The organism is Arthrobacter sp. SAFR-044, assembly GCF_059414985.1.
Map to the genome: position 1 here is coordinate 1 of NZ_JBPFDN010000008.1, position 56,491 is coordinate 56,491.

Genomic DNA, 56,491 nt, shown 5'->3' on the forward strand with positions numbered 1-56,491 from the left:
TGATGCGTTGTCTGCTTTCATGTGCGCCGCGCTGGGCGGCGGCTCAGGAATCTGGCTGCTCATCACAGACCACCCGTCTGGCCGCCCCGGGTGCGGTCCTGGGTAAGCGGGTCGTTCGCCATGGGGTCGTCGGCGAGGGTGCGGTCACGGAGCGGGTCGTCCGAGAGCTGGTTTCCTGACCAGGGTTCTTCCACAAGCTGGGGGCTGTCCAGGCCACTGGCGGGACCCGCTGCTTCAGGGTAGCTGCTGCCCGGTGCGCCGCCGTCGTATCCTGCCGTTGTGGTGGCCGGGCCGGGAAGCTGGGCCGGCGGGGGCGGAACTGTCCCACCCGCAACGGGGTATGACTGGTTGTACTGGTCGCCGTAGGTGGCGCCGGAATACTGGGCGGACAGCCCGGACGCGCCGGTGCCGGTAGCAGTTGTGGACGTTTCGGGTGCGCCTGCGGTGAGGCCGCGGGTGAGGCGTCCGGCCAGGACGCCGGCGCCCGCGGCGAGGAGCAGGAAGGTTCCGGGACGGTTACGGGCGAACCGCTGGACCTCGTTCAGGAGGTCACCGGGCTCGCGGTTTTCCAACCAGGACGCCATCGAGGACGTGCGCTCCGCCGCCTGCCGGACCAAGTCGCTGGCCATGCCCTGCTGGTCAGGGGCGCTGGCCATGCTGTGCAGCTGGCTGGAGATGGTGCGGATGCCTTCCGCGGCCTTCTGCTGCTGCGTGCCTGCCTGGCTGGTAAGGCCCGACTTCGCCTGGTGCAGCAAGTCCTGCGCATTGGCCTTCGCCTCATGCGCCACGTTCGCGGCCTCATCCTTCGCAGTCTCAGCCACATTCTGCGCCGACCCCTTGGCCGTGCGGGCCACGTCAGCTGCTTCTTCCTTTGCAGCGTCCTTGCGGGACGTGCCGGAGGTATCACCGGCTTGGGCGTAACCGGCCTGACTATCACCGGTCAGCGGAGCGGCGGTTGCGGGGAAAGTGGCGGGCTCACGCTCGCCGGGCATTCCTGTACCTGCCGGAGGAGCGGTGTAAGCGGGATCCTCGGGCCATTGGTTCTCTGTCATCTTCGCTCTCTTTCCAAGAAGGCCGGTTGTTGATTCAAGAACCAGCAATACTGGCCGTAAAATGATAAGCATGATTACTAATAAAAGGTAAGTACCCTTGCTAAGCGAGTTATAACCGTTCCAAAAATGTCAGCCGGAATGGCGAAGGCCTGCCCGGTCACAACGAAGTGGAAAGTGGTGGGAAACGTGGACACAGCTCCATGGGTATGGGTGGTAGTTGCCGTTGTTGTTGTGGTGCTGATTGTGCTGCTGCTCCTGGCCGGTGGAAGGCGCCGGAAAGCAATGCAGGAGAAGCGGGACCAGGAGCACCGGGAAAAGGCCGCCGAGATCCGGCGCGAAGCCGAGAACATGGAAATTGATGCGCGTGAACGGGAGGCCAAGGCCATCCGGGCGCGTGCCGACGCGGAGCAGGCGCAGGTAGACGCGGCCCGGCTGCGGCAGGAAGCCGAGAAGCGCAGCCAGGAAGCCCAGTCCCTGCGGGGCGATGTTGCCAGCCGTGCACGGAAAGCCGACGAGCTTGATCCCGACGTAGGGGCGGAAGGCGGCCGGCAGAATCGCCGAGTAGTGCACGACGCCCGGGAGGATCGCCGCGAGGGATACAACGCCGGGGAGGATCGCCGCGAGGGGCACGATGTGCGGCAAGTTCAGCCCGGGGATGCGGGCCACGATGGTCGAGGTCCAGCCAATGCAGGTCCGGCCAATCCAGGTCCTGCCCGGGACTTGGGCGGAGACATGGGCGGGGATTCGGGGTACGCCGACGGTGTAAAGGCCGACACCGGCCACGGCCTTGACGGTCGCCATGACGCTCCTCCCGCCGGTGCGGAAACGGGAATCCGGGAGGGTGAGTCCGGGCGGAGGCGCCAGGCTGACGCCAGGGACGCCGCCGGGCATGGCGTACGTGACGAGCGCGGCGAGGGCGATCCGCGCACCGGCATCTGAAGGCCCGGGCATCTGAAGATCCGGGCATCAGGACGCGCCGGCACCAGAACGCACTGGCATCTGAAGATGCCGGACGCCGGCCCGCTGCGGCGCCGCCCCTAAGCGGCTGCCGTTAGGGGCGGCGCGGCTTGAGTACGGGGGAAGGGCTGACCCCTTCCCCCGTCCCCATGCCCGCAAGCAGTTCCTTGACAGCATCGATCGATGACACTTTCGGTTCCCAGGCCAAAATGCGTTCCGCGCGGCTGGTGTCCATGATGGGGGCGCTGGCGGCCATCTCAACCCACCCTGAGTCGGTGGGTTGCACCCGGGCGCGCCACGTCAGGTCCACGACTGCGTGGAGCAGCCGCATGGGGATGGGGAGGATTCTCTTGGCGCCGAGGATGCGCCCCAGTTCCTGCGGTGTCAGGACCGGCTCGGCGGCGATATTGAAGGCTCCGCTGGCTCGCTGGTCCACCACCCGCCAGTAAGCCTCCGCGACATCGTCCGCGTGGACCGCCTGGAAAACCAGGTTATCCGGCGCCGGCAATATTGGCAGCCAGGGCCGGGGTGATACCAGCCGGGGAAGGACGCGGCCCAGGAAGTACCTGCCAATTTCAGCTCCCGCATCTTTCTGGAAGATGAGCGCCGGGCGCAGTCTGGCCACGGCGATGCCTGGGTTTGCGGCCACGAAAGCGTCCAGGAGCTTTTCCTGCTCGGCTTTGTGCCGGCTGTAGTGCGAGCCGGCCATCCCGCCCGCCGGCCATGACTCGTCCCTGCGCTGGTCCTTGCTGGACTTGCTGTAGGCGCCCACCGAGGAAGCGCATACAACTTGTTTGACTTCCGCTCGGGCGGCGGCGTCCAGGACGTTCCTGGTCCCCGTGACGTTGGTCCGGTGCAGGAGGTCCAGATCGTGGTTCGGCTGGATCTGCCACGCCAGGTGGACTACGGCATCAACCCGCGCGAGCGCCTTTTCCAGCAGGGGCGTGTCCTGCTCCAGGCCCACATCCAGGGTGTGCCATTCCACGCCGCTGTAGGGTTCCCGGGACGCGTCGGGAAGCCTGCGGCTGATTCCCACCAGCTGCAGGCTTCCGGGCTTCCTTTCCAGTTGGCCCTGCAGCTTGCGCAGTAGTGCTGTTCCCGCGTTTCCGCTGGCTCCGGTGATGGCGATGCGCATGACAAAGACTCCTTGCGGGTTGGTCCGGTTGCCGTTTACATTCCGAGCTTATAGCGGAGAAGGATTGTTTTATAAGCAAGCTTATGATTTCCTACTTCTAAGTCTTGCCGCAGGCTTTCGGAACCAGACCGAGGGAAACCATACTCATGCCCGAATCCTTTGCCGCACTAGCAGTGGGCGCTGAACCTGTCCACCATCAACAGTCGGTACCCGCACCCCAACAGACACCTCCGGCCACCTCAGGGCGGCTTCGGGAGGCGTTCGAAAACGACCTGGTCCTCAGGTACCTGGACCTTGCCGAAGCTCTCGCTGCGCGCTTTGAAGCCCGCGGCAGGGAGCGGGCGGACCTCAACCAGGTTGCCTATCTGGGACTGGTCAAGGCAGCGCGTGGTTTCGACCAGGCCAAGGGTGAGAGCTTCCCTGCCTACGCCGCGCCCACCATTACCGGCGAACTCAAGAGATACCTCCGCGACCGGACGTGGGTTGTCCGTCCGCCGCGCCATATCCAGGACCTGAGGACCCGGCTGTTCCGGGCAGAGCCGGAGTTGACCCAGTCCCTTGGCCGGAACCCCAGCGTTGCGGAGCTGGCCGGGGAGCTGGGGAGTGACCCGGCGGAGGTGCAGGAAGCTATTTCGGCGTCCAGCAGCATGCACCCGGATTCCCTCGACGCGGTGAACCCCAATTCTGATGCACCTTCAATCGGTGAGGTGCTGGCCTGCCCGGAAACGCCACTGGAACGGCTGGAAGAACTTGCCTGCCTCCGGGACGCGATGCAGGACCTGGACGACTCGGACCGCGAGCTCCTGTACCGCCGCTATTTCTGCGAGGAAACACAGGTGCAGCTGGGGAAGCGCCTGGGCATGTCGCAGATGCAGGTATCCCGCCGCCTCGCCAAAGTGCTGGTGGAACTGCAGCGCAGGCTGGAGGAAAGCGCGCAGTTCGGGAGCCCGGAGGATGCCGGCAACGGAATGCCCGGCCGTGTTGGGCGGCCAGGCCATCCGGCGGGCCCTGTTGCACCGTTCCACCGGCCAGGGAGGGCCGGCCACCCGGGCACTGCCGGCACCCGTATGGACCGGCGCCATGGCGGCACCGGGACAAGGTAGCAGCCTGCTGCGCGGCACCGCATAAACCCTTATCTTGCCTGTTCAAACGAGGTATCAACAAGCCGCTGACGCAGCCGAATAGACCACAGCCTTGTTTAGGATCAGCAGCAGGAGGGAACAGGTTGGATATGGGAAGCTCTGAAATGTCCAAGCTCCGGGCTGTCCTGTTCGACCGGGACGGGACCCTGGTGATCGATGTGCCGTACAACGGGGACCCCGGCAAAGTAAGGCCCGTGGCCGGCGCCAAAGCGGTGCTCGATGGTCTGCGGGCGGATGGAATCGCCACCGGCGTGATCAGCAACCAGTCGGGTATTGCCCGTGGACTGATTACGTCCGAAGACGTGGAAAAGGTCAATGCCCGGGTGGAGGAACTCCTGGGTCCCTTCGATGTGTGGGAGGTCTGTCCCCACGCGGAGCAGGACGGGTGCTCCTGCCGTAAACCCGCCCCCGGCATGGTGCACAGCGCCTGCCGCAAACTGGGGATCCACGAATCGGAGTCGGCCCTCATCGGGGACATCGGTGCCGACGTCGGAGCAGCAGAGGCTGCCGGCGCCACCGGGGTCCTCGTCCCCACGCCCGTGACCCGTGCCGAGGAGGTGGCCGCGGCGCGGCTGGTCGCCTCCGATCTGGCGTCCGCCGTTGGCCTGCTGCAGGAGACGCCCTGATGGGGCGCGTCCTGGTGGCCCGGCTGGACAGCATGGGCGATGTCCTCCTGGCCGGCCCCGCCGTCCGCGCGGTGGCCAACGGCCGCGCCCAGCACGGCGGCGGCACCAACCATGTGGTGATGCTGTGCGGCCGGCAGGGTGAAGCGGCCGCTGCCATGCTTCCCGGCGTCGCCGAAGTCTACAGCTGGGACAGCCCCTGGATCATGAATCCGGCGCCCCGGATGACCGGCCCGCACGCGGACCGGCTGATCGAATACGTCCGTAATTCCCGCATCACAGAAGCCGTTATCCTCACCTCCTTCCACCAGTCACCCCTGCCGCTGGCCCTGTTGCTGCGCCTGGCGGGCGTGGAGCGCATCACCGGCGCCTCCACCGATTACGCGGGCTCGCTGCTTGACGTGCGCCTGAAACCGGGGGAGGACTTTCCCGAAGACCAGCCCGAAGCGGAACGGGCGCTGGGCATCGCCGAGGCCGCAGGCTTCCGGCTCCCCCCGGGCGATGACGGAAAGCTGCGCGTCCACTCCGTGGCCGAAGTGGCAGGGCTCGTGGGTACGGAGCCCTATGTCGTGGTCCACCCCGGAGCGGCCGTCCCCGCCAGGGCGTGGCCGCCGCTGCACCATGCGGCCGCCGTCGAACTCCTCCAGGGTGCCGGGTACCGGGTAGTGGTGACCGGCGGTCCCGGCGAGACATCGCTGACGGCGACGGTGGCGGGGCCATCCGCCCTCGACCTCGGCGGCCGAACCGACCTTGCCACCATGGCGGGCGTCATGGCCGGCGCCGACGCCGTGGTCAGTGGCAACACCGGCCCGGCGCACTTGGCGGCCGCGGTGGGAACACCCGTAGCGTGCCTGTTCTCCCCGGTCGTCCCGGCGATCCGCTGGGCACCCTACGGCGTGCCCCTGGAACTCCTCGGGGACCAGAATGCTCCCTGCCGCATGTCCCGCGCCCGGGACTGCCCGGTTCCCGGCCACCCCTGCCTTGACTCGGTCTCACCCGAGGAGGTCGTGGCGGCGGTGGACCGCCTGATCAGCGGAGTGAGCTCCTTCAGCACCCACGTCAGCACCCGTAGAAAGGCCCGCAACAGATGAGAATCCTGCTCTGGCATGTCCACGGTTCCTGGACGGACGCGTTTGTCCGCGGCCGTCATGAGTACCTTCTTCCCATCCTGCCCGAGGGCGGCCCCTGGGGATTGGGCCGCGCCGACAGGGACTGGCCGGAATCAGCGCGGGAGGTGGACCTGGCGACGCTCGACGCTGACGCCGTGGACGCCGTCGTCCTTCAACGGCCTGAAGAGATCGACGAAGTGGCACGGACCTTGGGCCGGATGCCCGGCGTCGACCTGCCGGCCGTGTTCGTGGAGCACAACACGCCCAAAGGCAATTTCCCGAACATCAGCCACCCGCTGGCGGACCAGAACAGCATCCCCATTGTCCACGTCACCCATTTCAACCGGCTTGCCTGGGACAACGGCTCTGCCCCCGCCACGGTAATAGAGCACGGCATCCCGGACCCGGGACAGCTTTACACGGGAGAGCTGCCCGAACTGGGCGTCGTGGTCAATGAGCCCGTGCGGCGTGGCCGCGTCACAGGGACGGACCTCCTGCCTGCCTTCGCCTCCGTTGCGCCGCTGCAGGTGTTCGGCATGAAGACCGACGGGCTGGCCGCAGCGACCGGAATCGACCCCTCAAGGCTGGCCTCACGCGGCGACCTGAAAACCCGCGAGCTGCACCGGGAGCTCGCACGTTGCCGTGTCTACGTCCACCCCATGCGGTGGACCTCGCTGGGGCTGTCCCTCCTGGAGGCCATGCACCTGGGGATGCCGGTGGTGGTGCTCGCAGCCACGGAGGCCCCAAGGGCAGTGCCCCAGGAAGCCGGCGTTGTTTCGGCAGATATCGACGAACTGCGTCGGTGCGCGGAGCGGCTGGTCGCCCATCCGGAGGAAGCCCGACGGCGGGGACTCGCCGCCCGGGAGGCGGCGCTGGAGCGTTACGGCCTGGGTAAGTTCCAGGACCACTGGGATGGGCTCCTTGCCGACCTGCGGATCCGGCCCCGGCAGTCCGCCAACGAACGTCCGGACGAGCGGATCCTCGTTCCGGCGCGGGAGAGGAAGACCCCATGAAGATCGCAATGATTTCCGAACACGCCAGTCCGCTCGCGGCACTGGGCGGGGTGGATGCCGGCGGCCAGAATGTTCACGTTGCCGCGCTGTCCGAGGCACTGGCCAAGCGGGGCCACAACGTCACCGTCTATACCCGCAGGGACGCAACGGAGCTCCCCGAACGGGTCCGGGTGGGACGCCGCCTGGAGGTGGTCCACGTGGACGCCGGCCCGGCCCGGCACGTCCCCAAGGACGAGCTGCTGCCCTATATGGGGGAACTCGCGGACGGGGTGGCCAACGATTGGGGACAGCGGCCGCCGGATGTGGTCCACGGCCACTTCTGGATGTCAGGGCTGGCTGCATTGGACGCCGCACGGCGTCCGGATACGGGATACCGGGTACCCATGCTGCAGACGTTCCACGCTTTGGGCACCGTCAAGCGGAGGCACCAAGGTGCCGAAGACACGAGCCCGGAGGAACGCCGCTGGCTGGAACCCGGGGTGGGACGCTCTGCGGACCGGATCATCGCCACGTGCTCGGACGAGGTCTTCGAACTCAAAGCCATGGGCATCGCCACCGGGAAGATCTCAATAGCGCCCTGCGGCGTGGACCTTAACTTCTTTTCGCCGGAGGGGCCGGTGGCCGCAAGGAAGCGCCGCTACCGCATCCTGTCGGTGGGGCGGCTGGTGCCGCGCAAGGGCGTTGACCTGGTGATCCGCTCACTTCCGTACCTCAAAGCGGCGGGATTCGACGACGTCGAACTCCTGATCGTGGGCGGCGGGGGCGACTCGAACGTGATGCACGCCGACCCGGAAATCCGCCGCCTGCTGGACCTTGCCGCCGAACTTGGCGTGTCCCCACAGGTGACGCTGCAGGGACAGGTGTCCCGGGCCGAGATGCCAGGCATCTTCCGCAGCGCCGACGCCGTGGTGTGCGCCCCCTGGTACGAGCCCTTTGGCATCGTCCCGCTCGAAGCCATGGCCTGCGGCGTTCCCGTGGTCGCTGCGGCAGTGGGCGGACTGCGGGACACCGTGGTGGACCACGCCACCGGCCTGCACGTGCCACCCCGGGACCCGGAAGCCATCGCCTCGGCCCTGTCGCTTCTGTTGGAGAACCCCGCCCTCAGGGCAAAGCTGGGCCAGGCCGGAGAGCTTCGCGCCCGCACCCGTTACTCCTGGGACCGGGTTGCCGCGGAAACGGAAAAGGCCTACCAGCTCGCTGTGGCCGGGGCGCCGGCCAGCGCTCCGGCCGGAATCGTACCGATGGAAGGAGCCGCACTGTGACTGCCGAATCGTCCCTGCGTGAATCAAACCTGCGCGAAGCAGACCTGCGCGCCCTGACCGTACCCCCGGCTTTGCCTGCAGTGCTTCCAGGCGCCACGTTCGTTGATCCCGCCAGCGCCGACGCCGTCCGGATGCACCTGGACAACGTGGTTCCGGCATTGGAATCACTGCGCAGCCAGTCCGGCCGGCTCGCGGCCTGGGGTGTGGAGCTGGCACAGCGGCTGCTGCGCGGCCAGCGGCTCCTGGCTGCAGGCAACGGCGGGTCGGCCGCGGAGGCGCAGCACCTGACTGCGGAACTGGTGGGCCGCTTCGACAGCGAGCGGGTCCCGTTCTCCGCCATCTCCCTGCACGCCGAATCGTCAGCCATGACAGCCATCGCCAACGACTACGGCTTCGATGACGTCTTTGCCCGGCAGGTGCGCGCCCACGGCCGCTCCGGTGACGTGCTGATACTGCTGTCCACCAGCGGCAAGAGCCCCAACCTGCTGCGGGCCGCGGACGTGGCCGCCCGGCTCAATGTGACCACCTGGGCGCTGACCGGCGCCGGCCCCAATCCGCTGGCGGATGCCTGCGATGAGGCGGTCATGATCGACGCCCTGAACGCCAATGCCCAGGAAGGGCACCTGATCGCCCTGCACGCCATCTGCCGCGCCTTTGACCTCGAAGTTGCCCGGCACACGCCATCCTTCCTCCCCGGAGTGGCGAAAGGGGGCCGGCCATGAGGATCGTCGTCGTGGGCGACGTGATGCTCGACGTCGACCTCTCCGGTGAAGCCACCCGGCTCAGCCCGGACGCCCCCGTCCCCGTGGTGGACATTTCAGGTGTCCGGCGCCGGGCCGGCGGGGCGGGCCTCGTGGCGCGCATGCTGGCCCAGGACGGCTGGCCCGTCACCCTGGTGACAGTGCTGGGGGATGACGACGCCGGCAGCCAGCTGCGCACGCACCTCGCCGGAGTGCAGCTCGTGGCGGGGACCAGCGGCTACCCCTCACCGGTCAAGACCCGGGTCCGGGCGGGCGCCCATCCGGTGGTCCGCTTTGACCAGGGCTGCGAAAGAACCCCGGTCCCGGACGTCAGCCCGGCAATGCTGCGCGCGGTGGAAAAAGCCGGTGTGGTAATCGTGGCCGACTATGGCAGGGGACTGGCAGCCAATCCACAGCTGCGCGGGCTGCTGGGCCGGCTGGCGGCTGACGTGCCCATCGTGTGGGACCCGCACCCCTCAGGCCCGGAGCCGGTGCCGGGAGTTGCCGTGGTGACGCCAAACATCTCCGAAGCAACCAAGGCCGTCCAGGCCGGCCAGGGCACTGTCCCCACCTCGGTGGAGGGTGTTGCGCAGGTCCTGCTGGAGCGTTGGCGGAGCCGTGCCGTCCTGGTGACCAGGGGCGAGGACGGGGCTGTCCTGCTGCAGGAGGGCGAAGCCACTTCCCGTGCCGTTCCCGCGCCAAGGGTGGAAGTCGGCGACCCCTGCGGGGCCGGTGACCGCCTGGCCGCCAGCCTGGCCGTGCACCTCCTGGCCGGCAGGGACCTTCCGGAAGCTGCCGCCCTGGCAGTGCACGATGCCGCCGACTTCCTGGCCGCCGGAGGTGTTGCGGCGCTGCCTGATACCCAGGGCCAGGATGCGGCCACGGACAACCCCGGGGCGGCGCCCGTAAGGGGACGCCGCACCACCGAACCACTGTTGCTGGCCCGCTCCGTGCGCGAAAGCGGCGGGAAGGTGGTGGCGACCGGAGGCTGCTTCGACCTCATCCACGCCGGCCATATCAGGTCACTCGCAGCAGCCAGGGAACTTGGCGACTGCCTTATCGTGTGCCTGAACTCGGATGATTCGGTGCGGCGGCTCAAAGGCCCGCAGCGTCCCATTATCGGCCAGCATGACAGGGCGGAACTGCTCCTGGCCATGGAATGCGTGGACGCAGTGATGGTCTTCGACGAGGACACTCCCGAAGCCGCGCTGGACCGGCTCCGCCCCGATATCTGGGTCAAGGGTGGCGACTACAAGGGGGCCCGCCTGCCCGAGGCCGACCTGGTGGAAAGGTGGGGCGGCCGCTGCCTTACCGTCCCCTTCCACCCGGCCCGCTCCACCACAGGCCTGGCGGACGCACTCGCCAAGGTCAGCTGAACTTCTTCCCTCTTTGTCTTGTTTTCCCATTGAAAGGAACACCATGACCGCAGAAACAACTGCAACTGCCGCCACCACACCCGGACGCGTCCTGGTCACCGGAGGTGCCTCCGGACTCGGGGCCGCCGTCGTCGACGCCGTCCTGCGCTCAGGCGGAACGCCGGTGGTCCTGGACCGCGACATCAGCACCGTCTCCGGGGTAAAGGCCTTCGAAGTGGACGTCGCGGACCGTGCTGCCGTGGAGCAGGCAGTCCGGGAAGCCGCAGAAACCCTGGGCGGCCTGGACGCGGTGGTCACTGCTGCCGGAATCGACCGCTGCGGGAAGCTCGCCGACGTCGAAGCCACCGAATGGGAAAAGGTCATCGGGGTCAACCTGATGGGCACTGTTTCCGTGGTGCGCGCAGCCCTGCCCTACCTCAAGGAAACCCACGGCCGCGTGGTCACCGTGGCGTCCACCCTGGGCAAGCGGGCCGTGGCCGATGCCACCGCCTACTGCGCCTCCAAATTCGGCGTGGTGGGGTTCAGCCACGCGCTGGCCGCGGAAACCGGCGGGGAAATCGGCGTGACCACCATGATCCCGGGCGGCATGAAGACCCGCTTCTTCGATGACCGGACAGAACAGTACAAGCCGCAGGACGATTCCCGGCTCAACGATCCCGCCAACACCGCGCAGGCCATCCTGTTCGCCTTGAACCAGCCCACCGGCTGCGAGGTCAGGGAAATGCTGATCTGCCACGAGGAAGAGGGCTCCTGGCCCTAAACCGGACGGCCACCACACAGTGATGGCAAAAACAGCAGGACCACCAGCACCGACATACCAGCACTGAAAGGCGGGAGGAACACCATGCCCACCACAGCTATCGAAACAACCGCAGGCATCGAAACAGCCCAGGACGGCATCACCATCCGGGACCCGCGAACCGGTGAAGTGCTCTGGACGGTGCCCCAGGCGGGACCCCAGGCAGTGAAGGATGCCGTGGAGGTGGCCCGCAAGGCTGCACCCGGCTGGGCGGCAACAGCTCCTGCCGAACGGGGCGCCGCACTCCGCGCCGCCGCCAAGGCGCTCGATGCTGCTGCCGGGGAGCTCGCCGGGCTGAACGCCAGTGAAACCGGGCGGCCGGAAGACGAGGCGCTGGCCGGCATCGCCGCCGCCGTGGCCACCCTGGAGCAATATGCCGAGCTGGGGCCGGTCCATCGCGGCCACAGCCTCCGCGGCAGCCGGCTCGCCTCCGACTACACCATCGCCGAACCACGCGGCGTGGCCGTCCTGCTGACCCCCTGGAATGATCCGGCGGCAGTAGCCTGCGGCCTGATCGGTGCGGCACTGGTCACTGGCAACACGGTCATCCACAAACCCAGCGAGCGCTGCCCACGGCTGGGCGAGGCGCTGGGTGAAGTCCTGGCACCGGCATTCCCCGCAGGCGTTTTCCTGACCATCTCCGGCGGCGCGGACGTGGGGGCAGCCCTGTCGCAGGCGGAGGTGGACGTCATCGCCCACGTGGGTTCCAGTGCCTCAGGTGCCCGGATCGCACAGGCGGGGGCCCTTACCGGCGCGCATGTCATCAGGGAAAACGGCGGCAATGATCCCCTGCTGGTGGACCGCGATGTTGACCCGGCATGGGCAGCGGAGCAGGCCGCGATCGGCGCCTTCAGCAACAGCGGCCAGATCTGCACCGCCGTGGAACGCATCTACGTCCACAAGGACATCGCCGAGGCGTTCTGCAGCGCGCTGGAGGCCGAGGCCGCGCTGCGGAACAGCAACGGATCCGTGGCCCCGCTGGTGGACCTCCGAATGCGCGACGCCGTTCACGGGCACGTCGCCGATGCCCTGGACCAGGGCGCGCTCGCCGTCGAGGGCGGTGCCCTGCCCGACGGGCCCGGCTCGTTCTACCCCGCCACCGTCCTGCTGGGCTGCACGGAGGAGATGCAGGTGATGACAGAGGAAACGTTCGGCCCCGTGGCCCCGGTCCAGGTGGTGGACACGTTCGACGACGGCCTGCGCCTTGCGTGCAGCGGCAAGTACGGGCTGGCTGCCACCGTCCTGAGCAGCAACATCGCCCACGTCCAGCAGGCAGTGGCCGTGCTGCCGGTGGGAACCGTGAAGGTCAACGCGGTCTTTGGCGGCGCCCCCGGCGGGGCAGCCCAGCCCCGAGGCGGGAGCGGCGCCGGGTTCGGCTACGGACCCGAGCTGCTGGACGAATTCACCCAGGTCAAGGTGGTGCACATTGAAGCTGCGCCGGCACCGGCGGCCCCGGAAGCCAGCCCCGATGACCAGGACCAGTCATGAGCACGTCCCCGGACTCCATCGACCTCTCCACCCAACGGGCACTGTCCGACTGGCTGCCCGGCAGGCTGGCGGCGGAACAGCCGTCCATCCTGGTGATCGGCGACGTCATGCTCGACGGCTGGTGGAGCGGGAGCATCGAACGGCTCTGCCGCGAAGCCCCCGCGCCCGTAGTGGATATCCAGTCCCGCGAATCGGTCCCCGGCGGGGCGGCCAACACTGCCATGAACCTGGCGGCCCTGGGCGCGAAAGTGGCGGTGGCCGGGATCATCGGCACCGACGACGCCGGGGAGGACCTGCGCGGGCAACTTGCCGCGGCCGGCATCGATGTCCAGCACCTGCACTCACATCCGGACATGGTCACCACCACCAAGATCCGCATCAGCAGCGGCGGCCAAGTAATGCTGCGCCTCGACGACTCGGCCAAGGCTGTCCCGGCCGACGCCCTGGCCGCGCTCGCCGCCTCGGTGCGCGCCGCCGTCGACCGCCGGGACGCTGTCCTGGTCTGCGACTACGGGACCGGGGTGGTGGCCGACCCCGTCCGGACAGCGCTGGCCGGCGTCCTCGGGAGTGGGGCGGGCGGAGAAGACCGGCCACTGGTGGTGGTTGATGCCCACGACCCCCGGGCATGGGCAGCGCTGCAGCCCGACCTGGTGACCCCGAATGCGCAGGAAACCGCGCGGCTGCTCGACCGGAAGCTGCCGGAAGGCCAGGAACGGGTGGAAGCCGTTGCCGCGGAGGCGGAGGCCCTGCTCCAGGGCACCGGCTCCCGGGCCGTGGTGGTCACCCTGGACCGGGACGGAACCGTCCTGCTGACGCCCGACGGCGTGCGGCACCGGACGTGGGCACGGCCGGCCGCGGAGAAACAGGCGTCCGGGGCAGGCGATACGTTTGTCGCGGCCCTGACGCTGGCCCGCGCCGCCGGCCTGCCACTGACCGCCAGCCTGGACCTGGCCCAGTCTGCCGCCGACGTGGTGGTGCACCAGCCCGGAACGTCGGTGTGCAGCACCGCCCAGCTCAGCCGGTACCTGGAAGCCTTTGCCGATACTGCCCTGAATGAGGACGAACTGGAGCGGCAGATGGAGCTGCACCGCGCCCAGGGCCAGCGCATTGTGCTGACCAACGGCTGCTTCGACGTCCTGCACAGCGGCCACACCCGGTACCTCAACCAGGCCAAGCAGTTGGGTGACATCCTTGTGGTGGCGCTGAACAGTGACGAGTCCGTACGCCGGCTCAAGGGTGCGGGCCGGCCCATCAACAACATGGCAGACCGGGCAGCGGTGGTGGCAGCGCTGAGCTGCGTGGACTACGTGACGGTGTTCGACACCCCCACGGCAGCTCCGCTGATCCGCCGGCTCCGGCCCGAGGTGTACGCCAAGGGCGGGGACTACACCCCCGAAATGCTGGCGGAGACCCCAGCGGTGGAGGAATACGGTGGCCGCGTGGCCATCCTGGACTACGTGGCGGAAAGGTCAACCACTGCCGTGGTGAACCGGATCCGGGACGGCCAGGGCGCAGCCAGCCCCGCCAACTAGGGCCCGTCAAGCAGGGCCTGTCACATAGGGTTGAGGCATGACTGTAGCGGGGCACGGGTAATGGGCAAACGCGGAAAGTCAGGAGGCAGGGCCGGCCGCCCGGCAGCCGGTGTGGTCGAGGTGCCCAAGGGGGCCGCGGTGAACGGTCCGGTGGAGGGCGTCTACTACATCGACACCGGCGACTGTGAACTGGTGGCGGACCAGGACAACTCCACCGGCTGGCTCCTGAAGATCAACGGCGTCATGAGCTCGCACATCGACCTTGCCGACCCGCTGTTCCTGGACTTCGAATACATGCGGTGGATGGCGGCGCTCATTGAGTCCCGCTGGCCGCCGTCGGACGCTTCTTCGGCAAAGCTGCGCGGGCTGCATCTGGGCGGCGGCGCCTGCTCCCTGGCCCGCTACTTCTCCGCCGCCTACCCTGACGCCCGGCAGGTGGTGGTGGAGCTGGACGGGAAACTCGCCGAGTACGTGCGCGGCTGGTTCGACCTCCCCAAGGCGCCCCTGCTGCGGATCCGTGTGGGGGAGGCCCGCGCAGTGACGGAAACCCTCACCGCCCAGACCCGGGACTTCATCATCCGCGACGTCTTTGCGGGCGCGTTCACTCCCCGGCCGCTGACCACCAACGAATTCAACCAGCACGTGAAGCGGGTGCTGGCACCCGGCGGCCTGTACGTTGCCAATTCCGGGGACGCACCGGACCTGAAGAACGCCCGCGAGGACGCCGCCACCATCGCGGCTGCCTTCAAGCACACCGTGATTATTGCCGATCCCGCCATGCTGAAGGGCCGGCGGTACGGGAACATGGTGATGGCCGGCAGCGACGTGCCCTTCGGTGACGACCCGCAGCTGCGCCGCCGCCTCCTGGGCGGTGCGGTCCCCGCGCACCTGTGGGATGACGCCCAGGTACGGGCCTTCGCCGCCGGAACCCCGGTCCGCCACGACCCCGCTCCCACCCCATCGATTGCTGGGTAATTGTCGTTTTCAGCCTCCTAAACGACACCTACTCAGCAATCGATGAGGATTAACCACGGCCCAGAAGAGCGTCCCGGTGCTCGGCCATGCGTTCCCGGATGGCCTGCACGACGGCGGCCACGGCGGGACGGCGCAGCGAGTCCGGGCGCAGGACCATCCAGTAGGGGAGCAACTCGCCGATCTTGCCGGGCAGCAGGCGGACCAGGTCATCGTGGAGGTCGGCCATGAAGCACGGCAGGAACCCGACGCCCGCGCCGGCCCGGGTGGCCTCGACATGGACGAACACGTTGGTGGAGGTCAGGCCGTCCTTCATGGCAGGAACCAGCCGCCGCGGCGCGTCAAGGTCGTCCACCTGCAGCATCGAGTCCACGAAGTAGACCAGCGGGTGCCCGTTGAGCTCCGCCACGGTGGCCGGTGTCCCGTGCTCCGCAAGGTAGGCGCGGGACGCATACATGCCGAGGCGGTAGTCGCCCAGCCGGATGGCTTCCGCGCGGTGCACCTGCGGTTCACCCACCACCACCTCGATATCCAGCCCGGACCGCTGCTGCAGGGCCCGGCGGGTCATGGTCACCACCTCGACGCTGAGGCCGGGATGGTCCCGGCGCAGCCGCGCCACGGCCGGAGCGGCAATGTAGGCGCTGAAGCCGTCCGTGGCGGTCATGCGTACGACGCCGGCGACCGGGTCGGGTGCCTGGCCTGCTGGTCCCAGCGTGCCCAGCACCGCCTCCACCTGTTCCGCCGCCCGCACGGCCCGTTCGCCCAGCTCCGTGAGTTCCCAGCCGCCCGCGGCCCGGGACAGGACCCGGCCGCCGAGCGACTTCTCAAGTGCGGCGATCCTGCGCGAGACGGTGGTGTGGTTCAAGCCCAAAGCCTGGGCCGCCGTCGTAAACCTTGCGGAGCGGGACACCGCGAGGAGCACCAGCAGGTCATCGGGGTTCGCATTCATATCTGCAATTGTGCACAGGTTGACTGCCACTTTGGCCATTGAACTGCCTGGCTTGTGCAGGAATACTCAGCTGAGTCACTTGTGCTGGAGATCACAGCACGTGTCAATGTGGACACTGAGGAGAACCATGAGCATTGCGCAAGGCCAGGCAAACGACGCCGGGCATGCACCAAAGGGATCGGGACTGAAGAAGATTGTTGCCGCCTCCATGGTGGGCACGGTAGTGGAATGGTACGAGTTCTTCCTGTACGCCACCGCGGCCACGCTGGTTTTCGGCAAGTACTTCTTCCCCGCCACAGGCAATGACCTGGACGGGATCATCCAGGCCTTCCTGACCTATGCCGTGGGCTTCATCGCCCGCCCGCTGGGCGGCATCGTATTCGGCCAGATCGGCGACAAACTGGGCCGCAAGCCCACGCTGCAGCTCACCATCGTGATCATCGGCGTCTCGACGTTCCTGATGGGCTGCCTCCCCGGCTTCGCCGACATCGGATACCTGGCACCTGCACTGCTGGTGGCGCTGCGCTTCATCCAGGGCTTCGCGCTCGGCGGCGAATGGGGCGGTGCCGTGCTCCTCGTGGCCGAACACAGCCCGGACAAGACCCGCGCCTTCTGGTCAAGCTGGCCGCAGGCCGCCGTCCCCGTGGGGAACCTCCTGGCCACCCTGGTGCTGTACATCATGTCCACCACCCTCACCAGCGAGGCATTCCTCGGCTGGGGCTGGCGCGTAGCCTTCTGGCTCTCCGCCGTGATCGTCTTCGTGGGCTACTACATCCGCACCAACGTCAGCGAGTCGCCCATCTTCCTCGAAGCCAAGGAACTGGTGGAGAAGGAACAGGCCGTCAGCTACGGCGTCTTCGAGGTCCTCCGCAAGTACCCCAAGGGCATCTTCCAGGCCATGGGGCTGCGGTTCGCGGAAAACATCATGTACTACCTGGTGGTCAGCTTCGCGATTGTCTACCTCAAGAGCGTGCACAAGTACGACACCTCATCGCTCCTGCTGGCACTGCTGATCGCACACGTCATCCACTTCGCCATCATTCCGCAGTATGGCCGCCTCGCTGACCGGATCGGCCGCAAGCCCGTCTACCTGGCAGGCGCCATCCTGGGCGCCACCTGGCCGTTCTTTGCCTTCCCAATGTTCGATACCCGGAACGCCGTCGTCATCGTCCTGGCCGTGACCATCGGCCTGTGCCTGCACGGCCTCATGTACGCGGGGCAGCCTGCCATCATGGCCGAGATGTTCCCCACCCGCATGCGGTACTCCGGCGCATCCCTGGGCTCGCAGGTCACGTCCATCTTCGCCGGATCCCTGGCACCGCTGCTGGCCACCCAGTGGCTGAACGACACCGGCTCGTGGGTGCCCACCGCCATTTACCTCGTAGTGGCCTGTGCCATCACCACCGTGGCCGTGCTAAGCCTGAAGGAAACCAAGGGCATAGCCCTGGAGGACGTGGACAAGGAAGACGCCGCCCGCGAGGGGCTGCTGACTGCTGGGCGGCGTTGACCCGGACGTTGGGCTGAGGTAGCCCTTTGACCGCTTGGGCGCACAAGTCGTTGGCTGTACACAAGGAGAACTGCAATGGACAACACGTTGAATGGACGCAAGGCGCTGGTCACCGGCGGTGCCAGCGGAATCGGGGCAGCGTGCGTACGCGCACTTGCGGCGCGGGGAGCGAAGGTGGTGGTGGCCGACGTCGACGCCGCCGCTGCTTCGGCCTTCGCCGATGAGGTGGGCGGGAGTGCGTGGGAAGTGGACCTGCTGGATGTTGACGCCCTGGCCGCACTGAGCCTGGACTGCGACATCCTGGTCAACAACGCAGGCATCCAGCGGATCAACCCCATCGAGGAGTTCGATCCCGCGGACTTCCGCCGGATCATCAGCCTGATGCTGGAGGCCCCGTTCCTGCTCATCCGGGCCGCCCTGCCGCACATGTACGCCAACAAGTTCGGCCGTGTCATCAACCTGTCATCGGTGCACGGCCTCCGCGCATCCCCGTTCAAGAGCGCCTATGTCTCCGCCAAGCACGGCCTCGAAGGACTCAGCAAGGTAACCGCGCTGGAAGGGGGCCCGCACGGTGTGACGTCGAACTGCGTCAACCCCGGATACGTGCGCACGCCCCTGGTGGAGAAGCAGCTCGCGGACCAGGCCAAGATGCATGGCATCCCCGAGTCCGAGGTCCTGGCCAAGGTGATGCTCACCGAAGCCGCCATCAAGCGCCTGGTGGAACCGGACGAAGTGGCGTCCCTGGTGGCCTGGCTGGCGTCCCCGGATGCCGGCATGGTCACCGGTGCCAGCTACACCATGGACGGCGGCTGGTCTGCCCGCTAGTCCTTCAGTCCAGGGGCTTGACCAGCCGGTGGTCAAAGAAGAAGACGCCGTACTGGGTCTTCACTCCTACTGACCGGCGGTCCTGCCACACGACGACCCCTTCGCGCCTGCCGCTGAAGGGGTCGTCGCCGATGACCGTGTCCCCAACCCGGTAGGGGCAGCGGGGGCTGAAGGCCGTCAGCGTCCGGCCCCATGCCCCGGCAAGTGCAGCCCCGAGGCTGAGGGGCCGGCCCATGCCGGTGAGATCCTGTACGTAGTCCTTGGCCATGTGACCAACTCCTCCAAGCGGCAGCCCGCCGCCTGCTAACGGTGCTGATCGGCGGAATGCTCCCAGCAGAGGATGGTCCTCCCATTCCGGCCGCCACCGTACGCAAACGCTATGCACTATTCACACCAGTCACACCAGTAACAGGTACTCGAGTTCTGGTGCCGGTACTACTTGGTCTTTTGGGTCCCGTTGATTATCTCGTCGGCGTTGTCGAACGCCCAGGCCACCAGCGGCACCAGGAGCGCGCTCAACTCGTAGCCCCGCTCCGTGAGGCTGTAGTCCACTCGTGGAGGGATGACCGGCTGCGCGTTCCTGCTGACCAGACCGTCGCGTTCCAGCGTCTTCAGCGTCTGTGCCAGCATTTTCTCGCTGATGCCCTCGGCCCGCCGTCGTAAATCGCTCCACCGCTGCTCACCCTCGGACAGGGCAACCAGGATCAGGACGCCCCATTTGCTGGTGACGTGGTCAAGGACGGTCCGGCTGGGGCACCCGGCCGCGAACACGCCGTCGGCAAATGCGGGAGGCAGGGGAGCTGCTTTCATGACCTCAGCTTACCCGGAGGTCAGTACCTTACTTCAAAGTGCGTACTCTCTTTCGGGAAGTTATCTGCGGGCGGGCCGGTTGTGCCCACTGACAGAGTAAAAGTTCCCGAAAGGAATCATTGTGAGCATCGTTGTTACAGGCGCCACCGGACAGCTTGGCCGCCACGTTCTTGAAGCCCTCCTGGAACGCGGCGTGCCGGCCGGAGATATCGTCGCGGCCGGCCGGTCCGTGGACAAGCTGGCAGGGTTCGCTGGGCGCGGGGTCCGCGTACAGCCAATGGACTATGCCGACGCCGGTTCAGTTGCCGCTGCCCTGAAGGGTGCCACGCGGGTGCTGCTGATCTCCGGCAGCGAAGTGGGACAGCGGGTGGACCAGCACCGCACCGTCATCGACGCCGCCAGGGCCGAGGGTGTGGAGCTGCTTGCCTATACCAGCATCGCCAACGCGGACACCACCGGTATGAGGCTGGCTGACGAGCACAAGGCCACTGAAGCCCTGCTGCGCGAATCGGGCGTTCCCTTCGTGCTGCTGCGCAACGGCTGGTACCTGGAAAACTACACGGAGCAGCTGCCCGGGACGCTCGCGCAGGGAGCCGTTGCAGGGAGTGCCGGAGACGGCAAGGTCAGCGGTGCCTCGCGGCTCGACTACGCCCATGCGGCTGCCGCGGTGCTGGTGGCCGACGACCAGGCCGGCAAGGTCTACGAACTGGGCGGCGACGAGGCGTTCAGCATGGCGGACCTCGCGTCGGAGATCAGCGCGGCCACCGGAAAGGCCATCAGCTACAACGACCTCCCCGCGGAGGACTACGCGGGCCTGCTCACGTCCGTGGGTGTCCCGGAGGCTTTCGCGGAAATCCTTGCGGACTCCGACCTGGGCATCGCGCGCGGCGATCTCCTGGTGAGCACCGGCGACCTCCGCCGGCTGATCGGGCGCCCGACGACGTCCCTCGGCCAGGCGGTTCGGGCCGCCGCTGCTGCCGCTTAGGGCACCGGAACGGCAAGGTGTCCGGCCCCTGTTTGGGGACCGGGCACCTTTGTCTTTTAACCTTTGGGCAGGGGACGGGCGTTATTCGCCGCTGCGGGGAGCCCCGACCACCGGCAGCGGCGACGTTTCGTCCTCAAGGTGGGCCCGGCGTCGTCCGTCACCCTTGATCCACAGGCGGTACGCCAGGACCAGCAGCCCCAGCCACACCACGCCAACGTACAGGGCGATCCGCGTATCCTCGAAGGCCCCCAGCACGGCGATCACGAGGACCATGAACGCGATGGTGAGGACAGAGGCGGCCGGCCACCACGGGGATGGGAATTCCGACGCCGGCAGGCCCTTCCGCGCGATTTCCCGCTTCATGGCCACATGCGACGCCAGGATCATCACCCATACCCACACGGTGGCGAAGGTGGCGATCGATGCAATAACCAGGAACACGTCCTCTGGAATGACAGCATTGAGGACCACGCCCACCAGCAGGATTCCGGCCATCATCACCACGGTCATCCAGGGGACTCCGTGTCGTGAGACCTTCCCGAAGGCGGCGGGTGCGTGGCCCTGGTTGGAGAGCCCGAAGAGGATGCGCCCGGCACCGAAGATGTCGCTGTTGATGGCCGAAAGCGCCGCCGTGATGACCACTGCATTGAGGATGTGCGGTGCCGCCGGGATGCCAAGGCTGCTGAAGATCTGCACGAACGGGCTGCCGGTGGTGCCAACCTGGTCCCAGGGGAAGAGGCTCATCAGGACGCCCAGGGTCAGGACGTAGAACAGCAGCACGCGCACGGGGACGGTGTTGACGGCCTTGGGGATGACCTTCTTGGGATCCGCTGCCTCACCGGCCGTGATGCCGAGGGTTTCGATCCCGCCGAAGGCAAACATCACCACGGCGAAGGATGCCAGCAGGCCTTCGAAGCCGTTCGGGAACAGGCCGCCGTGGTCAACGAGGTTGCCCAGTCCGGGCGCCACGCTGGAATCCGCGGCCTGGAAGCCGAAAACGATGATGGCCGCGCCGCCGGCGATCATCGCGATGATGGCTGCGACCTTGATCAGCGAGAACCAGAACTCCAGCTCGCCGAAGACCTTAACGCTGAGCAGGTTCAGCGCGGCCAGGAAGCAGATGACGGCCAGGATCCAGATCCACCGGTCCACCTGCGGGAACCAGAATCCCATGTAGATGCTGAAGGCTGTCACGTCGGCGATGGCTACGATCGCCATCTCGAACACGTATGTCCAGCCGGTCACGAAGCCGGCCAGGGGGCCAAGGTAGCGGCTCGCGTACTGGCTGAAGGAGCCGGACACCGGGTGCCGAACCGCCATCTCGCCCAGCGCCCGCATCACCATGAACACGGCCGCGCCACCGATGATGTAGGCCAGCAGGACGGCCGGCCCTGCTTTCTGGATGGCGGAGGCGGAGCCGTAGAAGAGGCCCGTGCCGATGGCCGAGCCCAGGGCCATGAAGCGGATGTGCCGGATATTGAGGCCCCTGTTGAGGACCTGTCCGACGACGGCTGCCGGCTTTTGCGTTTCCACCGGACTTTGGGTCCGGGTTGGGGTGGGTTGCATAGAGTTACCTTCTCGTCTTTGGGAGGGGAGCCGGTAACCAGCAGACCATTTCCGTGTCCGTCGTGATGAGGCTCACGCAGGGTTGGTGTCTTCGGTTCCAGACTGTCGCCGCCAACTCGAGCTGCGACGGGGCGCAGCCGGGAGTCCTGTCCGCCATGGATTGTCAGACCCTCGCGCGATGATGTGTTTATGGGAAGGGCAGCGGTGGCCAGGGCATATGAGGAGATCCGGGCTGCTCTTGCTGTGCTCAACGGCGAGACCCAGGGCTCCGGTTCGGAGCCGTTCCGGGCGGGTGATCCGTTGGCTGGTTTGGCGGATGGTTGCCTTGACATTCTTGCCGGGTGCCGGGAGGTGGAATCAGGGATCGCCGCGTTGAAGGCTAAGGCTGCGGTAAGGTACGCCATTACCGCTGACGCTGTTGCAGGGCCGGATACGCCGGTGCAAGCACAGGACATGGCGGTCGCGGCGGAGATCGGTTGTGTGCTGGCCTTGGGGCCGCGGGCGGCGTCATCGTTCCTGGCAATCTCGCACGCCGTTGTTACCTCGTTGCCGCGGACCCTTGCGGGGCTGCAGGCAGGGACGTTGTCGTGGCAGCACGCGGTGGTGATGGCCGATGAGGCCGCGTGTCTGGATTCTGCGGGGGCGGCGGCCTTGGAAGCGCATTTCTTGGACCCGGATGCACCTGACGCGGCGCGTGGGTGCCCTGCTTGGGAGATGCCGGCGCACCGGTTCAGGGCCAAGGCCAGGACGTGGCGGGAACGTCACCACTCGGAAAGCATTGAGAAGCGCCATGCCAAGGGGGTGGCTGAGCGGCGGGTGGAGTTCCGGCCGGACCAGATTGGGGATGGCCTGGCTGTCGGCCTGCCTGCCCGCGGACCAGGCGTTGGCCGGGTGGAACCGGCTCACCGCCATCTCCCGCAGCATGCAGGGCCCGGAAGAGTCCCGGAGCATGCCGCAGCTGCGGGCCGACAACTTTGTTCATGCGGTTCTTGGCGGCGCCAGTATCACCCAAGGCGGTGGTACCTGTGCCACGCCCTTATCCGACGCAGTCAGCGACGACGAGGCTGCCCCCAGGGACGGCGCGGGCGACACTGCCGCCGCCGGTGTGGGTGTCGATGACAGTGGTGCTGGGAATGCCGGCGCTGTCCGGCAGCCCTGGTCTTCGCCGATCCGCGCCCAGGTCCTGTTCACGGTCCCGGTGTTCTCCCTAATGGGGTTGACCGATGAGCCGGCGATGCTGGACGGGTCCGGGCCCATCCCGCCGTCGATGGCACGGGACCTGGTCGCGAGCGGCGCCGGGTCGTTTTACCGGGTGCTGGTGGATCCGCGGGACGGGGCGCCGCTTGAGATCGGGCGGACGAGCTACCGGGTGACCGGCGCGATGCGGGCCTGGCTAAGAATGCGGGATGGTAAATGCCCCTTCCCGGGCTGCAGCAACAACTCCCTGGACAACGACGCCGACCACATCCTCGGCTGGGCCAACGGCGTGACCACCGGGATCAGCAACCTGGGCCAGCCCTGCCCGAAATACCACAAACTCCGCCACACCACGGGCTGGAAACCAACCCCGGCCACCAGAAATGAGCCACCCGGCTGGACCTCACCCGCCGGCCGCCTCTACGCAAGCGAACACCAGGACTGGGAACCACCACGATGGCCCGAGGGTCTGTCAGTCGGCGGCATCGACGTCGTTCATCACCGAGGGTCGCCTTGGGAGGATGCCCTGGCCCGGTTCCTGCGCGCCCACTCCTAACGTCCCGGCTGCCAGTGGAGTTCCGTCCTGCTCCCGGAGGCTTTGTCTGGGACCCCAGACACTTGGCGTTCAGTTGGCCCTGCACCAACTGCCCAAGAGGGCGCAAGCTTAAGTACGGGATACCGGACAGAGCTAGCCAGAAAGACCACTCCACTCCATGAGCACTGCACTAAGCGCCGCAACACGGGGCTCCGCAACATCAACCGCCGAAGCCCAGGCTCCCCGGACATCCGGCAAGGCGTCGTCGAAAGTTCCCGCCGCGGAAAACACCCTGCGCATCCTCAAGCTGTTGGCTTCGCGGCGGGGTCCCATGGCGGCATCCCAGATCGCTTCCAACCTGGACCTGCCGCGGTCAAGCGTCTATCACCTGCTTGGGGTGATGGAGGCGAATGGCTTTGTCCTGCATCTCCACGAGGAGCAGCGGTACGGGCTGGGCATCAGTGCCTTCGAGCTCAGTTCCGCCTACTCCCGGCAGGAGCCGTTGTCGCGCCTCGGCCGGCCCCTGCTTGCGAGCCTCGTGGACGCAATTGGCGAGAGCGCACACCTCGCGGTGCTGCACGGGCGGGACGTGCTCTACATCGTGGAGGAGCGGGCCAAGAACCGCCCGTCCCTGGTGACCGACGTCGGCGTCCGCCTTCCCAGCCACCTCACCGCCAGCGGCCGCGCCATCCTGGCCGCACTGCCCAAATCCCAGGTGCGCGCGCTCTACCCCAACGCTGCTGCCTTCAGTGCACGGCACGAGGTGGAGGGCGCCATCATGAAGTACTCGGCCCTCTCCTCGCACCTGGACCAGGTGCGGCAGCGAGGGTACGCCACCGAGCACGGAGAAGTGACCCCCGGCTTCGGGTCCATCGCCGCCGCTGTCACCGATCATCTGGGCTGGCCGACGGCGGCCGTGGCAGTCACCTTCCTGGAAGACAAACTGGCTCCGGAAGAATGGCCGGTGCTTGCTGCCCGAGTCCAGAAGGTGGCGGATGAGCTCAGGGTCCGGATCCACGGACGGCCCGTCAAGTAAATGCCCGGCAACTGAATGCCCGGCAAATGCGCGCAGCAGGAATGAGCTTCGAGCCGCGTCTGGCATCCCGGACAGCGCCCATGCAAAAGCCCTGTGAAGAGGGTTTCCAAAGGGCTTTAGTGGATACAGAACTTCTTTCCTCCAACAGACACCACCAGAAGGAGCCCACCATGGCACCCGCCGATTTCACTACCGGTGCCCGCCCGGTCAAAGCAGCCCGCGGCACCGAGCTCACCGCCAAGTCCTGGCAGACCGAAGCGCCCCTGCGCATGCTGATGAATAACCTGGACCCCGAGGTCGCAGAACGCCCGGATGACCTGGTGGTCTACGGCGGTACCGGCCGCGCCGTCCGTTCCTGGGCCGCTTTCGACGCCATCACCCGCACGCTGGAAACCATGGAAAAGGACGAAACCCTCCTGGTCCAGTCCGGCAAGCCGGTGGGCGTGTTCCGCACCAACGAGTGGGCGCCCCGCGTGCTGCTGGCCAACTCCAACCTGGTGGGCGACTGGGCCACGTGGCCGGAATTCCGCCGCCTGGAGGCCGAAGGCCTGATGATGTACGGCCAGATGACCGCCGGGTCCTGGATCTACATCGGCACCCAGGGTATCCTGCAGGGCACCTTCGAAACGTTCGCCGCGATCGCCCGGAAGCTGTCGGGCGACGAGGACGGCACCCTCGCGGGCACCCTGACCCTGACCGGTGGCTGCGGCGGCATGGGCGGCGCCCAGCCGCTCGCCGTCACCCTGAACGAGGGCGCCTGCCTGATTGTCGACGTCGACGAGTCCCGCCTGCGCCGGCGCGCCGGCAAGCGCTACCTGGATGAGGTCGAAACCGACCTCGATGCCGCGATCGCCAAGGTGCTCAAAGCCAAGGAGGAGCGCCGCGGCTGGTCCGTAGGCTACGTGGGCAACGCCGCCGAGGTCTTCCCGGAGATCCTGCGCCGCCACAAGGCGGGCGAGCTCACCGTTGACATCGTCACCGACCAGACCTCCGCGCACGATCCGCTCAGCTACCTGCCCGAGGGCATCACGGTGGACGAGTGGCACCGTGAGGCTGCAGCCGATCCGGAAGGCTTCACCAAGAAGGCCCAGGCCTCCATGGCGCGGCACGTGCAGGCCATGGTGGAATTCCAGGACGCCGGCGCCGAGGTCTTCGACTACGGCAACTCCATCCGCGACGAGGCACGCAAGGGCGGCTACGATCGTGCCTTCGAGTTCCCCGGCTTCGTTCCCGCCTACATCCGGCCGCTCTTCTGCGAAGGCCTGGGCCCGTTCCGCTGGGTGGCCCTCTCCGGCGACCCTGAGGACATCCGCGTCACGGATGAGGCCATCAAGGAGCTGTTCCCCGAGAACAAGCACCTGCACCGCTGGATCGACGCCGCCCAGGAACGGGTGGAATTCGAAGGCCTGCCGGCCCGCATCTGCTGGCTGGGCTACGGCGAACGCGCCAAGGCCGGCCTGCTCTTCAACCAGCTCGTCAAGGAAGGCAAGGTCAAGGCCCCCATCGTCATCGGCCGCGACCACCTGGACTCCGGCTCGGTGGCCTCCCCGTACCGCGAAACCGAGGCCATGGCGGACGGCTCCGACGCCATCGCCGACTGGCCGATGCTGAACGCCCTCCTCAACACGGCCTCCGGTGCCACCTGGGTGTCCCTGCACCACGGCGGCGGAGTGGGCATCGGCCGCTCCATCCACGCCGGCCAGGTCTCCGTCGCCGACGGCACCGACCTCGCCGCCGAAAAGCTCGAACGCCTCCTCACGAACGATCCCGGCATGGGCGTCATCCGCCATGCCGACGCCGGCTACGAGCGCGCCCTCGACGTCGCCAAGGAACGCGGCGTCCGGATTCCCATGCTCCCCACGGACTCCCTAACCTCGCAAGCTCGGCCAGGGAACCCTGTCCGCGTGGCCCCATAAAATCGCTGACCCGGCCAAACCCCGCATCGATTGCTCCGTAAGTGTCGTTTAGAGTCCCGAAAACGACAGGTACGGAGCAGTCGATGGAACCTCTTCAAGGAACCTAAATTGACTATCCTCACCCACGAACCGCTGACCGTCACCCTTGGGTCCGCCGGCGTCACGCCCCAGGATGTACTCGCCGTCGCGCGCCATGACGCAAAGGTCACCATTTCGCCGGAGGCCCTGGAAACCGTGGCCAAGGTCCGCGCCCACATCGACGACCTCGCCTCCAGCGACACCCCTGCCTACGGCATCTCCACCGGCTTCGGCGCCCTGGCCAACCGCCACATCCCCAACGAACTCCGCACCCAGCTGCAGAAGTCCCTGATCCGCAGCCACGCGGCAGGCATGGGGCCGGCAGTTGAGCGGGAAGTGGTCCGCGGCATCATGTTCCTGCGCGCCAAGACACTGGCGTCCGGCCGCACGGGCGTCCGTCCGGTGGTCCTGCAGACCATGGTGGACGTCCTCAACGCCGGGATCACGCCGGTGGTCCGCGAGTTCGGCTCCCTGGGCTGCTCGGGTGACCTGGCCCCGCTGTCACACTGCGCCCTGGTCCTGATGGGTGAAGGGGAAGCGGAAGGGCCCGACGGCGTCACATACGGTGGGCGCGGCGGGCGGCCGGTCGCCGAGCTGCTTGCAGAGCACGGCATCGAGCCCGTCACCCTCGCTGAAAAGGAAGGGCTGGCGCTGGTCAACGGCACGGAGGGCATGCTGGGCATGCTCCTCATGGCCATCGCGGACCTTCGCCAGCTCCTGGCGACGGCGGACATCACCGCCGCGATGAGCGTTGAGGCCCTGCTGGGCACTGACCAGGTGTTCCTGCCCGAGCTGCACGCCGCGCTGCGGCCGCACCCGGGGCAGGCGGCCAGCGCAGACAACATGCGCCGCGTGCTCTCGGACTCGCCGATTGTCGCCTCCCACAAGGTGGGGGACTCCCGCGTGCAGGACGCCTACTCGCTGCGCTGCGCCCCGCAGGTTGCCGGTGCTGTCCGCGACACCGTGGACCACGCCGAACTGGTGGCTACCCGGGAACTGGCGGCAGCCATCGACAACCCGGTGGTGCTTCCCGACGGCCGCGTCAGTTCAAACGGCAACTTCCACGGCGCGCCGGTGGCGTACGTCCTGGACTACCTGGCCATCGCCGTCGCGGACCTGAGCTCCATCGCTGAACGCCGGACGGACCGGATGCTCGACCCCGCCCGTTCACACGGCCTTCCGGCGTTCCTCGCGGCTGATCCGGGGGTGGACTCCGGCCTCATGATCGCCCAGTACACCCAGGCCGGCCTGGTCTCGGACAATAAGCGGCTGGCCGTGCCGGCATCGGTGGACTCCATTCCGAGCTCCGCCATGCAGGAGGACCATGTGTCCATGGGCTGGCACGCGGCGCGGAAGCTGCGCAAGGCCGTGGAGAACCTCCGCCGTGTCCTGGCCATCGAACTGGTGACCTCGGCACGGGCCCTGGACATCCGCACGCAGCTCTCCGGCGGCGTGCTGACCCCGGGACCTGCGGGCGCTGCGGTGGTGGCAGCGCTCCGCGAGGTGGTGGAGGGGCCGGGGACGGACCGTTTCCTGTCCCCGGAACTCGAAGCGGCTGACCGGCTGGTCGCATCAGGGGAGGTGCGGGCGGCGGCCGAATCCGCCGTCGGGCCCCTCGCCTGAAACCGAAGGATCTTCAAGGCCTGCTGCGCATCCGTCCGAAGTGCGGAATTTCCGGCGCCACGGCCCACCGTGGCGCCGGGAGTGTAGTAGAACTGAAGATGTAGTGAAAGTCACATCAAAGAGGCTGTGGCGGCAGAACGATACAAAGGGGTAGAAGTTCAAATGAAAGCACGTGGGGCAGTCCTGTCGAGGCGCAATGCCCATTCCGCCGCGGTATCCAACTGGAAGGCACTCCAGGCCGGGGACCGGGTCGAGATCATCAAGCATGCGCATGTGGTGGCAGCCGGGGAGGTGGAAGAGGTGTCGCAGAGCGGCAACGTCCTCTGGCTCGTGCCGGCTGGGCCCTCAGGTCCGGCCGAGAAGCAGCTCTTCCTGAAGTCCGACGGCGTTCAGGTCCGCCGCGGCTAGCAGTCCGGCCGGCAGCACCGAGCAACAAAAATCCCCGCACACCGTAACGGCGTGCGGGGATTTTTGTGGTTTTGGTCAGGCGGCGATGGACTCGTACGTTTCGCCAAACGGTACAGATTCATCCAGGGCTACCGTGTAGCGTCCCGGGTGCAGCCTGGTGACCAGGATGCCGCAGGCGGCCTCCTGTGCTGCAACCTCAATCAGTTCGGCCACCGCCTCTTCCAGTCCGGCGTGGACCTCATCGGCGCTGGAAAACTCCAGGCTGATGGACCGCGGGGCGGGTCCGTCGACGGTCTGGGCAGCGGTGGGAACGTGCTCCATGGTGGCTGTAGTCATGTACTGAACTTTCTGTGTTTCGTGCCAGGATGGCGTCACCATTCTACCGGCTGCTTCCGTCATACGTCAGATGACTGTCCTTTCCCAGGAAACGGAGACGGTCATAAAGCGTTCTGTTCCCGGCGCCAAAGGGAAATCAAGGACCATGGAAGCGGGTACCAGAGGGCCTGGAACCCGTATCGATACAGCTTGAGGAGAATCCGGTATGAGAATCATGCGCCTGGGCGAAATCGGCAGCGAACAGCCCGCCGTCCTGACGCCCTCAGCGGACGGCGCCGACCGGTATTTCAGCCTTCTGCCCCTTACCGCTGACGTGAACTGGGCATTCCTTGCCGCCGGCGGCCTGGACAAGGTCAGGGCCGCGCTGGAGGCGGGGGAGCTGCCGGTCCTGGAAGGGGCCGCTGAGCTCAGGGTTGGTTCCCCTGTGGCGCGGCCGGGCTCTGTAGTGGGCATTGGGATGAACTATGCCGCCCACGCCGCGGAATCGGGTGCGGAGCCGCCTACCATTCCCGTGGTCTTCCTCAAGCCCAGCAACACGGTCACCGGCCCCTTCGACCCGGCCCCGCTTCCGCCCCGCTCCACGCAATACGACTGGGAGGTGGAACTCGGGATCGTGATCGGCAGGGAGGCCAGCTACCTCGGCTCAACGGAGGAAGCTGCAGCCTGCATTGCCGGCTACGTCACTGCCAATGACTTTTCTGAACGGGAGTACCAGCTGCCGGGAGCCGCGGGCCAGTGGACCAAGGGAAAATCGCTTCCCGGGTCAACGCCCCTCGGTCCGTGGCTGGTTCCGGCAGCTGAAACCGACGGCGGGAACCTGAGGCTGCGCAGCTGGGTGAACGGTGAGCCGCGGCAGGATTCAACGTCGGCAGAGCTCATTTTCGATGCGCCCACGCTGGTCCACCACTGCAGCCAGTACATGCGGCTGGAGCCGGGCGACGTGATCCTCACCGGGACCCCGCAAGGCGTGGCCTTAAGCGGCCGTTTCCCCTACCTCCAGCCCGGCGACGTGGTGGAGGTAGAGGTGGAGGGCCTGGGCCGCCAACGCCAGGAGCTGTACCGGACCCGGGCGGCCACAGCGGTTTAGACCGCTTTCACGGCCAGGACCGGGCAGTCCGCTTCCAGCAGGATGCGCTGGGACGTGCTGCCCATGATCAGCTTGCCCACCGGGGTGCGGCGGCGCAGGCCGATCACGATCAGGTCGGCATTGTGCTCCTCGGCGGCATCCAGCACCTCGGCGGCGGCGTCATGGCCGCGGACGGGCCGCTTGACCAGGTACTGGATCCCCTGGCTGGCCAGCCGCTGCTCGATGTCCTGGATGTCGCCTTCCTGGGCAAAGCGGTTGTCCACGGCTGCCTCGCCCTTGGAGGAGTTGATCAGCACCAGGGTGGTGTTGCTCTTCCGTGCCTCGGTGATGGCCTGCGTCAGGGCAGCTTCGCCCTCGGGGGTCGGGACGTATCCCACAACGACCGTCATGGTGTCTCCTTGTTTCTGCTCGACATGGGTAGGTGGCTTTGGTGCGGCTGCTTAGTCACTGTAATCCGCTGCACCCGAGTTCGCGGGGAGCAGCGGCCGGCGCTCCGGCCGGTTGCGGCGGAACAGCTTGTAGACAAAGGGCCAGAGCAGGATGAGGCCAATGATGACATAGATGCCGACGGCGATCGGCTCACCAAGCAGCCCTGCCGGGTCGCCGGCGCTCAGCTGGAGGGTCTTGCGGAGCTGCCCTTCGATCCGCGGGCCCAGGATCACGCCGAGGATCAGCGGCAGCACGGGAAGCCCGAAGCGCCGCATCATGAACCCGAGTGCGCCCAGGACCAGCAGGATCACCAGGTCGAACGCCTGCAGGTTCACCGAGTAGGCGCCAAGCGTGGCGAAGAACAGGATGCCCGCGTACAGGTACGGCCGGGGCAGCTGGAGCAGCTTGGCCCAGAGCGGTGCCAGCGGCAGGTTGATAATCAGGAGCAGCAGGTTGCCGATGAACAGGCTGGCGATCAAGGCCCACACCAGGGGCCCCTGGCTTTCGAAGAGCTGTGGACCCGGCTGGATGCCGTAGCTCGTGAAGGCAGCCAGCATCACGGCCGCGGTGGCGTTCGTGGGCAGTCCCAGCGCCAGCATGGGGGTCAGGGTGCCGGCGGCCGCAGCGTTGTTGGCTGCTTCCGGACCGGCCACGCCTTCGATGGCGCCCTTGCCGAACTCTTCGGGGTGCTTGCTGAGGCGTTTTTCCGTCACGTAGGACAGGAACGTGGGGATCTCGGCGCCACCGGCCGGCAGGGCACCGAACGGGAAGCCGAAGGCGGTGCCGCGCAGCCACGGCCTCCAGGAGCGCTTCCAGTCGGACTTGCCCATCCACGGCTGACCCACCGGGATGGCGTGCAGGGGAGTGCGGCGCAGGTGTGCCGCCACCCAGAGGGCCTCGCCCACGGCGAAGATGGCCACGGCCACCACCACGATGTCCAGGCCGTCCGCCAGGAGCGGCTGGCCGAACGTCAGGCGGCGCTGGCCGGTCACGGAGTCCATGCCCACCAGGCCGATGGCCAGGCCGAGGCCCAGGGAGGCGAAACCGCGCAGCCGGGACGAGCCGAGTACGGCCGTGACGGCCAGCAGGGCCAGCACCATGATGGCGAAGTAGCTGGGGGCGCCCAGGCTCACGGCGAACTTCACCACGATCGGTGCGCAGACGGCCAGCAGTGCCGTGCCGATGGTGCCGGCGACGAATGAGCCGATTGCCGCCGTCGCAAGTGCCTGTGCCGCGCGGCCAGCCTTGGCCATCTTGTTGCCTTCGATGGCCGTGACCACCGAGGACGACTCACCGGGGGTGTTGAGGAGGATGGAGGTGGTGGAGCCGCCGTACATGCCGCCGTAGTAGATGCCGGCGAACATAATGAAGGCGCTGGTGGGTTCCAGGGCGTACGTGACGGGAAGCAGCAGGGCCACGGTCATGGCCGGGCCCAGGCCCGGGAGGACGCCGACGGCGGTGCCCAGGATGACGCCGATCACGGCGTACAGGAAATTCATGGGGGTGAGGGCGGTGGCGAAGCCGTCCATCAGGGAGGACCAGACGTCCATTTAGAGGATTCCTTCCAGGAGGCCGGCCGGCAGTGCGATGCCCAGGCCGAGGTAGAAGCCGTAGAAGGTCAGCAGGGACAGGGCCACGGAGATCAACCCGTCCCGGACAAAGTGGCGGCTGCCCAGGGCCAGGACGCTGCCCCAGAACAGGACCGTTCCGGAGACCACCCAGCCGGCCCAGTCGATGAGCAGGATGTTCAGGATGAAGGCACCGGCCAGCGGCAGGACGGTCTTCCAGTCGGCGGGGTGCGCCAGGTCGACGTCCTCGCCGCCCTCGGCCTCACCCTTGCCGCCGCGCAGGACGTTGATGGCCAGCAGGACGGCGCAGACCACCAGCATCCCGGCCACGATGAACGGGACGGTCTTGGGCCCAACCGGATCAGACTTCGAATACGGGGTTACCAGGCCGTTGGCGTCAAGGAAGACCAAGACGCCGGCCGCCCCGAGCAGGAGTGCAACTCCCAGCTCGGAGCGGCCTTTGAGACCTGTGGTCAGGGACGTCACGCCAGCCCAAGCTTGGTGAGGACGTCGGCCACCCGCTTGTCCTGCTCGGTCAGGAAGGTCTTGAACTGGTCGCCGGTGATGAAGGCATCGGTCCAGCTGTGGGTCTTCAACGCTTCCTTCCAGCCCTCAGTGCCGTGCATCTTCTCCAGGGCTGCGATCAGGGCCGCCTTATCCTTGTCGCTGATGCCCGGAGGGGCCACGACGCCGCGCCAGTTGGTGAATACCAGGTCGATGTTGGATTCTTTGAGCGTGGGTGCGTCAACGCCGTCAAGGCGCTTCTCGCCACTGGTGGCCAGGACGCGGACCTCGCCGGATTCGATCTGCTTCAGGTACTCGCCGGCGCCGGAAGCGGCGAAGCCCAGCTTGTTGCCCAGGATGGCGGGCAGGAGGTCGCCGCCGCCGTCGTAGGAGACGAAGTTGACCTTGGTGGCGTCGATGCCCACGGCACCCGCAAGCTGCATGGGCAGCAGGTGGTCCGGACCGCCGGGGGAGGAGCCGCCGCCCACGGAGATGGAGCCGGGATCTGCCTTCCAGGCCTTCACCAGGTCATCGATCGTCTTGTAGGGCGAATCCTTGCTGACCATGATGGCGCCGGGCTCTTCGATGAGGCGGGCCAGCGGGGTGGTGTCCGTCAGCTTTGACTCGGACTTGTTGGTATAGCTGGCACCCACAACGCCCAGGCCCATGAGCATGGCAAGGTCGCCGTTGCCCTTCTCGTTGACTATCCGGGCAAGGCCCACGGTGCCACCGGCGCCGGCCAGGTTGAACACCTCGGTGTTGGTGGAAATCTTCTCGTCATCGAGGACCTTTGCGGCGGCGCGGGCCGTGGTGTCGTAGCCGCCGCCGGGCGTGTTGGGGACCATGATCTGAAGGCCGGTGATGGGTCCGGCTGCGGCGCCGGAGCTTTCCGAACCGGTGGAGCTCTTGCCGGTGGCACCGCAGCCGGTGGCCATCAGGGCGATGCCGGCGGCGACGGCGGCAACTCGCAATGCGCGGATCTGGCGCATGTGTTCCTCTTCTCTCAAAAACAAATCTGGTCAGCACCGGCTTACTTGTGGTTCCGATGCCTTGTGGTTCCGATGCTAGGGGCGGCCGTGACGGTGATCACGCTTGTGTACGCAGAGAAAGTTGTGTTCATTGCGTTCACATTTCCGAATCCCCACAGCGGCCCTGCTGCGGGCTTTGGGATATAGTTCCCGGTACCACCCCAGGCGCTGCGCCCCATATTCCTGCGCGCACCGCGGCCTGCCCGATCCGCCGGACAACCCCTTGCCCTGCCGCAACACCAGGAAGACCATTGTGACTCGACGACGAGGAATGTCCCTTGCGGGGCAGTACCTTCTGCTGCAGTTGCTCATAGTCCTGGCGGTCCTGGTGGGCGTCGTTGCCATCTCCCTTGCCCAGTCCGCCGCAGCGTTTGAACGGATCGAGGGCCGGCGGGCCTTGTCGGCAGCGGAAGCTTTGGGCGGCAACCCGGTGGTGCGGGAACTCCTTCCGGAGACAGAGCCGCGCGGCGGGGCAGTACTGCCGGCCGTGGCGGAGTCCGTGCGGATCGTCTCCGGCTCGTCCCGGGTGGCGCTGGCACGTATCGACCGCACCGTAGTGGCGTCCTCTGATCCCAGCCTCCTCGGTGAGCCGTTGGAACTCGGTGCCAGCAGGGTGATGGAAGGCCGCGCCTGGACCGGAGTGGTGGGCGGGACCCCCGCCCCGCTCCTGTCGGCCCACGTTCCGGTCCTGGATGACACCGGGCGCATGATCGGCATCGCCTCCATCAGCCGCAACTATCCAACGGTGCTCGAACGCCTTGGCGACGCCGTCCCCAACCTCCTCACTTACCTGGGCGTAGCAAGTGTCCTGGGCATCGCGGGCTCGCTGCTGCTGTCCCGCCGCGTCAAGCGGCAGACGCTGGGAATGGAGCCGAGCGAAATCACCAGCCTGGTGGAAAACCGCGAGGCCATGCTGCACGGCCTCAAGGAGGGCGTCGTGGCGCTGGACCTGCACGAACGGATCACGGTGGCCAACCACAGTGCGCGTGCCCTTCTGGGCCTCCCGCCTGACTGTGTGGGCAAGCGCGTGGCCGCCCTCGCCGTCGAGCCCGCCCTCAAGGAAGTCCTCACCCGCGAGCAGCCGGGGCCGGACCAGTTGGTGCTGGTGGGCGACCGGCTGGTGGTGATGAACAGGATGCCCTTCCAGTCCCGCGGCCGGGTCGTCGGCTCGGTGACCACGCTGCGCGACCGGACGGAACTCTCGGAACTGGAGCATGAGCTCGGCACCACCCGCACCGCCACGGACACGCTGCGCGCCCAGGCGCACGAGTTCGCCAACCAGCTCCACGTCATCTCCGGCCTGATCCAAATCGGCGAGTACGATTCGGTAGTCCAGTTCGTCAACGGGGCCACCGTGGACCGGACCCGGCTCAATGACGAAGTGGGCGCCCGCATCAAGGACCCCGCGCTCGCCGCCCTGCTGATCGCCAAGTCGAGCCTCGCCACCGAACGGGGCGCGGCCCTGCAGCTGGACGCGGCCTCCGCGCTGGACAAGGTTGATGACGGGCTGTCCCGGGACCTCACCACCGTGGTGGGGAACCTGGTGGACAACGCGTTCGACGCCGTCACGGGGCTCCCGCAGGCAGCCGTCACGGTGCGGGTGGATGGCAAGGCCGGGGGAGACGTGGTGGTCACCGTGCGGGATAACGGCCCGGGTGTTCCCGGCGGCTCCACCGACCACATCTTCCGCCAGGGCTTCACCACCAAGGACCCTGGCCCGGCCGGCGGCCGCGGCTTCGGGCTGGCGTTGTCGCGGGCAGTGTGCCGCAGGAGCGGCGGGAACCTGACGGTGGCCAACGATAATGGGGCAGTCTTTACCGCCGTGCTGAAACGAGGGAGTACCAGGCCGTGATCAAGGTTTTGATCGTCGATGACGATTTCATGGTGGCCAAGGTGCATGCCGGCTTCATCCAGCGCACGCCCGGTTTCAGCGTGGTGGGGGCCGCCCATACCGGAGTGCAGGCCGTTGCCGAGACCGAACGCCTCCAGCCCGACCTGGTGCTGCTGGACATCCACCTGCCCGACATCAACGGCCTGGACCTGATGCAACGCCTCCGCGCTGTCGCTCCGGAGCTGGACGTGCTGGTGATCAGTGCCGCCCGCGAGGTCGAGACGGTCCGGAAAGCGCTGCGCGGCGGCATTGTCCACTACCTGATCAAGCCTTTCTCCCAAACAGACCTGCAGGAGAGGCTGGAGCACTACCGCAATGCCTACCAAGGCTTGGATGCGTCCAAGGACGTGGCCGAACAGTCGGACGTCAACCGCGTGTTCGGCCTGGACCGCGCTGAACGGCCGCTGCCCAAAGGCTGCAGCATCGAGACGCTGAAGCTGGTGGAGGCGGCCCTCAACGCTGCCGCCGGAGACGTGTCCGCGGCCGAGATGGCCGAGGAGTTGGGCACCTCCAGGGTCAGCGCCCGCCGCTACCTCGAATACCTGCACGACGAAGGAACGCTGGACGTTCGGCTCAAGTACGGGGTGGGACGGCCCGAACGCCGGTACGTCCTGAAGGCCTGACGGGGCCAAAAACCCACCGCCGGGCCAAGGCCGTCAGCGCAGCAGCGTGTCCACCAGCCTCGCCCCGGTCCGGGCCGTCCGGCCATCAATATCGAAGGCCGGATTGAGCTCCGCCACGTCCAGGTGCAGCAGCTTGCCGCTCCGCGCCACCTGCCGGCATACCGCCGAAATGACCGGAAGCGGCACGCCGTAGGCTGCCGGCGCGCTTACCCCGGGTGCCACCGCGGCGGGCAGCACGTCCAGGTCGATGGTCAGGTACAGGACGTCGATCTCCGCCAGGAAGGCCGTCACGAAGTCCCGCACCCGGTCCGCTTCACAGTCCTCGTCCAGCAGGTACCGGACGCCCAGCTTTTCCGCGGTGTCGAACAGGACCTGGGTGTTGTTCGGTTCCGAGATGCCGACGACGGTGTAGCGGAATTCGCGCCCGGCGTCCGCTTCCGCGCGGGCCATCTGCAGGAACGGCGTGCCGGAGCTCGCCACCGGCTCGTCGCGGAGGTCGAAGTGCGCGTCGAGGTTCAGGACGCCGAGGCGCTGCCCGCCTTGAACTGCGGCTGACGTGCTGACGCCGAGGTAACTGGCGTAGGCGGTTTCGTGGCCGCCACCCAGCACAACAGTCTGGTGGCCGGCGTCGAGCAGGGCTGCCAGCACCTGGCCAAGCCGTTCCTGGCCGGCCTCGAGGTCTTCCCCGGAGACCACTACGTCACCAGCGTCCGTCACCGCGCGGTCCAGATGGAAGGCCAGCGGGCCCAGCGCTTTCCGCAGCGCCGCCGGGGCGGCGGCTGCGCCGGTGCGCCCCTTGTTGCGGCGCACCCCCTCATCGCTGGCGAAGCCCAACAGGGCAGCGGGCCTGGTTCCCGGCGTGGGCTGTGCCGGACCGGAGCTGGTGACGGCCTGCCACCAGCGGCGGTGGCCAGGACCGTCACCGTCGAACCTGCCGGTCCAGGGCTGGGGCGGGACGTCGACGGCGGGAAGCTTGAGGGACATGACTCAAGCTCACCGCATGCCAAGCACGAAAACCAGCACCGCCGCCGTCGTCCTGTCCGGGATGCAAGAACCGGGTGCATCAGGCGCTCGCGGGGAACGGCCCGCCTGGTGGGTACGGGGAATAGGGTGGGACGGTTGGTCCGCAGCAGTTGCTGCGGGTCCTGCCCGCCGGCAATGAAACAATTCCAGGCTGGAGAGCCCATGTTTGAAGCCCCCGATATTCTCTTTGCCGCCGCGGGAGTGGCCGTGTTCATCGCGGCGGTCCTGCCCAAGCTGCTGCGCGATATACCCCTGTCCATGCCGATGGTCTTCCTGGGCGCAGGGATGGGTGCGTTTGCGCTGATCCCCTCGCTGCCGGACCCGGACCCCGTGGGACACAGCGACTTCGTCATGCACCTTGCGGAGGTTTGCGTCATCATCTCGCTGATGGGTGCAGGGCTGGCCCTGGACCGGCCGGTGGGACGCAGGCGCTGGTCCACCACATGGCGGCTCCTGGGCATCGCCATGCCGCTCTGCATTGTGGGCTTGACCCTGCTCGGCATGTGGTTCCTTGGCCTTGGGCTGGGCGCGGCGCTGCTGGTGGCGGCCAGCCTGGCGCCCACGGACCCCGTCCTGGCCTCGGAAGTGCAGGTGGGCGAGCCAGCCGACCAGGATGAATCCACGGACAAGGAGGACGAGGTCCGCTTCGGCCTCACCTCGGAGGCCGGGCTCAACGACGGGTTGGCGTTCCCGTTCGTGTACCTCGCCATTGCCATCAGCGTCGCCGGGGCCAGCCCGTCCGCCTGGTTCGCGGAATGGTTCGGGCTGGACGTGTTGTGGCGGCTTGCCATCGGGCTTCTCGTGGGCTTCCTGACCGGCAAGCTACTCGCCAGGCTGTTCTTCTCAACCCGCGCTGAAAGTCTGCGCCTGTCCAACCACTCTGAAGGGTTCGTGGCCTTGGCGGCGACGTTCCTGGCGTACGGGTTGACGCAGATGGTGGCGGGCTACGGGTTCATTGCGGTGTTTGTCTGTGCGGTGACCATCCGGGCTGCAGAACGTACCCACGGCTACCACCGGGTGCTCCACTCCTATGTGGAGCAGTTGGAACGGCTCCTGACGGTGGTGATCCTGGTCCTGCTCGGCGGTGCCATCGCCCGCGGACTGCTCGCCGGCATCGGGCCGGCGGAACTGCTGGTGGCACTTGCTTTCCTGCTGGTGGTGCGGCCGCTGGCGGGCTGGCTGGGCCTGCTGGGCGGCAAGACCGGCCCGCGGGAACGGGTGGCGCTGTCCTTCTTTGGCATCCGCGGAATCGGTTCCCTGTACTACCTGGCCTTTGCGCTGGGCGAAGGCCACTTCACGGGCCAGGCGCAGTGGCTCTGGTCCTTCATCGGGCTGGTGGTGGCGCTGTCCATCGTGATCCACGGCGCCACCACCTCGCCCCTGATGAACCGGCTCGACCGGCTGCGCCAGAAGAAGGCGCTGGCAGTGTCGGGCGACGAGGGGCTCGCCCCAAACACCCCGGTCTAGGCCCCCGGTCATGGAAACCCCGGTGTAAACAAAAGGGCTGGTACGGCAGACGCCGCACCAGCCCTTTCCTTGCGCAGGTGTTACTTCATCCCCAAAGCCGCCTCGATGGGGCCGATGGCGAAGAACAGCGCGAACGCAGCGGCTACGGCCCACATCAGCGGGTGGATGTCCCTGACCCTGCCCTGGACCGTGCGGATCAGGACGTAGGCGATGAATCCTGCACCCAGGCCGTTGGCGATGGAGTAGGTGAAGGGCATCAGGGTGAAAGTGAGGAACGCGGGGATGGCGATGCCCCAGTCCTGCCAGTCGATCTTGCCCACCTGGGAGACCATCATGAAGCCCACCACCACCAGTGCCGGGGCCACGGCCTCGAAGGGCACCAGGTTGATCAGCGGCGTGAAGAACATGGCCACCAGGAACAGCAGGCCGGTGACGATGGAGGCGACGCCCGTGCGGGCGCCTTCGCCGATGCCGGCACCGGCTTCGACGTAGATCTGGTTGGAGGAGACGGAGGCGCCGCCGCCGATAATGGCGCCGAGTGCGTCTACCTGGAGCACGCGGTCGACGTCGGGAATGTTGCCGTGTTCATCCACCGTGCCGGCTTCGTTGGCCAGGCCCACCATGGTGCCCATGGCGTCGAAGAAGATGCTCAGCAGGATGACGAAGGCCAGCAGCGAGGCGGCAACGAAGCCGAGGTGCTCGAACGCGCCGAACGGGTTGGCCTTGCCGATCAGGGAGAGGTCCGGTGCGGCCCAGCCGGAGAACGCCGGAGCCACCAGTGACCAGCCCTGCGGGTTGAAGTTCTTGCCGTCGAAGCTGGGGCCGATGTGCAGGGTCGTCTCAAGGATGACGGACAGCACCGTGGAGGTGATGATGCCGATCAGGATGGCGCCCTTGACCTTGCGCACCACCAGGGCGATGGTCAGGATCAGGCCGAACACGAACACTGCAGTGGGCCAGCCCAGGAGCTTGCCTTCAAAGCCCAGGCCAACCGGAACGGTGGTGCCTGCGACATCCGGGATGCGCCGGACGAACCCGGCGTTGACCAGGCCGATCAGGGCAATGAACAGGCCGATGCCGACAACGATGGCCGTCTTCAGGCCGTCCGGCACCGCCTTGAACACGGCGGTGCGGAAGCCGGTGAGGACCAGGATCAGCATGGTGACGCCGGAGAGGACCACCAGGCCCATCATGTCCGGCCAGGTGAGCCCCGGATTGGTGGCCACGGTGACGGCCACGAACGCGTTGACGCCCAGGCCGGTGGCCAGGGCGAAGGGGTGCCTCCCCCAGGCCCCCATGAGGATGGTAAGGATGCCTGCCACCAGTGCGGTCACGGCAGCCACTGCGGTGAAGCCCAGCGTGGTGCCGCTGGAGTCCGGGCCGGACAGGATCAATGGATTCAGTACCACGATGTAGCTCATGGCGAAGAACGTGGCGAACCCGCCGCGGATCTCGCGGGAAAGGTTGGAACCGCGCTCGGTGACCCTGAAATACCGGTCCAGGGCAGAGCCTTGCTTAAGCATTAGTCCTCCGGGGAAGTGTGTGGGGATACCTGCATCCTAAGGGAGCGGCAGGGAGTGGGCCGGCAAATTCGCCTAGTCTGTAAGGAAGCCAACACGAGGAGCAGCCCCATCATGCGCCAGGTCCGCCGCCAGTTGCTGAGCCTTGTGCTCGGTGTATTTGTCATTGCATTCGCTGCGCTGGGCCTGGCGGGCCCGGCCTCCGCGCATGATGCTGCTGAGTCCACCAGTCCGGCGCAGGGGGCTTCGCTGGCGGCCCCGCCGAACGAGGTTTCCGTGACCTTCAGCAACAAGCCGCTGGGCATCGGCTCGTCCTTCTCCGTCAAGGATGCCGGCGGCACCGAGTGGGCTGACGGCTCGGTGCAGATCGTTGACAACGTGGCTACCCAGAAGCTGCGGCCCGGCGGTCCGGCGGGGATGTACACGGTGGCGTGGCGCGTGGTGAGCTCGGACTCGCATCCCATCGAGGGAACGTTCACCTTCACAGCGGCGTCCGGTGCCGCTTCGGCGGGGACGCCTACAGCGGGAAGTTCGACGGCGGCGGGCGCGGTCCCGGGCATGGGCACCGCACAGCCGGGAGTCACGGAAGAGCCCTCGGAGCCGGCCAGCGCAGGTGAGCCGTTCCAGTGGAGCATTGTCATTTTTGCGGTGGTCGCCGTGGGGCTGCTGGTGGCGCTCGGCGTCATCGCCCGGCGCAGGCTCACCGGGGACGGAGAGGCCGAAGACGAAGGGGAGCCAGGGGACAGGGCCGGGGTGTAGCACCCGTCGGCAAGGCCGGATCTCTCCAGCCTCGCGGCGCGTACCCGGGCCGAAGTCAGCAGCCCAGCACAGCAAAGCTTCCCGTTGCCGGGAAGACGCCGGTAGACGGGTGGGCGCCGTCCGGATTGACCTTGGTGGAGATGGCCTGCCCCACGGTCTTGGCCTGGCGCAGCACTTCTTTGGGCGATGGGGTGATGAGTTCGCCCACTCCCACCAGGTAGATGCCGATGGCCCGCATGGCTGCTGCCACGTTCCGGCCCACGGCAATGCCGAAGTCGTTGAGCATGCGCCGCAACTGGCTGTGGGCGCAGCGGGTGAGCACGATGTGGTCTGCCACCAGGAGGCCGGTGGGGGTGTGCACCTGCCACTGAGGCGCGGCTTGGTCCGGTGCTTCAAGCATGGTCAGCTGGACTGCGCGGGTGGTGTTCCGTACGTCCACGCTGTGGCTTGCGGCGTAATTGCGCAGGTGGCGCAGGATTTCGTTGCGCTCGCGGAGGGTGCCGCTGTCCGCCGCATCGCAGCGCTGCAATGACGTGGTATTCGCGGGCTGGGCCTGGCCCAGGATGTCCAGGCCGTCCACCACGATGGCGTCGACCCGGTGGCGGCGCAGCTCAGCGGCCACGGCCAGTCCGGAGAGCCCGGTGCCAATGACGACAGTGGTGGTCTGTTCGGTCCCGGCATTCCCAGGCATGCTTGACACTACAGTTTCCCTCCTTTGGAGCTTCGGCAGGTGCCGGCATCCTCGCCGGCTCGCGTCCCGTTACCCCCAAGTACGGTCATAGCGCATGGCCGGGACCGAACAGACAGGAAGATGCCGTTGGCGTCCCGGACCAACAATGTCCTGAAGACTACAGAACAAATCCGGCCGTGGATAGCCCAACGAAGAAAACATTTTCTTCGTGTGAAGGCGCTTTCCGGAACCCACCCGAAACGTTGTGGATAACTACGCCCATCCGCCCCTGAACAGGCTTGCTAAGCCATAGGGGACGGAGAATAGTGGGGATCGGGAGCGGTCCTTTTCCTGCCGGTGCCACTGCCGGGCCGGGTGCGCAGGGAACGGCCCGTTTTCTGGCAGAATAGCCGCAACATCAGGCGTATCGCGAGGAGGCGGCCCCCATGGGCTCACGAGAGTTGCATCCGGACCCGGCCCGGGACGGTGGGGGTGGCTCAGCCGCTCCCCACGGCATCGTGGTGGGCGTTGACGGTTCGGACCATGGCCAGTGCGCCTTGGTGTGGGCCGCGCGGGAAGCCCAGCGCCGCCGTCGTCCGCTGCATATCGTCACCGCCTACTCAGTGCCCATCTTCGCCGCGTCCGGCCTGGACGGGGGCTACGCCACGGTGGATGATTCCGTGATCCGTGAAGGCGCCGAGGCCATTGCCCGGCAGGCCTTGGAGAAGGTCGCCGCCTACGACGTGGACGTCAGTTCCTCCGTAGAGAACGGCGACGCCGCAGGAGTCCTGCTGGACATATCCGAGACTGCGGAACTCCTGGTGGTTGGCACCCGCGGCCGCGGCGGCTTCGTGGGGCGGCTCCTGGGATCCGTCAGCAGTGCCCTGCCCGCCCATGCAAAGTGCCCCACGGTGACAGTCCCGTTGTTCTGCTCGGACCGGCTCGGTGAGACCACGGAGGACCGCCGCGTCAAGGCCGAGCAGGCCAAATCCGGGCATCGGCCGGTGGAGAACGTGGTGGTGGTTGGCGTGGACGGCTCCGAGCAGGCCCGCGTGGCCGTCCTCGAAGCAGCGGACCAGGCCGAACGCCTTGGCGCGTCCCTCCGCGTGGTCTGCGCCGTGCCCCAATACAGCGGCTCCCTGGCCTGGGTTCCGGCCCCTATGGACCGCAAGGCCCTGTTCGACGACATCCGGGTCACCCTCGATGCGGGCATGGCATGGCTCCGCAGCCATTACCCCAACCTGCAGGCAGGCTACGAGCTGAAGGACGGCTCGCCGGTGGACGTGCTCGTTGAGGAAAGCCGGCACGTGGAACTGGTGGTGGTGGGTACCCGCGGCCGTGGCGGCTTCACCGGAATGCTCCTGGGCTCAACGTCAGACGGTGTGCTCCACCACGCCAAGGGACCGGTCATGGTGGTCCCGGACCGGGACGACCCCCGCCTGGCCGACCGCGGACGCTTCGGCCCCATCCTGGGCGACGCCGCCTAGCCCGCACCGTTGCGGGCAGCCGGCAGGGAACCGCGGACATGACGCAGGACAGCACAGCTGGTGACGGGCCCGGCGGGCTGGTGCTCGGCCTGGGCCACCTCAGCGCCGGGATGCTGGCGCTGGTGGGCGGCAAGGCAGCCAACCTTGGCGAGCTGCTGTCCGCCGGGTTGCCCGTTCCGGAGGGCTTTTGCCTCACCACTGCCGCATACCGCCAGGCAATAGGCGCCCCCGATGCCTTGCTCCCCGCATTGGCCGGGGTATACGCCACCCTGCTGGACACGGCAGGGTCCGCCCACGGGGATCTGCCCGACGTGGCCGGGCTGGCCGGAACGGCACGGGCGGCAATCCTTGCAGCTCCGGTTCCGGCAGCCGTCGCCCAGGCCGTGGAACAGGCCTACAGGGCACTGGGGCCCGATGTTCCCGTGGCAGTCAGGTCTTCGGCCACCGCTGAAGACCTGCCCTTCGCCAGCTTCGCCGGTCAACAGGACACCTACCTAAACGTCGTGGGAGTACCCGCGGTGCTGGACGCCGTCCGGCGGTGCTGGGCGTCGCTGTGGACCGACCGGGCGGCCGCGTACCGGACAAGCCTTGGGATCGACCCGGCGGCCGTGGCGCTCGCGGTGGTGGTCCAGAGGATGGTGGACGCCGAGACCGCGGGCGTGATGTTCACGGCGAATCCGCTCACCGGCAGCCGCCGGCAGGTGGTGATCGACGCCAGCCCCGGCCTCGGCGAGGCCGTGGTCTCAGGCGCCGTCAATCCTGACCACTTCGTGGTGGACGCCCTGACCGGCAGGGTGCTGGAACGCAAACCCGGCGACAAGGGCGTGGAGATACGGCCACTTGCCGGTGGCGGGACTGAAATGCGCCGGCTGCAGGGTGCCCGGGGTACGGCCTGCCTTCCGGACAGCCAGGTAGTGGGCCTGATGCGGCTGGGGCTGCAGGCCCAAGGGCATTTCGGTGCCCCGCAGGACACCGAGTGGGCTGTCGACGGAGCAGGCGCGCTGTGGCTCACCCAGTCCAGGCCCATCACCACGCTCTACCCGGTCCCCAAAAGCAACGGTGCTGCCGGCAGGGTTCCGCAAGGTGCGTCCGGCCTTGGCGGGACAAGGGCGTACCTTTGCTTCAGCCTCGCGCAGGGACTGACGCGGCCGCTGACGCCCATGGGCCTCGCTGTTGTCCGCCTCATCGCCTCCTCCGTCGCCACAGCCGCGGGCTTCCCTGTTCCTGATCCCCGGGGAGGGCCGTCCCCCTACGCCGAGGCGGGGCAGCGGATCTACGTCGACTTCACCACTCCCATCCGCAGCGCCGTGGGCCGCCGGCTCGTTCCCCGGGTCTTCGACATCATGGAGGCGCGGACGGCAACAGTAATGCGGCAGCTGTTCGCGGATCCCGCCTTTTCGGTGACCACCAGGACGCCCCTCGGACTGCTGCGGCACGTCGGGCCCGCGGCCATCCGTGCAGGAGTCCCCGCCACCTTCCTCCGCGCGCTGGCCAGGCCCGGCACGGCGCTGCGCCGGTTGGACCGGTTCACCCGGACGTTCGAGGCATCCCTGGCTCCCGGCCCCCGCGCCACCGCACTGGAACGCCTTGACCACGCCGAGTCGCTGGTGGGATCACGCCTGTTCCCCATCGTTCCGGCCATCCTTCCGCTTCCCGCCCTGGGCTTCGCCATGCTGGGGATGGCGGGGAAACTGCTGGGAGGCGACCCGTGGGACGAGCTGCAGCCGGTGATCCGCGGACTGCCCAACAACATCACCACCCGGATGGACCTGGAGCTGTGGGACCTCGCAAAGGCAATCCAGGACGACGCCGAATCACGCACCGCCCTGATGACGTGCGATTCCGCCGCCCTCGCGGCCGCTTTCCAGGCCGGGCAGCTGCCCGCGCGCCTGGACGCAGGCCTGGCCAGGTTCCTGGACCGGTACGGCCACCGGGCAGTTGGCGAGATCGATGTCGGACTGCCCCGGTGGTCGGAGGAGCCGGCACACATCCTCGGCATCCTCGCCAACTACCTCCGGCTGGACGACCCCGCCATGGCGCCGGACGCCCAGTTCACCAAGGCCGCCGAGGACGCCGAAGCCCAGGTAGACCGGCTCGTTGCCCAGGCCGCCGCCCGCGGCAGGATCCGGGGACGGCTGGTGCGCGCCGCCCTCCGCCGGGCGCGGCTGTTCGCCGGCTTGCGGGAGCTGCCGAAGTACCAGCTGGTGGTTGGCCTCGGGGAAGTCCGTCGGCAGCTGCTCTTGGTGGGCACGGAACTGGAGCAGGCAGGCATTGTGGAACGCCGGGACGACGTGTTCTTCCTGGACTTCGCGGAGGTCCGCCAGGCCTTGGCGCGAACAACCGGGGGCAACAGGGCGCCGGCCCCGGACCTGCGGGCTCTCGTGGCGGCGCGGCGCCAGGATTACGCCCTGGAGCTCAGGCGCCGGCACATCCCCCGGGTGCTGCTCTCGGACGGCACCGAACCCGAGGCGGTGCACGCCGTCGGACCCGCCGCGAACGGAACCCTGGCAGGCAGTCCGGCCTCTGCGGGAACGGTTACCGCTGCGGCACGTGTCATCCTGGACCCCGTCGGAGCGCGCCTGGAACCGGGCGAGATCCTGGTTGCACCGTCCACCGACCCGGGCTGGACTCCGCTGTTCCTGACGGCAGGAGGACTGGTGATGGAGATGGGCGGACCCAACTCCCACGGCGCCGTCGTGGCCAGGGAATACGGCATTCCCGCAGTTGTTGGAGTGGCAGACGCCACCGGCCTGATCAGCACGGGCCAAAAGATAACGGTCGACGGCGGTGCGGGAACGGTGGTGCCGGAGCGTCCCGGTACTCAGCAGGACGGCCGGGCGTCCAAGGGCACGGACCCACCGGCACGGGCGTAGTCTTTATCTATGGGCTCCGAAAGGCTGGATTCCAGCGGACCGTTCCAAAACATACAGGTGCAACGAAACAGCACCCCAAGGCGCAGGATGTGGCTGCGGTGGCTGCCCGCCGTGGCGGCTCCGGTGGCCATCGCCTCCGGTGCCCTGGTCGGTTCCCTGCCGGCCGGCGCCAGCGATCCGTTGCCCGCCAAGACACCCGCGCAGGTCCTGGAACTGGCAGCCAGCCACCAGGTGAAGACGTTCTCGGGGACGGTGGAGCAGTCCGCCGAATTGGGGCTGCCGGAGTTGCCGGCTGCCGGGAAGCCGTCCGGGTCAGCATCCGGACCTTCGTCCGCAAGCAGCGTGGCCTCGGTGATGGAGTTGCTCTCCGGCAAGCACACCGCGCGCATTTACGTGGACGGTAAGGATAATGCCCGTGTGCAGGTAATGGACCAACTGGCCGAACGGGACGTGGTCCGCCACGGCAGCGATGTCTGGCTCTACTCCTCGAAGGACAACACGGCAGCACACCTGGCCCTGCCCGCGCACACCCAGGACGCTGCCCAGGGGAAAGACCCTGCGCTTGCGGATGAAACGCAGGGCGCACCCGGCATGCACACTCCCGCTGAGCTGGCCCGGCAGTTCCTGGCCAAGGTCGACCCCACCACTGCCGTTTCCGTGGGCCCGGACGTTTCCGTTGCCGGGCGCGCGGCCTACAACCTGCTGATCGAGCCCCGCACGGACGCAACGTTGGTGGGCAAAGTGGCCATCGCCGTCGACGGTGCCAGCGGGATGCCGTTGTCTGTCCAGGTGACGGCGCGCGGTGCGGACAAGCCTGCGTTCGCCTCCGGCTTCACCAGCCTTTCCCTGGACGCACCGGACCCGTCAGTCTTCGCCTTCACCCCGCCGCCGGGCAGCACCGTCAAGGAACGCCCGGTGCCGGAGAAGTCCCATGATCCCGCCAAGTCGCATGATCCTGCCGATGCCCATGGTCCGGCTGCCATGCGCGGCGATCCCAAGGGAAACGTCTCCGTCACCGGCAACGGCTGGGAGACAGTAGTGGGCACGGCGCGTGGATCGGCCTCGGCGGCCGACACAGTGCTGCAGGACCCGCTGCTGTCCCAGGCCGCCGTCGCCGTACCCGGCGGCCGGCTGCTCTCCACGGCCCTGCTCAATATCCTGATCACCGACGACGGCCGGATCTTCGCGGGAATGGTGCCGCCGGAGAGGCTGCAGGCCGCAGCAGCAGCGGCCCAGTAAGTGCGGGCGGAACGGGGGAGTGGCAGCCGGGCCGGGGCTGGCCCGGTGCCTGCCGGCCTGGCGATTGAGACCCGGGGCCTCAGCAAGCACTTTGGCCAGCAGGCCGCCGTCGACCGCGTGGACCTGGCCGTCCCGCACGGGACGGTCTTCGGTTTCCTGGGGCCCAACGGCTCCGGCAAGACCACCACCATCCGCATGCTGCTGGGCCTGGCAGCCGCATCCGCAGGGACAGTGAACCTGCTGGGCCAGGAGATGCCGGACAAGCTTCACGAGGTATTGCCGCGCGTGGGCGCCCTGGTGGAAGGCCCGGCCTTCTACCCCTTTCTGTCCGGCGCCGCCAACCTCCACCGGCTCGACTCCGCCAGCCCACATACCGTGCCTGCCACCCGCAAGGCCCGTGTCCAGCAGGCTCTGGAGCGCGTGGGCCTGGAACACGCCGCAGGAAAACGCGTGCACGCGTACTCCCTGGGCATGAAACAGCGGCTGGGCATAGCCAACGCATTGCTCTCGCCACGGGACCTGCTGGTGCTGGACGAGCCCACCAACGGGCTGGATCCGCAGGGCACCCGCGAGGTGCGCAATCTGGTGCGGTCGCTCGCACACCAAGGCACCACCGTTTTCGTGTCCAGCCACCTGCTGGCCGAGGTGGACCAGATGTGCACCCATGCTGCCGTCATGAGCGCGGGAAAGCTCGTGGCACAGGGACCCTTGGCGGAGCTGCGGCAGGCCGGGAGCACGCGCCTCCGGCTGGTAACACCCGACGGCGGCGCAGCGCGGCAGGTCCTGGCCGGGCTGGGGCTGGCACCCGGTCCCGGGGACCCTGATGCTGCCCAGCCTGGGCGTCCCGTCCTTCCCAGCCGCCAGGAGCTGCCGGAACCCCGGGGCACACAGCCGGACGGGGAGACGATCGTGGCGGCGCTGGGTGCTGGCGCCCCGCGGCAGGCGGTGCTTCCGGAGGATGTCGTGGCGCACCTGGTCCAGGCCGGCGTCCGCGTCCGGGGCTTCGCCGTCGAGCGTGAAAGCCTTGAAGACCGCTTCGTTGCCCTGACCGGGGAAGGATTCGACGTTGCCCAGTAGCGTTCCCGCCGACATACCGGAAACCGCCAAAGCCACCCGGACGGCCGCTGCGCCGCGAAGCTCAGGACTGTCCCTGTTGGGCTCGGAGCTCAAGGTGCTGTTCATGCGCCGGCGGACCTGGGCGCTGCTCCTGGCGCTCGCTGCCATCCCGGTCCTCATTGCCGTGGCCGTGAAGGTTTCCTCCACGGTCCCACCGGGGCGCGGTCCTGCATTCCTTGACCGGATCACCCAGAACGGGCTGTTCGTGGCCTTCACCGCCATGCTTGTCTCCGTCCCGTTGTTCATGCCGCTCGCGGTGGGGGTGGTGGCGGGGGACACGATCGCCGGGGAGGCCAACCTGGGAACCCTCAGGTACCTCCTGGTGGCGCCCGCCGGGCGGGTGCGGCTCCTCCTGGTCAAGTACGCGGGCGCGCTGGCCTTCTGCGTCGTGGCTCCAGTGACCGTTGGCCTCGCGGGTGCAGCCATCGGGGCGGCGCTGTTCCCGGTAGGCCCGGTGACGCTGCTCTCCGGCGGGGTGGTCCAGCCCGCTGAGGCTGCCCTGCGGATTCTGCTGATCGCCGCGTACCTGGCCGTGTCGCTGGCCGGGCTCTCGGCAATCGGACTGTTCCTGTCCACCATGACGGTGGTCCCCGTTGGAGCGATGGCCGCCACCGTGGTGGTCTCGGTGGTTTCGCAGGTCCTCGACCAGCTTCCCCAGCTGGAGTGGCTGCACCCGTGGCTCTTCAGCCACTACTGGCTTGGCTTCGGCGACCTGTTGCGCCAGCCCATGGTGTGGGATTCCTTCGCCGACAATGCCCTGCTCCAGGCCGGCTACGTTGCAGTGTTTGGCGCGCTCGCCTACGGCCGCTTCGTCACCAAGGACATCCTGAGCTGACGACGGCGGCGGGAGCCTTGAGTTCCCGCACCGCCCAGGCTCCTGGTCAGTAGCGGGCAGCGTACGGGTACAGGTCCATGCCCACCATCGAGCTGATGGTGGAAACGGTGATGCCTTCCTGCGGGTTCAGGGCCTGTACTACCTGGCCGTTCCCCAGGTAGATGGCCACATGGTAGAAGTTCGGAGCGGATCCCCAGACCAGCAGGTCGCCACGGCGCGCCTGGGAGATGGGAACGTGGACCGGGGCTGCCGCATACTGCTGCGAAGCGGTTCGCGGAAGGTAGGTGCCGGCCGCAGCGAAGGCATTTTGCACCAGGCCGGAGCAGTCAAAGCCGTAAACGCCCGTGCCGCCCCACTGGTAGAAATACGGCGCGCCCACCTTGCCTAAGGCAACGGAGATGGCTGCCTCGTACGTGCCTGAGCCGGTGGGAGGCGCGGGTGCCGGGGCGGGAGCCGGTGCGGGAGCCGGTGCGGGCGCTGGTGCGGGAGCTGGAGCAGGGGCCGGTGCGGGTGCCGGGGCCACGGGAGCAGGCGCAGGCGCAGCGGGCGCAGGCGGCGGAGCTGCCGGGGCAGGAGCAGGTGCAGCAGGGGCTGGCACCGGAGCCGGAGCGGCAGGGGCTGGGGCTGGTGCTGCAGGCGCTGTGTCCTGGCCACCGCTGTTCTGCCCTGCACTGTTCTGGCTGGGGGCCCGGCCTTGCGCGGCGTTGTCCTGCGCTGCCTTGTCGGCGGCGGCGGACAAGGCCGCAAGACGTGCCTCTTCGCGCTGCCGGTCAAGGGCGTCCACCCTGGCCGACTCGAGCGCCACCGTCGTGTTGCGGAGCTGGGCCAACTGGTCCACCAGGATGGTCCGCTGTGCCTTGGCATCGGCAACAGCCTTGGCCTGCGCGGCGTTGGCCCGCTCCGCCTGGGACTTCCGCTGCTCGGCCGTCTTGGCCGCATCATCAGCGGCTTTGGTGGCGTCCTCCGCCGCTGCGGTCAGGGAGCGGTAGGCGGTTGCCGCGGTGTCCGCAGCTTCGAACGCGCGGCTGCGGCTGGCGGAGAGTGCCTCGAGCGTGGCGGCCTGCTGAAGGCTTTCGCTGCCGCTGGCCAGGGTTCCGAGAGTGGGGTTCAGGCCGCCGTTCCGGTACAGGTCACCGGCGAGCTGCCCCACCTGCTTCCGTGTTTTGTCCTGTTGGTCATGGGCGGACGAGGCTTTGGCAGCGGCAACGGTGGCCGCTTCTGTCCTCTGCTGCAGCTCCACCAGCGCCTCGCTGTAGGAGTTGTTGGCCTGCATGGCCACCGCGAACGCTGCCTGTTGGGCTGCGGACGCGTCCGCCAGGATGCCCTCGATGGCCCTGACCTGGTCCGCCGTCGCGGCCTCACTCGCTTTTGCTGCGGCAATGTCGTCCGGCGAGGGAATCTCCGGCGACGCCGGAAGTGCCATGGGGGCGGACGGTGCCGGTACGGCGAGCGCAGGCGTTGCAACGGATGCAAAAAGTACGACGGCGGCGCACAGCACAGCCGTCCTGCGGCCGGATCCGGGTAAAGCCATCTGCAGAGACCTCGCAACGGTAAGGCTGGGAGTGAGGTTCTGGATGCGGCACGGTGGTGCCCCTCAGCTGCTCGCCAGCAGTCCGAGGCTACGTGACGACTTGCACATTAGCAACAGCAGTCACATCAATAACATAAACCACAACAATGTCATTCTCCATGGAATTCCGCGCGGTGTGTCGGGGTCAGGCGTGCTGGTGTTCCTCGTGCTCGGAGTGGCTGGCAGGCTCCAGCTGGAAGGTGCAGTGGTCGGTATCGAAATGGGAGCCCAGGCAGGTGATGAGCTTGTCCAGCAGCTGGTCGGCGCCCCGTGCGTTGAGCACGCCGTCCTCCACCACCACGTGGGCCGAGAAGACGGGCACCCCGGAGGTGATGGTCCAGATGTGGATGTCGTGGACGTCGGTCACGCCGGCCACCGAAAGGATGTGCTCGCGGATTATCTGCACCTCAACTCCTTTCGGGCTGGCCTCCAGCAGGACATCCACCACGTCGCGCAGCAGGCTCCAGGCCCGGGGCAGGATCATCAGCGCGATAAGGACGGACGCGATGGTGTCTGCTGCCTGGAAGCCGGTCACCATGATGACCACCGCGGCAATGATGACCGCCACCGAGCCCAGGAGATCACCCAGCACCTCCAGGTAGGCGCCGCGGATGTTCAGACTCTCGTCCTGCGCGGTACGCAGGATCAACAGCGACACGAGGTTGGCCACGGCGCCGAGGACGGCGGCAAACAGCATGATGTCCGTGTGCACCTCCGGTGGTGCCCCGAACCGGCGGACCGCCTCGGTGAAGATCACCACGGAGATCACTATCAGGATGAGCGCATTCGCCAGGGCCGCCAGTACCTCTGCGCGCTGGTAGCCGTAGGTCCGTTGGTCGCTCGCGGGGCGGCCCGCGATCCAGGCGGCAAGCAGCGCGATGGTGACGCCGGCGGCGTCGGAGAGCATGTGCCCCGCGTCTGCGAGCAGGGAGAGCGAACCGGAGAGCACCGCCCCCACGATCTGGATAAGGACGACGCCAAGCGTGATCCCCAGGACGGCCACCAGCCGTTTCCGGTGCCGCCCGGTGGCGGTGATTCCGTGGCTGTGGCTGTGGTCGTGTCCCATGCTTACAAGGCTAGCCCCAGCCCAGCTCGTGCAGCCGGTCGTCCGAAATGCCGAAGTGGTGGGCGATTTCGTGGACCACGGTGACGGCCACTTCGTGAATCACGTCCTCCCGGGAGGCGCAGATCGCCAGGATAGGTTCGCGGAAGATGGTGATCCGGTCCGGGAGGGACCCGGCGTCCCACCATGAATCGCGCTCCGTCAGCGGGACGCCTTCGTACAGTCCCAGCAGGACGGTGTCCGGATCTTCCCCCGGCGCGGGCACGTAATCGTCGTCGATGAAGACCGCCACGTTGTCCATGGCACGGGCCAGCCGTTCCGGGATGCTGGCCAGGGCGTCCTGGACTGCCACCTCGAACTCGTCAGGAGGCATGGTGAACCCCGGCGGCCCGTGCGGGCCGTCGGGAATGATGGGCAGTCCCCGGGGGAGGCTGGCTGGCATACCCCGACTCTAACGCGCAGGCCGCTGCTGGTTGCGGGGCGCCCGAGTCCTGCGCCGGGTCAGTCCCACTCCCACCAGGCATACCAGCCCGCCCACCAGCCCCCAGGCTGTGGGGATCTCACCGAGCAGCAGCCAGGAGATGAGGACAGTGGTCCCGGGCACCAGGTAGGTGGTGGCGGCCAGCTTCCCGGCGTCCACCAGTGACAGCGCGTAAGCCCACGTGGTGAAGGCGATGGCAGTGGGAAAAACGCCAAGGTACACCAGTGCCCAGGTGGCCTGCGGAGGGGCGGCCTGCACTTCGGACGCCAGTTGCCCGGCGAACGGCAGGCAGCACAGTGCGCCCACCACGATGCCGAACCAAGTGGCCTGCGCCGCAGGGAACTTCCGCACTACCGGCTTCTGGATGATGACGCTGACTGCGGCGAGTACCGCCGCGAGGAGGCAAAGCGCCACGCCTGCCAGGTCCGTCGTCGAACTTTCCCCCGGGGTACGCGGCTGCCCCGAGCCCAGGGCGATCAACGCCACGCCCGCGAACGCCACGGTGCTGCCGATGAGCAGCCACCGCGGGAAGCCCTCCTTGAGGAAGACGCCGGCCATGATGGCCACCAGGATGGGATTGACATTGATCAGCAAGGCGCTGGTGCCTGCGTCCAGGATGTGCTCTGCGGCGTTCAGGGCAACGTTGTAGCCGCCAAACCACATCACGCCGTAGGCAAGAATGGGCAGCCATTCGCGCCCCTGGGGCAGCACCCGGCTCCTGAGCAATTGCGGTACCACCAGGACGCCCAGAACGACGGCGGCAACCGCCAGCCTGCCCAGCGTCAGCGAGCCGGGGGAGAAGTGCGGGCCGATGGCGCGGATGCCGACGAAGGCGGAGGCCCACAGCACCACGGTAACCACCATGGCCGCCACGCCAAGCGCCTTCACGGGTGCAGCTGCTGCTGCGGGCGGAGTCAGAGGTTGGCGGGCGGGACTGGTGGAAGGCATGAGACAAATGTACGGCGGGCGCAGGCACCAGGCTGGCGGAAATCGGCCACGTCGGTGCCCCCGGGCTAGGATGCGGACCATGTCCTCTCCTTCGGTTCCCGCCCGTGATACCCCGCGCCTTGTCAGGAAGATCATCTGGATCGCACTGGCTGTCATTGTCCTGGGCGGCGTTGCCTGGTACGCCATCTTCACCGCCACCAAACCGCAGCAGGCAGCGCTCCCGGCCGCCGGCGCTGAACAATTGGTCCGGGCTGACAGCCACCGGCTCACCACACCCGCCGAAGAGAAAGCCCAGCTGGTGGAGTTCCTGGACTTCGAGTGCCCGTCCTGCGGCGCAGTCCATCCTTTCGTGGAGGAGCTCAAGGCGGAGTTCGGGGACAGGATTACGTTCGTCAACAGGTACTTCCCGCTGTCTGCCCACCCCAATTCCGGCCAGGCGGCCTTGGCGGTGGAAGCGGCTGCGCAACAGGGCCAGTACCAGCAGATGGCCGCCAAGCTGTTCGAAAACCAGTCGGCGTGGGCCGGCAGCCAGCAGTCGCAGGCCCCGCTTTTCCGTACCTACGCTGAGCAGCTGGGGCTGGACCTGGTGCAGTTCGATGCCGTCGTCGCAGACCAGAAGACGGAGGATCGCATCCTGGCCGACATCGCAGACGGCAATGCCCTCGGGGTCAGCGGCACGCCCACGTTCTTCCTCAACGGCGGGAGGCTGACGCTGTCCACCAAGGCGGACTTCCGCCAGAAGCTGGCAGATGCCGTCAAGTAGCGCTGCACCGCGCTGACACTGCCCCGGGCGGGAGGTGGCGCTATGTCCCGCCAGCCCAGGCAAGGAGCTTGTCCACTGGCCAGGTGGTGATGATCCGATCGGGCGGCACGTCGTTGCGGGCTGCCCGTTCGGCACCGTACTGCAGGAAATCCAGTTGCCCCGGTGCGTGGGCGTCGCTGTCGATCGAGAACAGGCAGCCGGCCTCCAGTGCCAGCTGGATCAGGGCGTCGGGCGGGTCCTGCCGCTCGGGGCGGGAATTGATCTCCACGGCAACGTTGTGTTCCGCGCACGCTGCGAACACTTCCTTGGCATCGAATTCCGACGGCGGCCGCGTCCCGCGTGAGCCTTCCACCAGCCGGCCGGTGCAGTGGCCCAGGACGTTGGTCTGCGGGTCCTGGATGCCGCCCAGCATCCGGGTGGTCATGGTCTTCCGGTCTGACCGGAGTTTTGAGTGGACGCTGGCCACCACAACGTCCAGGCGCTCCAGCAACTCCGGCTCCTGGTCCAGTTCGCCGGATTCCAGGATGTCCACCTCAATGCCGGTCAGGAGCCGGGTTCTTCCGCCGTTGCCGTTGATGCCTGCCACCACGTCCAGCTGCTCCCGCAGGCGCCCGGCTGACAGCCCGTTGGCGATCGTGAGGTTGGGGGAGTGGTCGGTCAGGGCCAGGTATTCCCTGCCCAGCACCTCAGCGGCGGCCAGCATCAGCTCAATGGGGGAGCCGCCGTCGGACCATTCGCTGTGGCTGTGCAGGTCGCCACGCAGCGCGGCCTGGATGTCCGTCCCGCCGGACGCCAGCGGCTGGCTGCCCTTCTCCCTGAGGTCCGCCAGGTAGTCGGGGACCTGCCCGTCCACGGCCTGCCGGATCACCGTGTAGGTCCGATCTCCGATTCCCTTCATGGACTTCAGCCGGCCGCTCCGGGCGCGGGCGGCCACTTCGTCCGGGCCGAGGGGGTCGATGGCGGCCGCCGCCTTACGGAAGGCCTGGACCTTGAACGTGGCGGCGCGTCCGCGCTCCAGCCAGAAAGCGATCTCGTTGAGCGCAGCGACGGCATCCATCCGTCCATCTTTACCCGGACTGCGGCCCAACGGCGCGGTTTTTCGCCGATTTTGGAATATTCCCGGTTAGCCCCTATAGTTTTAGAGTCCAGTTCGGAGAAACGCAGAGGACAAAGACGGAAAGCCCAGCTTGACGCCTTTTATTTTGTTCCGAACGGGTTCTGGCCCCCATCGTCTAGCGGCCTAGGACACCGCCCTTTCACGGCGGCGGCACGGGTTCGAATCCCGTTGGGGGTACGCAAGGAACTGGTCAAGCAGGCTAAAAAAGTCTGGTAGGCTGGAAGCCTTGAAAAAAGCGGTAGAGATACTGCAAAGCAAGAAACGCAAGGCCCTGTAGCGCAGTTGGTTAGCGCGCCGCCCTGTCACGGCGGAGGTCGCGGGTTCAAGTCCCGTCAGGGTCGCTCTGATTGTTGGAAGAAATTCCGGCTGTCATGGTGACTAGTCACCTAGGCTCTGTAGCTCAGTTGGTAGAGCGTTCGACTGAAAATCGAAAGGTCACCGGATCGACGCCGGTCGGAGCCACCAGCTAAAACCCCGTTGTTCCCCGCAATACAAGGGAACGACGGGGTTTTTTCGTCCAGCACAGGCATGCAAAATTCGTCCTGAGTCGGACAGGTTCAGGTTCCTTCTGAAGCGAACCTCTGGTATCGCCTTGGTAGACGAGCGGCAGTTGAAGCAGCCTGGCGGCTGCGGACAAGCGCTGGAGGACGACGTGATGGGTGAGGTTGCAGGGGATGCTTCCGCTTGCTCGGCGCGCAACCCTCCGCCTACATATGTGAGCTGAAATTTTTGGAACCTGAGATGAGGAGTTGGCTGGCAGGATGAGCGAGCAGTTGTTTGATTTTGGGGACGACACTAGTGCTGATGCTCCGGTGACAGAGAGCAAAGACTTCCCCATTCGCGATTACCAGGTGGCGCAGATCCGCGACGCGTTCTCCCATGCGGGGGTGATGGACCAGGCTGAACGGAAGTCGATTATCGAGTCGTGCGTTTTTCGCGAAGTTGCATCAGTGCGGGACGTGCGTGCGGACGAGGTACGACGGATACTACAACGTATCGATCAGCGTGTGCGGGCGGCAGGACGTCCAGCAGGCGGCAGCGCTTGGGATGATCGCGAAGAAGACACTTGGATAGACAAGTTGTAGTTTGTGCACGCTTGGACGGGCTTTCCGAAGCTTGGGGCCGGTTCCCTCGAAGCATTGTCAGTGCCTGCTGTTAGGTTTCTTGCATGACCCGGCGGGAAGGGGGCGCGCGTAATGCGGAACTATAAGAAGTCGGAATGTCAGACGGGTCGGCGCGCCCTGTAGTTACGATTGAGAACTGGGCGGCCGGAGGAGTCCGCCCAGGCTACGACATCTCGTATGTCCCAGAGGGCGCCACCTCGCAGTAAAACGACGGGCTTGGGGAATCCTACGGACCTGACTTTCCAGGTGTTGACAGTATTCGAATTTACGCCGAGCACCTCCCCGACTTCGGCTGCTCCAGCGAGGAACTGAACGTCTTCCATCTGACAAAGGTA

Annotated in this window: 50 protein-coding genes, 3 tRNA genes and 1 pseudogene; 35 read left to right on the forward strand and 19 right to left on the reverse strand. The window is 67.4% G+C overall.

Annotated features, from left to right (window positions below):
- Positions 1-62 precede the first annotated feature (62 nt).
- Positions 63-1,052, reverse strand: coding sequence for a hypothetical protein (locus ACR65J_RS13215; RefSeq protein WP_440169625.1), 990 nt, complete (start codon positions 1,050-1,052; stop codon positions 63-65).
- A gap of 126 nt (positions 1,053-1,178) precedes the next feature.
- Between ACR65J_RS13215 and ccmD the strand changes: the two genes are divergently transcribed.
- Positions 1,179-1,991: a heme exporter protein CcmD gene (ccmD, locus tag ACR65J_RS13220; RefSeq protein WP_440169628.1), complete on the forward strand. Its 813-nt coding sequence runs from the start codon at positions 1,179-1,181 to the stop codon at positions 1,989-1,991.
- A 112-nt stretch (positions 1,992-2,103) separates the two neighbouring features.
- On the opposite strand, the gene ACR65J_RS13225 is transcribed toward ccmD, so the two are convergent.
- A complete protein-coding gene (locus ACR65J_RS13225; RefSeq protein WP_440169630.1) occupies positions 2,104-3,144 on the reverse strand; it encodes an NAD-dependent epimerase/dehydratase family protein in 1,041 nt (346 codons plus the stop codon).
- Positions 3,145-3,290: 146 nt separating this feature from the next.
- Between ACR65J_RS13225 and ACR65J_RS13230 the strand changes: the two genes are divergently transcribed.
- The 11 genes from ACR65J_RS13230 (at position 3,291) to ACR65J_RS13280 (ending at position 15,203) form a co-directional block, all read left to right on the forward strand.
- Complete coding sequence (locus ACR65J_RS13230; protein WP_440169632.1) at positions 3,291-4,247, forward strand: sigma-70 family RNA polymerase sigma factor; 957 nt, start codon at positions 3,291-3,293, stop codon at positions 4,245-4,247.
- 128 nt (positions 4,248-4,375) lie between these two features.
- A complete protein-coding gene (locus ACR65J_RS13235; RefSeq protein WP_440169635.1) occupies positions 4,376-4,912 on the forward strand; it encodes a D-glycero-alpha-D-manno-heptose-1,7-bisphosphate 7-phosphatase in 537 nt (178 codons plus the stop codon).
- Positions 4,912-6,000, forward strand: a complete 1,089-nt coding sequence (locus ACR65J_RS13240) for a glycosyltransferase family 9 protein (RefSeq protein WP_440169638.1) — start codon at positions 4,912-4,914, stop codon at positions 5,998-6,000. Before ACR65J_RS13235 ends, ACR65J_RS13240 begins: the two co-directional genes overlap by 1 nt.
- On the forward strand, positions 5,997-7,031 hold the full coding sequence (locus ACR65J_RS13245) for a glycosyltransferase (RefSeq protein ID WP_440169641.1): 1,035 nt from the start codon (positions 5,997-5,999) through the stop codon (positions 7,029-7,031). Before ACR65J_RS13240 ends, ACR65J_RS13245 begins: the two co-directional genes overlap by 4 nt.
- Positions 7,028-8,293, forward strand: coding sequence for a glycosyltransferase (locus tag ACR65J_RS13250; RefSeq protein ID WP_440169643.1), 1,266 nt, complete (start codon positions 7,028-7,030; stop codon positions 8,291-8,293). The genes ACR65J_RS13245 and ACR65J_RS13250 overlap by 4 nt, the downstream gene beginning before the upstream one ends.
- Positions 8,290-9,015, forward strand: coding sequence for a D-sedoheptulose-7-phosphate isomerase (locus ACR65J_RS13255; protein WP_440169645.1), 726 nt, complete (start codon positions 8,290-8,292; stop codon positions 9,013-9,015). The genes ACR65J_RS13250 and ACR65J_RS13255 overlap by 4 nt, the downstream gene beginning before the upstream one ends.
- The gene (locus tag ACR65J_RS13260; protein ID WP_440169647.1) at positions 9,012-10,409 is read left to right on the forward strand and encodes a PfkB family carbohydrate kinase; all 1,398 of its coding nucleotides are present in this window, start codon (positions 9,012-9,014) and stop codon (positions 10,407-10,409) included. The genes ACR65J_RS13255 and ACR65J_RS13260 overlap by 4 nt, the downstream gene beginning before the upstream one ends.
- 43 nt (positions 10,410-10,452) lie before the next feature.
- Positions 10,453-11,169, forward strand: coding sequence for an SDR family oxidoreductase (locus ACR65J_RS13265; RefSeq protein ID WP_440169651.1), 717 nt, complete (start codon positions 10,453-10,455; stop codon positions 11,167-11,169).
- Positions 11,170-11,253: 84 nt separating this feature from the next.
- Positions 11,254-12,696 (forward strand): aldehyde dehydrogenase family protein, encoded by a 1,443-nt coding sequence (locus tag ACR65J_RS13270; RefSeq protein ID WP_440169653.1) that lies wholly within the window; start codon positions 11,254-11,256, stop codon positions 12,694-12,696.
- Complete coding sequence (gene rfaE2, locus ACR65J_RS13275; protein WP_440169657.1) at positions 12,693-14,228, forward strand: D-glycero-beta-D-manno-heptose 1-phosphate adenylyltransferase; 1,536 nt, start codon at positions 12,693-12,695, stop codon at positions 14,226-14,228. Before ACR65J_RS13270 ends, rfaE2 begins: the two co-directional genes overlap by 4 nt.
- 60 nt (positions 14,229-14,288) lie before the next feature.
- Entirely contained in the window at positions 14,289-15,203 is a 915-nt protein-coding gene (locus tag ACR65J_RS13280) for a spermidine synthase (protein WP_440169660.1), read from the forward strand.
- A 49-nt stretch (positions 15,204-15,252) separates the two neighbouring features.
- On the opposite strand, the gene ACR65J_RS13285 is transcribed toward ACR65J_RS13280, so the two are convergent.
- Positions 15,253-16,149 carry a LysR family transcriptional regulator gene (locus ACR65J_RS13285; protein ID WP_440169662.1) on the reverse strand — a complete coding sequence of 299 codons (897 nt, stop codon included), beginning with the start codon at positions 16,147-16,149 and terminating at the stop codon, positions 15,253-15,255.
- Positions 16,150-16,276: 127 nt separating this feature from the next.
- On the opposite strand from ACR65J_RS13285, the gene ACR65J_RS13290 reads away from it, so the two are divergent.
- Entirely contained in the window at positions 16,277-17,656 is a 1,380-nt protein-coding gene (locus ACR65J_RS13290; RefSeq protein ID WP_440169664.1) for an MFS transporter, read from the forward strand.
- Between the two features lie 75 nt (positions 17,657-17,731).
- On the forward strand, positions 17,732-18,481 hold the full coding sequence (locus tag ACR65J_RS13295) for a 3-hydroxybutyrate dehydrogenase (RefSeq protein WP_440169666.1): 750 nt from the start codon (positions 17,732-17,734) through the stop codon (positions 18,479-18,481).
- A gap of 4 nt (positions 18,482-18,485) precedes the next feature.
- Here ACR65J_RS13295 and ACR65J_RS13300 read toward each other — a convergent pair whose 3' ends face one another.
- Both ACR65J_RS13300 and ACR65J_RS13305 read right to left on the reverse strand, forming a co-directional pair.
- On the reverse strand, positions 18,486-18,749 hold the full coding sequence (locus ACR65J_RS13300; RefSeq protein ID WP_440169668.1) for a hypothetical protein: 264 nt from the start codon (positions 18,747-18,749) through the stop codon (positions 18,486-18,488).
- Positions 18,750-18,916: 167 nt separating this feature from the next.
- Complete coding sequence (locus ACR65J_RS13305; protein ID WP_440169671.1) at positions 18,917-19,291, reverse strand: winged helix-turn-helix transcriptional regulator; 375 nt, start codon at positions 19,289-19,291, stop codon at positions 18,917-18,919.
- Positions 19,292-19,412: 121 nt separating this feature from the next.
- Between ACR65J_RS13305 and ACR65J_RS13310 the strand changes: the two genes are divergently transcribed.
- Positions 19,413-20,276, forward strand: coding sequence for an SDR family oxidoreductase (locus ACR65J_RS13310; RefSeq protein ID WP_440169673.1), 864 nt, complete (start codon positions 19,413-19,415; stop codon positions 20,274-20,276).
- Between the two features lie 81 nt (positions 20,277-20,357).
- Here ACR65J_RS13310 and ACR65J_RS13315 read toward each other — a convergent pair whose 3' ends face one another.
- The gene (locus ACR65J_RS13315) at positions 20,358-21,842 is read right to left on the reverse strand and encodes an amino acid permease (protein ID WP_440169676.1); all 1,485 of its coding nucleotides are present in this window, start codon (positions 21,840-21,842) and stop codon (positions 20,358-20,360) included.
- A gap of 189 nt (positions 21,843-22,031) precedes the next feature.
- Between ACR65J_RS13315 and ACR65J_RS13320 the strand changes: the two are divergent.
- The 5 genes and pseudogenes from ACR65J_RS13320 (at position 22,032) to ACR65J_RS13340 (ending at position 28,635) form a co-directional block, all read left to right on the forward strand.
- A pseudogene (locus ACR65J_RS13320) lies at positions 22,032-23,595 on the forward strand (HNH endonuclease signature motif containing protein).
- A gap of 157 nt (positions 23,596-23,752) precedes the next feature.
- Positions 23,753-24,610, forward strand: coding sequence for an IclR family transcriptional regulator (locus ACR65J_RS13325; protein WP_440169678.1), 858 nt, complete (start codon positions 23,753-23,755; stop codon positions 24,608-24,610).
- 170 nt (positions 24,611-24,780) lie between these two features.
- Positions 24,781-26,526 carry a urocanate hydratase gene (gene hutU / locus ACR65J_RS13330; RefSeq protein WP_440169681.1) on the forward strand — a complete coding sequence of 582 codons (1,746 nt, stop codon included), beginning with the start codon at positions 24,781-24,783 and terminating at the stop codon, positions 26,524-26,526.
- Positions 26,527-26,634: 108 nt separating this feature from the next.
- The gene (gene hutH / locus ACR65J_RS13335) at positions 26,635-28,227 is read left to right on the forward strand and encodes a histidine ammonia-lyase (RefSeq protein ID WP_440169684.1); all 1,593 of its coding nucleotides are present in this window, start codon (positions 26,635-26,637) and stop codon (positions 28,225-28,227) included.
- A 162-nt stretch (positions 28,228-28,389) separates the two neighbouring features.
- The gene (locus ACR65J_RS13340; RefSeq protein ID WP_440169687.1) at positions 28,390-28,635 is read left to right on the forward strand and encodes a hypothetical protein; all 246 of its coding nucleotides are present in this window, start codon (positions 28,390-28,392) and stop codon (positions 28,633-28,635) included.
- Between the two features lie 75 nt (positions 28,636-28,710).
- Here the strand turns inward: ACR65J_RS13340 and ACR65J_RS13345 are convergent, their stop codons facing one another.
- Positions 28,711-28,971: a hypothetical protein gene (locus ACR65J_RS13345; protein ID WP_440169689.1), complete on the reverse strand. Its 261-nt coding sequence runs from the start codon at positions 28,969-28,971 to the stop codon at positions 28,711-28,713.
- A gap of 205 nt (positions 28,972-29,176) precedes the next feature.
- Here ACR65J_RS13345 and ACR65J_RS13350 point away from each other — a divergent pair, with 205 nt between their 5' ends.
- On the forward strand, positions 29,177-30,058 hold the full coding sequence (locus tag ACR65J_RS13350; protein ID WP_440169692.1) for a fumarylacetoacetate hydrolase family protein: 882 nt from the start codon (positions 29,177-29,179) through the stop codon (positions 30,056-30,058).
- Here ACR65J_RS13350 and ACR65J_RS13355 read toward each other — a convergent pair.
- Genes ACR65J_RS13355 through ACR65J_RS13370 form a run of 4 tightly spaced genes read right to left on the reverse strand, consistent with a single transcriptional unit; the run spans position 30,055 to position 33,548 of the window.
- Entirely contained in the window at positions 30,055-30,447 is a 393-nt protein-coding gene (locus ACR65J_RS13355) for a universal stress protein (protein WP_440169694.1), read from the reverse strand. The two genes, ACR65J_RS13350 and ACR65J_RS13355, sit on opposite strands and share 4 nt — an antisense overlap.
- Before the next feature lie 51 nt (positions 30,448-30,498).
- The gene (locus tag ACR65J_RS13360) at positions 30,499-32,037 is read right to left on the reverse strand and encodes a tripartite tricarboxylate transporter permease (protein WP_440169696.1); all 1,539 of its coding nucleotides are present in this window, start codon (positions 32,035-32,037) and stop codon (positions 30,499-30,501) included.
- Complete coding sequence (locus tag ACR65J_RS13365) at positions 32,038-32,541, reverse strand: tripartite tricarboxylate transporter TctB family protein (RefSeq protein WP_440169698.1); 504 nt, start codon at positions 32,539-32,541, stop codon at positions 32,038-32,040.
- Positions 32,538-33,548 (reverse strand): Bug family tripartite tricarboxylate transporter substrate binding protein, encoded by a 1,011-nt coding sequence (locus ACR65J_RS13370; RefSeq protein ID WP_307431234.1) that lies wholly within the window; start codon positions 33,546-33,548, stop codon positions 32,538-32,540. Before ACR65J_RS13370 ends, ACR65J_RS13365 begins: the two co-directional genes overlap by 4 nt.
- Before the next feature lie 310 nt (positions 33,549-33,858).
- Here ACR65J_RS13370 and ACR65J_RS13375 point away from each other — a divergent pair, with 310 nt between their 5' ends.
- Both ACR65J_RS13375 and ACR65J_RS13380 read left to right on the forward strand, forming a co-directional pair.
- Positions 33,859-35,439: a sensor histidine kinase gene (locus tag ACR65J_RS13375; protein ID WP_440170125.1), complete on the forward strand. Its 1,581-nt coding sequence runs from the start codon at positions 33,859-33,861 to the stop codon at positions 35,437-35,439.
- A complete protein-coding gene (locus ACR65J_RS13380; protein ID WP_440169701.1) occupies positions 35,436-36,101 on the forward strand; it encodes a response regulator in 666 nt (221 codons plus the stop codon). The genes ACR65J_RS13375 and ACR65J_RS13380 overlap by 4 nt, the downstream gene beginning before the upstream one ends.
- Before the next feature lie 33 nt (positions 36,102-36,134).
- On the opposite strand, the gene hutG is transcribed toward ACR65J_RS13380, so the two are convergent.
- Entirely contained in the window at positions 36,135-37,085 is a 951-nt protein-coding gene (gene hutG, locus ACR65J_RS13385; RefSeq protein WP_440169703.1) for a formimidoylglutamase, read from the reverse strand.
- Positions 37,086-37,286: 201 nt separating this feature from the next.
- Between hutG and ACR65J_RS13390 the strand changes: the two genes are divergently transcribed.
- A complete protein-coding gene (locus tag ACR65J_RS13390) occupies positions 37,287-38,591 on the forward strand; it encodes a cation:proton antiporter (protein ID WP_440169705.1) in 1,305 nt (434 codons plus the stop codon).
- Positions 38,592-38,671: 80 nt separating this feature from the next.
- Here ACR65J_RS13390 and ACR65J_RS13395 read toward each other — a convergent pair whose 3' ends face one another.
- On the reverse strand, positions 38,672-40,114 hold the full coding sequence (locus tag ACR65J_RS13395; RefSeq protein ID WP_440169707.1) for an NCS2 family permease: 1,443 nt from the start codon (positions 40,112-40,114) through the stop codon (positions 38,672-38,674).
- Between the two features lie 111 nt (positions 40,115-40,225).
- Here ACR65J_RS13395 and ACR65J_RS13400 point away from each other — a divergent pair, with 111 nt between their 5' ends.
- Complete coding sequence (locus tag ACR65J_RS13400; RefSeq protein WP_440169709.1) at positions 40,226-40,870, forward strand: copper resistance CopC family protein; 645 nt, start codon at positions 40,226-40,228, stop codon at positions 40,868-40,870.
- Between the two features lie 55 nt (positions 40,871-40,925).
- Here the strand turns inward: ACR65J_RS13400 and ACR65J_RS13405 are convergent, their stop codons facing one another.
- Positions 40,926-41,561 carry an NAD(P)-binding protein gene (locus ACR65J_RS13405; protein ID WP_440170128.1) on the reverse strand — a complete coding sequence of 212 codons (636 nt, stop codon included), beginning with the start codon at positions 41,559-41,561 and terminating at the stop codon, positions 40,926-40,928.
- A gap of 425 nt (positions 41,562-41,986) precedes the next feature.
- On the opposite strand from ACR65J_RS13405, the gene ACR65J_RS13410 reads away from it, so the two are divergent.
- From ACR65J_RS13410 to ACR65J_RS13430, 5 genes are all read left to right on the forward strand, one after another.
- The gene (locus tag ACR65J_RS13410; RefSeq protein ID WP_440169712.1) at positions 41,987-43,027 is read left to right on the forward strand and encodes a universal stress protein; all 1,041 of its coding nucleotides are present in this window, start codon (positions 41,987-41,989) and stop codon (positions 43,025-43,027) included.
- A gap of 38 nt (positions 43,028-43,065) precedes the next feature.
- Entirely contained in the window at positions 43,066-45,900 is a 2,835-nt protein-coding gene (locus tag ACR65J_RS13415) for a PEP/pyruvate-binding domain-containing protein (protein WP_440169715.1), read from the forward strand.
- Between the two features lie 87 nt (positions 45,901-45,987).
- The gene (locus ACR65J_RS13420; protein ID WP_440170130.1) at positions 45,988-47,139 is read left to right on the forward strand and encodes a LolA family protein; all 1,152 of its coding nucleotides are present in this window, start codon (positions 45,988-45,990) and stop codon (positions 47,137-47,139) included.
- A 45-nt stretch (positions 47,140-47,184) separates the two neighbouring features.
- On the forward strand, positions 47,185-48,216 hold the full coding sequence (locus tag ACR65J_RS13425; RefSeq protein WP_440169717.1) for an ABC transporter ATP-binding protein: 1,032 nt from the start codon (positions 47,185-47,187) through the stop codon (positions 48,214-48,216).
- Positions 48,206-49,090, forward strand: coding sequence for an ABC transporter permease (locus tag ACR65J_RS13430; RefSeq protein ID WP_440169719.1), 885 nt, complete (start codon positions 48,206-48,208; stop codon positions 49,088-49,090). Before ACR65J_RS13425 ends, ACR65J_RS13430 begins: the two co-directional genes overlap by 11 nt.
- A 46-nt stretch (positions 49,091-49,136) precedes the next feature.
- Here ACR65J_RS13430 and ACR65J_RS13435 read toward each other — a convergent pair whose 3' ends face one another.
- The 4 genes from ACR65J_RS13435 to ACR65J_RS13450 all read right to left on the reverse strand — a co-directional run bounded on the left by ACR65J_RS13435 (position 49,137) and on the right by ACR65J_RS13450 (position 53,152).
- On the reverse strand, positions 49,137-50,621 hold the full coding sequence (locus ACR65J_RS13435) for a C40 family peptidase (protein WP_440169721.1): 1,485 nt from the start codon (positions 50,619-50,621) through the stop codon (positions 49,137-49,139).
- Positions 50,622-50,805: 184 nt separating this feature from the next.
- Positions 50,806-51,726, reverse strand: a complete 921-nt coding sequence (locus ACR65J_RS13440; protein ID WP_440169723.1) for a cation diffusion facilitator family transporter — start codon at positions 51,724-51,726, stop codon at positions 50,806-50,808.
- A gap of 10 nt (positions 51,727-51,736) precedes the next feature.
- Complete coding sequence (locus ACR65J_RS13445) at positions 51,737-52,165, reverse strand: metallopeptidase family protein (RefSeq protein WP_440169725.1); 429 nt, start codon at positions 52,163-52,165, stop codon at positions 51,737-51,739.
- Positions 52,166-52,174: 9 nt separating this feature from the next.
- Complete coding sequence (locus tag ACR65J_RS13450) at positions 52,175-53,152, reverse strand: DMT family transporter (protein WP_440169727.1); 978 nt, start codon at positions 53,150-53,152, stop codon at positions 52,175-52,177.
- A 79-nt stretch (positions 53,153-53,231) separates the two neighbouring features.
- Between ACR65J_RS13450 and ACR65J_RS13455 the strand changes: the two genes are divergently transcribed.
- The gene (locus ACR65J_RS13455; protein ID WP_440169730.1) at positions 53,232-53,915 is read left to right on the forward strand and encodes a DsbA family protein; all 684 of its coding nucleotides are present in this window, start codon (positions 53,232-53,234) and stop codon (positions 53,913-53,915) included.
- A 40-nt stretch (positions 53,916-53,955) separates the two neighbouring features.
- Here the strand turns inward: ACR65J_RS13455 and ACR65J_RS13460 are convergent, their stop codons facing one another.
- Complete coding sequence (locus ACR65J_RS13460) at positions 53,956-54,972, reverse strand: PHP domain-containing protein (protein WP_440169734.1); 1,017 nt, start codon at positions 54,970-54,972, stop codon at positions 53,956-53,958.
- Between the two features lie 164 nt (positions 54,973-55,136).
- On the opposite strand from ACR65J_RS13460, the gene ACR65J_RS13465 reads away from it, so the two are divergent.
- From ACR65J_RS13465 to ACR65J_RS13480, 4 genes are all read left to right on the forward strand, one after another.
- Positions 55,137-55,209, forward strand: a tRNA-Glu gene (locus ACR65J_RS13465).
- 90 nt (positions 55,210-55,299) lie between these two features.
- Positions 55,300-55,373: transfer RNA gene (locus ACR65J_RS13470), tRNA-Asp, on the forward strand.
- A gap of 48 nt (positions 55,374-55,421) precedes the next feature.
- Positions 55,422-55,497: transfer RNA gene (locus ACR65J_RS13475), tRNA-Phe, on the forward strand.
- 296 nt (positions 55,498-55,793) lie between these two features.
- Positions 55,794-56,117, forward strand: a complete 324-nt coding sequence (locus tag ACR65J_RS13480; protein ID WP_440169736.1) for a hypothetical protein — start codon at positions 55,794-55,796, stop codon at positions 56,115-56,117.
- Positions 56,118-56,491 lie beyond the last annotated feature (374 nt).

Coding starts and splice junctions, on each gene's coding strand:
- ACR65J_RS13215 (WP_440169625.1), bottom strand. CDS start 1,052: ATGACAGAGAACCAATGGCCCGAGGATCCCGCTTACACCGCTCCTCCG.
- ccmD (WP_440169628.1), top strand. CDS start 1,179: ATGTCAGCCGGAATGGCGAAGGCCTGCCCGGTCACAACGAAGTGGAAA.
- ACR65J_RS13225 (WP_440169630.1), bottom strand. CDS start 3,144: ATGCGCATCGCCATCACCGGAGCCAGCGGAAACGCGGGAACAGCACTA.
- ACR65J_RS13230 (WP_440169632.1), top strand. CDS start 3,291: ATGCCCGAATCCTTTGCCGCACTAGCAGTGGGCGCTGAACCTGTCCAC.
- ACR65J_RS13235 (WP_440169635.1), top strand. CDS start 4,376: ATGGGAAGCTCTGAAATGTCCAAGCTCCGGGCTGTCCTGTTCGACCGG.
- ACR65J_RS13240 (WP_440169638.1), top strand. CDS start 4,912: ATGGGGCGCGTCCTGGTGGCCCGGCTGGACAGCATGGGCGATGTCCTC.
- ACR65J_RS13245 (WP_440169641.1), top strand. CDS start 5,997: ATGAGAATCCTGCTCTGGCATGTCCACGGTTCCTGGACGGACGCGTTT.
- ACR65J_RS13250 (WP_440169643.1), top strand. CDS start 7,028: ATGAAGATCGCAATGATTTCCGAACACGCCAGTCCGCTCGCGGCACTG.
- ACR65J_RS13260 (WP_440169647.1), top strand. CDS start 9,012: ATGAGGATCGTCGTCGTGGGCGACGTGATGCTCGACGTCGACCTCTCC.
- ACR65J_RS13265 (WP_440169651.1), top strand. CDS start 10,453: ATGACCGCAGAAACAACTGCAACTGCCGCCACCACACCCGGACGCGTC.
- ACR65J_RS13270 (WP_440169653.1), top strand. CDS start 11,254: ATGCCCACCACAGCTATCGAAACAACCGCAGGCATCGAAACAGCCCAG.
- rfaE2 (WP_440169657.1), top strand. CDS start 12,693: ATGAGCACGTCCCCGGACTCCATCGACCTCTCCACCCAACGGGCACTG.
- ACR65J_RS13280 (WP_440169660.1), top strand. CDS start 14,289: ATGGGCAAACGCGGAAAGTCAGGAGGCAGGGCCGGCCGCCCGGCAGCC.
- ACR65J_RS13285 (WP_440169662.1), bottom strand. CDS start 16,149: ATGAATGCGAACCCCGATGACCTGCTGGTGCTCCTCGCGGTGTCCCGC.
- ACR65J_RS13290 (WP_440169664.1), top strand. CDS start 16,277: ATGAGCATTGCGCAAGGCCAGGCAAACGACGCCGGGCATGCACCAAAG.
- ACR65J_RS13295 (WP_440169666.1), top strand. CDS start 17,732: ATGGACAACACGTTGAATGGACGCAAGGCGCTGGTCACCGGCGGTGCC.
- ACR65J_RS13300 (WP_440169668.1), bottom strand. CDS start 18,749: ATGGCCAAGGACTACGTACAGGATCTCACCGGCATGGGCCGGCCCCTC.
- ACR65J_RS13305 (WP_440169671.1), bottom strand. CDS start 19,291: ATGAAAGCAGCTCCCCTGCCTCCCGCATTTGCCGACGGCGTGTTCGCG.
- ACR65J_RS13315 (WP_440169676.1), bottom strand. CDS start 21,842: ATGCAACCCACCCCAACCCGGACCCAAAGTCCGGTGGAAACGCAAAAG.
- ACR65J_RS13325 (WP_440169678.1), top strand. CDS start 23,753: ATGAGCACTGCACTAAGCGCCGCAACACGGGGCTCCGCAACATCAACC.
- hutU (WP_440169681.1), top strand. CDS start 24,781: ATGGCACCCGCCGATTTCACTACCGGTGCCCGCCCGGTCAAAGCAGCC.
- ACR65J_RS13340 (WP_440169687.1), top strand. CDS start 28,390: ATGAAAGCACGTGGGGCAGTCCTGTCGAGGCGCAATGCCCATTCCGCC.
- ACR65J_RS13345 (WP_440169689.1), bottom strand. CDS start 28,971: ATGACTACAGCCACCATGGAGCACGTTCCCACCGCTGCCCAGACCGTC.
- ACR65J_RS13350 (WP_440169692.1), top strand. CDS start 29,177: ATGAGAATCATGCGCCTGGGCGAAATCGGCAGCGAACAGCCCGCCGTC.
- ACR65J_RS13355 (WP_440169694.1), bottom strand. CDS start 30,447: ATGACGGTCGTTGTGGGATACGTCCCGACCCCCGAGGGCGAAGCTGCC.
- ACR65J_RS13360 (WP_440169696.1), bottom strand. CDS start 32,037: ATGGACGTCTGGTCCTCCCTGATGGACGGCTTCGCCACCGCCCTCACC.
- ACR65J_RS13370 (WP_307431234.1), bottom strand. CDS start 33,548: ATGCGCCAGATCCGCGCATTGCGAGTTGCCGCCGTCGCCGCCGGCATC.
- ACR65J_RS13375 (WP_440170125.1), top strand. CDS start 33,859: ATGTCCCTTGCGGGGCAGTACCTTCTGCTGCAGTTGCTCATAGTCCTG.
- hutG (WP_440169703.1), bottom strand. CDS start 37,085: ATGTCCCTCAAGCTTCCCGCCGTCGACGTCCCGCCCCAGCCCTGGACC.
- ACR65J_RS13390 (WP_440169705.1), top strand. CDS start 37,287: ATGTTTGAAGCCCCCGATATTCTCTTTGCCGCCGCGGGAGTGGCCGTG.
- ACR65J_RS13395 (WP_440169707.1), bottom strand. CDS start 40,114: ATGCTTAAGCAAGGCTCTGCCCTGGACCGGTATTTCAGGGTCACCGAG.
- ACR65J_RS13400 (WP_440169709.1), top strand. CDS start 40,226: ATGCGCCAGGTCCGCCGCCAGTTGCTGAGCCTTGTGCTCGGTGTATTT.
- ACR65J_RS13405 (WP_440170128.1), bottom strand. CDS start 41,561: ATGCCTGGGAATGCCGGGACCGAACAGACCACCACTGTCGTCATTGGC.
- ACR65J_RS13410 (WP_440169712.1), top strand. CDS start 41,987: ATGGGCTCACGAGAGTTGCATCCGGACCCGGCCCGGGACGGTGGGGGT.
- ACR65J_RS13415 (WP_440169715.1), top strand. CDS start 43,066: ATGACGCAGGACAGCACAGCTGGTGACGGGCCCGGCGGGCTGGTGCTC.
- ACR65J_RS13420 (WP_440170130.1), top strand. CDS start 45,988: ATGTGGCTGCGGTGGCTGCCCGCCGTGGCGGCTCCGGTGGCCATCGCC.
- ACR65J_RS13435 (WP_440169721.1), bottom strand. CDS start 50,621: ATGGCTTTACCCGGATCCGGCCGCAGGACGGCTGTGCTGTGCGCCGCC.
- ACR65J_RS13440 (WP_440169723.1), bottom strand. CDS start 51,726: ATGGGACACGACCACAGCCACAGCCACGGAATCACCGCCACCGGGCGG.
- ACR65J_RS13445 (WP_440169725.1), bottom strand. CDS start 52,165: ATGCCAGCCAGCCTCCCCCGGGGACTGCCCATCATTCCCGACGGCCCG.
- ACR65J_RS13450 (WP_440169727.1), bottom strand. CDS start 53,152: ATGCCTTCCACCAGTCCCGCCCGCCAACCTCTGACTCCGCCCGCAGCA.
- ACR65J_RS13455 (WP_440169730.1), top strand. CDS start 53,232: ATGTCCTCTCCTTCGGTTCCCGCCCGTGATACCCCGCGCCTTGTCAGG.
- ACR65J_RS13460 (WP_440169734.1), bottom strand. CDS start 54,972: ATGGATGCCGTCGCTGCGCTCAACGAGATCGCTTTCTGGCTGGAGCGC.
- ACR65J_RS13480 (WP_440169736.1), top strand. CDS start 55,794: ATGAGCGAGCAGTTGTTTGATTTTGGGGACGACACTAGTGCTGATGCT.